This window comes from Candidatus Electronema sp. JM, assembly GCF_048287415.1.
Taxonomy (GTDB): Bacteria; Desulfobacterota; Desulfobulbia; order Desulfobulbales; family Desulfobulbaceae; genus Electronema.
In genome coordinates this window covers 1-56,364 of sequence record NZ_JBLWEN010000029.1, presented here as the reverse complement: position 1 = coordinate 56,364, position 56,364 = coordinate 1, and the positions used below count along the sequence as shown (strand labels likewise).

56 protein-coding genes and 1 tRNA gene (1 of these 57 only partly in view) are annotated in these 56,364 nt (G+C 57.0%); 27 read left to right on the top strand and 30 right to left on the bottom strand.

Annotated features, from left to right (window positions below; genetic code table 11):
* A protein-coding gene (locus ACNKH6_RS06180; protein WP_417914671.1) for a sensor histidine kinase crosses the window boundary here: on the top strand, positions 1–22 show its final stretch. It extends 1,412 nt beyond the left edge of the window; the window shows 22 of its 1,434 coding nt (coding positions 1,413–1,434); its start codon lies off the left edge, out of view; the stop codon is at positions 20–22.
* Between the two features lie 11 nt (positions 23–33).
* Here ACNKH6_RS06180 and ACNKH6_RS06175 read toward each other — a convergent pair whose 3' ends face one another.
* On the bottom strand, positions 34–3,291 hold the full coding sequence (locus ACNKH6_RS06175) for a S41 family peptidase (RefSeq protein ID WP_417914670.1): 3,258 nt from the start codon (positions 3,289–3,291) through the stop codon (positions 34–36).
* Between the two features lie 352 nt (positions 3,292–3,643).
* Positions 3,644–5,050, bottom strand: coding sequence for a protoporphyrinogen oxidase (gene hemG / locus ACNKH6_RS06170; protein WP_417914669.1), 1,407 nt, complete (start codon positions 5,048–5,050; stop codon positions 3,644–3,646).
* A gap of 265 nt (positions 5,051–5,315) precedes the next feature.
* Between hemG and ACNKH6_RS06165 the strand changes: the two genes are divergently transcribed.
* The 8 genes from ACNKH6_RS06165 to ACNKH6_RS06130 all read left to right on the top strand — a co-directional run bounded on the left by ACNKH6_RS06165 (position 5,316) and on the right by ACNKH6_RS06130 (position 11,454).
* Positions 5,316–5,861 carry a Spy/CpxP family protein refolding chaperone gene (locus ACNKH6_RS06165; protein WP_417914668.1) on the top strand — a complete coding sequence of 182 codons (546 nt, stop codon included), beginning with the start codon at positions 5,316–5,318 and terminating at the stop codon, positions 5,859–5,861.
* 107 nt (positions 5,862–5,968) lie between these two features.
* Positions 5,969–6,460, top strand: a complete 492-nt coding sequence (locus ACNKH6_RS06160) for a DUF4405 domain-containing protein (RefSeq protein ID WP_417914667.1) — start codon at positions 5,969–5,971, stop codon at positions 6,458–6,460.
* Positions 6,461–6,500: 40 nt separating this feature from the next.
* On the top strand, positions 6,501–6,986 hold the full coding sequence (locus tag ACNKH6_RS06155) for a DUF4405 domain-containing protein (protein ID WP_417914666.1): 486 nt from the start codon (positions 6,501–6,503) through the stop codon (positions 6,984–6,986).
* 34 nt (positions 6,987–7,020) lie between these two features.
* Entirely contained in the window at positions 7,021–8,343 is a 1,323-nt protein-coding gene (locus tag ACNKH6_RS06150; RefSeq protein ID WP_417914665.1) for an efflux RND transporter periplasmic adaptor subunit, read from the top strand.
* On the top strand, positions 8,340–9,041 hold the full coding sequence (locus ACNKH6_RS06145) for an ABC transporter ATP-binding protein (protein WP_417914664.1): 702 nt from the start codon (positions 8,340–8,342) through the stop codon (positions 9,039–9,041). The genes ACNKH6_RS06150 and ACNKH6_RS06145 overlap by 4 nt, the downstream gene beginning before the upstream one ends.
* A gap of 82 nt (positions 9,042–9,123) precedes the next feature.
* Positions 9,124–10,329 (top strand): ABC transporter permease, encoded by a 1,206-nt coding sequence (locus ACNKH6_RS06140; RefSeq protein WP_417914663.1) that lies wholly within the window; start codon positions 9,124–9,126, stop codon positions 10,327–10,329.
* Between the two features lie 108 nt (positions 10,330–10,437).
* Positions 10,438–10,638: a hypothetical protein gene (locus ACNKH6_RS06135; RefSeq protein WP_417914662.1), complete on the top strand. Its 201-nt coding sequence runs from the start codon at positions 10,438–10,440 to the stop codon at positions 10,636–10,638.
* A gap of 42 nt (positions 10,639–10,680) precedes the next feature.
* Positions 10,681–11,454, top strand: coding sequence for a histidinol-phosphatase (locus tag ACNKH6_RS06130; RefSeq protein ID WP_417914661.1), 774 nt, complete (start codon positions 10,681–10,683; stop codon positions 11,452–11,454).
* A gap of 2 nt (positions 11,455–11,456) precedes the next feature.
* Here the strand turns inward: ACNKH6_RS06130 and ACNKH6_RS06125 are convergent, their stop codons facing one another.
* The 9 genes from ACNKH6_RS06125 to ACNKH6_RS06085 all read right to left on the bottom strand — a co-directional run bounded on the left by ACNKH6_RS06125 (position 11,457) and on the right by ACNKH6_RS06085 (position 19,317).
* Positions 11,457–13,085, bottom strand: coding sequence for a response regulator (locus ACNKH6_RS06125; RefSeq protein WP_417914660.1), 1,629 nt, complete (start codon positions 13,083–13,085; stop codon positions 11,457–11,459).
* Positions 13,086–13,238: 153 nt separating this feature from the next.
* Complete coding sequence (trpB, locus tag ACNKH6_RS06120) at positions 13,239–14,468, bottom strand: tryptophan synthase subunit beta (RefSeq protein WP_417914659.1); 1,230 nt, start codon at positions 14,466–14,468, stop codon at positions 13,239–13,241.
* Positions 14,465–14,578: a hypothetical protein gene (locus tag ACNKH6_RS06115; protein ID WP_417914694.1), complete on the bottom strand. Its 114-nt coding sequence runs from the start codon at positions 14,576–14,578 to the stop codon at positions 14,465–14,467. The genes trpB and ACNKH6_RS06115 overlap by 4 nt, the downstream gene beginning before the upstream one ends.
* A 17-nt stretch (positions 14,579–14,595) precedes the next feature.
* On the bottom strand, positions 14,596–14,793 hold the full coding sequence (locus ACNKH6_RS06110) for a hypothetical protein (protein ID WP_417914658.1): 198 nt from the start codon (positions 14,791–14,793) through the stop codon (positions 14,596–14,598).
* A 457-nt stretch (positions 14,794–15,250) separates the two neighbouring features.
* On the bottom strand, positions 15,251–16,279 hold the full coding sequence (locus tag ACNKH6_RS06105) for a FlgO family outer membrane protein (RefSeq protein WP_417914657.1): 1,029 nt from the start codon (positions 16,277–16,279) through the stop codon (positions 15,251–15,253).
* 156 nt (positions 16,280–16,435) lie between these two features.
* Positions 16,436–18,199: an autotransporter assembly complex protein TamA gene (locus tag ACNKH6_RS06100; RefSeq protein ID WP_417914656.1), complete on the bottom strand. Its 1,764-nt coding sequence runs from the start codon at positions 18,197–18,199 to the stop codon at positions 16,436–16,438.
* Positions 18,200–18,222: 23 nt separating this feature from the next.
* Positions 18,223–18,576 (bottom strand): hypothetical protein, encoded by a 354-nt coding sequence (locus tag ACNKH6_RS06095; protein ID WP_417914655.1) that lies wholly within the window; start codon positions 18,574–18,576, stop codon positions 18,223–18,225.
* Positions 18,573–19,121, bottom strand: coding sequence for a type VI secretion system amidase effector protein Tae4 (locus ACNKH6_RS06090; protein WP_417914654.1), 549 nt, complete (start codon positions 19,119–19,121; stop codon positions 18,573–18,575). The genes ACNKH6_RS06095 and ACNKH6_RS06090 overlap by 4 nt, the downstream gene beginning before the upstream one ends.
* A 34-nt stretch (positions 19,122–19,155) precedes the next feature.
* Entirely contained in the window at positions 19,156–19,317 is a 162-nt protein-coding gene (locus ACNKH6_RS06085; protein WP_417914653.1) for a hypothetical protein, read from the bottom strand.
* Between the two features lie 111 nt (positions 19,318–19,428).
* Between ACNKH6_RS06085 and ACNKH6_RS06080 the strand changes: the two genes are divergently transcribed.
* From ACNKH6_RS06080 to ACNKH6_RS06070, 3 genes are all read left to right on the top strand, one after another.
* Positions 19,429–19,926 carry a helix-turn-helix domain-containing protein gene (locus ACNKH6_RS06080; RefSeq protein ID WP_417914652.1) on the top strand — a complete coding sequence of 166 codons (498 nt, stop codon included), beginning with the start codon at positions 19,429–19,431 and terminating at the stop codon, positions 19,924–19,926.
* A 17-nt stretch (positions 19,927–19,943) separates the two neighbouring features.
* Positions 19,944–20,114, top strand: coding sequence for a hypothetical protein (locus tag ACNKH6_RS06075; RefSeq protein ID WP_417914651.1), 171 nt, complete (start codon positions 19,944–19,946; stop codon positions 20,112–20,114).
* Positions 20,115–20,500: 386 nt separating this feature from the next.
* The gene (locus ACNKH6_RS06070) at positions 20,501–20,761 is read left to right on the top strand and encodes a transposase (protein WP_417914650.1); all 261 of its coding nucleotides are present in this window, start codon (positions 20,501–20,503) and stop codon (positions 20,759–20,761) included.
* A gap of 84 nt (positions 20,762–20,845) precedes the next feature.
* Here the strand turns inward: ACNKH6_RS06070 and ACNKH6_RS06065 are convergent, their stop codons facing one another.
* The 3 genes from ACNKH6_RS06065 to mgtA all read right to left on the bottom strand — a co-directional run bounded on the left by ACNKH6_RS06065 (position 20,846) and on the right by mgtA (position 24,458).
* Positions 20,846–20,971: a hypothetical protein gene (locus ACNKH6_RS06065; protein ID WP_417914649.1), complete on the bottom strand. Its 126-nt coding sequence runs from the start codon at positions 20,969–20,971 to the stop codon at positions 20,846–20,848.
* A gap of 116 nt (positions 20,972–21,087) precedes the next feature.
* On the bottom strand, positions 21,088–21,570 hold the full coding sequence (locus tag ACNKH6_RS06060) for a universal stress protein (protein WP_417914648.1): 483 nt from the start codon (positions 21,568–21,570) through the stop codon (positions 21,088–21,090).
* A gap of 122 nt (positions 21,571–21,692) precedes the next feature.
* Positions 21,693–24,458, bottom strand: coding sequence for a magnesium-translocating P-type ATPase (mgtA, locus tag ACNKH6_RS06055; RefSeq protein ID WP_417914647.1), 2,766 nt, complete (start codon positions 24,456–24,458; stop codon positions 21,693–21,695).
* Positions 24,459–24,823: 365 nt separating this feature from the next.
* Between mgtA and ACNKH6_RS06050 the strand changes: the two genes are divergently transcribed.
* From ACNKH6_RS06050 to ACNKH6_RS06010, 9 genes are all read left to right on the top strand, one after another.
* Positions 24,824–25,876, top strand: a complete 1,053-nt coding sequence (locus ACNKH6_RS06050) for a radical SAM protein (protein ID WP_417914646.1) — start codon at positions 24,824–24,826, stop codon at positions 25,874–25,876.
* Positions 25,877–25,881: 5 nt separating this feature from the next.
* Positions 25,882–26,397 carry a hypothetical protein gene (locus tag ACNKH6_RS06045; protein WP_417914645.1) on the top strand — a complete coding sequence of 172 codons (516 nt, stop codon included), beginning with the start codon at positions 25,882–25,884 and terminating at the stop codon, positions 26,395–26,397.
* Between the two features lie 25 nt (positions 26,398–26,422).
* A complete protein-coding gene (hemE, locus tag ACNKH6_RS06040; protein WP_417914644.1) occupies positions 26,423–27,448 on the top strand; it encodes a uroporphyrinogen decarboxylase in 1,026 nt (341 codons plus the stop codon).
* Positions 27,445–28,017, top strand: coding sequence for an HDIG domain-containing metalloprotein (locus ACNKH6_RS06035; RefSeq protein ID WP_417914643.1), 573 nt, complete (start codon positions 27,445–27,447; stop codon positions 28,015–28,017). Before hemE ends, ACNKH6_RS06035 begins: the two co-directional genes overlap by 4 nt.
* A gap of 166 nt (positions 28,018–28,183) precedes the next feature.
* Entirely contained in the window at positions 28,184–28,933 is a 750-nt protein-coding gene (locus tag ACNKH6_RS06030) for an MBL fold metallo-hydrolase (protein WP_417914642.1), read from the top strand.
* A gap of 18 nt (positions 28,934–28,951) precedes the next feature.
* A complete protein-coding gene (locus ACNKH6_RS06025) occupies positions 28,952–30,070 on the top strand; it encodes an OmpA family protein (RefSeq protein ID WP_417914641.1) in 1,119 nt (372 codons plus the stop codon).
* A gap of 67 nt (positions 30,071–30,137) precedes the next feature.
* Positions 30,138–30,797 (top strand): zinc ribbon domain-containing protein, encoded by a 660-nt coding sequence (locus ACNKH6_RS06020; protein WP_417914640.1) that lies wholly within the window; start codon positions 30,138–30,140, stop codon positions 30,795–30,797.
* Positions 30,798–30,861: 64 nt separating this feature from the next.
* Positions 30,862–30,938 (top strand) — tRNA-His (locus ACNKH6_RS06015).
* Between the two features lie 207 nt (positions 30,939–31,145).
* Positions 31,146–32,141: a zinc-binding dehydrogenase gene (locus ACNKH6_RS06010; RefSeq protein WP_417914639.1), complete on the top strand. Its 996-nt coding sequence runs from the start codon at positions 31,146–31,148 to the stop codon at positions 32,139–32,141.
* Here ACNKH6_RS06010 and waaF read toward each other — a convergent pair.
* The 14 genes from waaF to argJ all read right to left on the bottom strand — a co-directional run bounded on the left by waaF (position 32,084) and on the right by argJ (position 48,769).
* Positions 32,084–33,166, bottom strand: coding sequence for a lipopolysaccharide heptosyltransferase II (gene waaF, locus ACNKH6_RS06005; RefSeq protein ID WP_417914638.1), 1,083 nt, complete (start codon positions 33,164–33,166; stop codon positions 32,084–32,086). The two genes, ACNKH6_RS06010 and waaF, sit on opposite strands and share 58 nt — an antisense overlap.
* The gene (locus ACNKH6_RS06000) at positions 33,163–34,878 is read right to left on the bottom strand and encodes a diguanylate cyclase domain-containing protein (RefSeq protein ID WP_417914637.1); all 1,716 of its coding nucleotides are present in this window, start codon (positions 34,876–34,878) and stop codon (positions 33,163–33,165) included. The genes waaF and ACNKH6_RS06000 overlap by 4 nt, the downstream gene beginning before the upstream one ends.
* Positions 34,865–35,557: a response regulator gene (locus ACNKH6_RS05995; RefSeq protein WP_417914636.1), complete on the bottom strand. Its 693-nt coding sequence runs from the start codon at positions 35,555–35,557 to the stop codon at positions 34,865–34,867. Before ACNKH6_RS05995 ends, ACNKH6_RS06000 begins: the two co-directional genes overlap by 14 nt.
* A 48-nt stretch (positions 35,558–35,605) precedes the next feature.
* The gene (locus ACNKH6_RS05990; RefSeq protein ID WP_417914635.1) at positions 35,606–36,763 is read right to left on the bottom strand and encodes a response regulator; all 1,158 of its coding nucleotides are present in this window, start codon (positions 36,761–36,763) and stop codon (positions 35,606–35,608) included.
* Between the two features lie 10 nt (positions 36,764–36,773).
* The gene (locus ACNKH6_RS05985) at positions 36,774–40,547 is read right to left on the bottom strand and encodes a PAS domain S-box protein (RefSeq protein WP_417914634.1); all 3,774 of its coding nucleotides are present in this window, start codon (positions 40,545–40,547) and stop codon (positions 36,774–36,776) included.
* A gap of 147 nt (positions 40,548–40,694) precedes the next feature.
* On the bottom strand, positions 40,695–41,870 hold the full coding sequence (locus ACNKH6_RS05980) for an iron-containing alcohol dehydrogenase (protein ID WP_417914633.1): 1,176 nt from the start codon (positions 41,868–41,870) through the stop codon (positions 40,695–40,697).
* Positions 41,871–41,908: 38 nt separating this feature from the next.
* On the bottom strand, positions 41,909–42,301 hold the full coding sequence (locus tag ACNKH6_RS05975) for a PilZ domain-containing protein (protein ID WP_417914632.1): 393 nt from the start codon (positions 42,299–42,301) through the stop codon (positions 41,909–41,911).
* Between the two features lie 17 nt (positions 42,302–42,318).
* The gene (locus tag ACNKH6_RS05970; RefSeq protein WP_417914631.1) at positions 42,319–43,347 is read right to left on the bottom strand and encodes an ABC transporter permease; all 1,029 of its coding nucleotides are present in this window, start codon (positions 43,345–43,347) and stop codon (positions 42,319–42,321) included.
* A 3-nt stretch (positions 43,348–43,350) separates the two neighbouring features.
* A complete protein-coding gene (locus tag ACNKH6_RS05965) occupies positions 43,351–44,400 on the bottom strand; it encodes a microcin C ABC transporter permease YejB (protein ID WP_417914630.1) in 1,050 nt (349 codons plus the stop codon).
* Positions 44,401–44,409: 9 nt separating this feature from the next.
* Positions 44,410–44,700, bottom strand: a complete 291-nt coding sequence (locus tag ACNKH6_RS05960; protein ID WP_417914629.1) for a DUF4177 domain-containing protein — start codon at positions 44,698–44,700, stop codon at positions 44,410–44,412.
* A gap of 11 nt (positions 44,701–44,711) precedes the next feature.
* Positions 44,712–46,211 (bottom strand): MORN repeat-containing protein, encoded by a 1,500-nt coding sequence (locus tag ACNKH6_RS05955; protein WP_417914628.1) that lies wholly within the window; start codon positions 46,209–46,211, stop codon positions 44,712–44,714.
* Between the two features lie 7 nt (positions 46,212–46,218).
* A complete protein-coding gene (locus tag ACNKH6_RS05950; RefSeq protein ID WP_417914627.1) occupies positions 46,219–46,857 on the bottom strand; it encodes a hypothetical protein in 639 nt (212 codons plus the stop codon).
* Between the two features lie 4 nt (positions 46,858–46,861).
* On the bottom strand, positions 46,862–47,572 hold the full coding sequence (locus tag ACNKH6_RS05945; protein ID WP_417914626.1) for a DUF4388 domain-containing protein: 711 nt from the start codon (positions 47,570–47,572) through the stop codon (positions 46,862–46,864).
* 12 nt (positions 47,573–47,584) lie between these two features.
* On the bottom strand, positions 47,585–48,769 hold the full coding sequence (gene argJ, locus ACNKH6_RS05940) for a bifunctional glutamate N-acetyltransferase/amino-acid acetyltransferase ArgJ (RefSeq protein WP_417914693.1): 1,185 nt from the start codon (positions 48,767–48,769) through the stop codon (positions 47,585–47,587).
* Positions 48,770–48,994: 225 nt separating this feature from the next.
* Here argJ and ppk2 point away from each other — a divergent pair, with 225 nt between their 5' ends.
* The 6 genes from ppk2 (at position 48,995) to ACNKH6_RS05910 (ending at position 55,449) form a co-directional block, all read left to right on the top strand.
* The gene (gene ppk2, locus ACNKH6_RS05935; RefSeq protein ID WP_417914625.1) at positions 48,995–49,909 is read left to right on the top strand and encodes a polyphosphate kinase 2; all 915 of its coding nucleotides are present in this window, start codon (positions 48,995–48,997) and stop codon (positions 49,907–49,909) included.
* 27 nt (positions 49,910–49,936) lie between these two features.
* Positions 49,937–50,485: a CvpA family protein gene (locus ACNKH6_RS05930; protein WP_417914624.1), complete on the top strand. Its 549-nt coding sequence runs from the start codon at positions 49,937–49,939 to the stop codon at positions 50,483–50,485.
* 170 nt (positions 50,486–50,655) lie between these two features.
* Entirely contained in the window at positions 50,656–52,245 is a 1,590-nt protein-coding gene (gene cimA / locus ACNKH6_RS05925; protein WP_417914623.1) for a citramalate synthase, read from the top strand.
* A 243-nt stretch (positions 52,246–52,488) separates the two neighbouring features.
* Positions 52,489–52,680 (top strand): type II toxin-antitoxin system YafQ family toxin, encoded by a 192-nt coding sequence (locus ACNKH6_RS05920; protein WP_417914692.1) that lies wholly within the window; start codon positions 52,489–52,491, stop codon positions 52,678–52,680.
* A 59-nt stretch (positions 52,681–52,739) separates the two neighbouring features.
* Entirely contained in the window at positions 52,740–53,522 is a 783-nt protein-coding gene (locus tag ACNKH6_RS05915) for a WD40 repeat domain-containing protein (RefSeq protein ID WP_417914622.1), read from the top strand.
* Positions 53,523–53,679: 157 nt separating this feature from the next.
* Positions 53,680–55,449, top strand: a complete 1,770-nt coding sequence (locus ACNKH6_RS05910) for a caspase family protein (RefSeq protein ID WP_417914691.1) — start codon at positions 53,680–53,682, stop codon at positions 55,447–55,449.
* Here ACNKH6_RS05910 and ACNKH6_RS05905 read toward each other — a convergent pair.
* Both ACNKH6_RS05905 and ACNKH6_RS05900 read right to left on the bottom strand, forming a co-directional pair.
* Positions 55,430–55,660, bottom strand: coding sequence for a hypothetical protein (locus tag ACNKH6_RS05905; RefSeq protein WP_417914621.1), 231 nt, complete (start codon positions 55,658–55,660; stop codon positions 55,430–55,432). The two genes, ACNKH6_RS05910 and ACNKH6_RS05905, sit on opposite strands and share 20 nt — an antisense overlap.
* A 363-nt stretch (positions 55,661–56,023) precedes the next feature.
* Positions 56,024–56,251, bottom strand: coding sequence for a formylglycine-generating enzyme family protein (locus ACNKH6_RS05900; RefSeq protein WP_417914620.1), 228 nt, complete (start codon positions 56,249–56,251; stop codon positions 56,024–56,026).
* Between the last annotated feature and the right edge of the window lie 113 nt (positions 56,252–56,364).

The window sequence follows — 56,364 nt, the reverse complement described above, 5'->3', positions numbered from 1 at the left end:
GCGAATACTTTTGAAAACCTGAACGCTGCGGGTTCATTGCCCAGGTTTCGCTTCAGCGCGCCGCACCCGCACCGGGTCGGCTGGCTGCGGCAGCATCTTCACTTCCTCGGACTTCAGCAAATCAAGCGCGACGGCAACGGCCTTCTCTAATTGCGGATCATGCCCTTTGCTCACAGCCGCAGGCTCCTGCTCCACCACGATATCCGGCTCTACGCCCTTGTTTTCCACATCCCATTCGCCCTTCAAGTTGTAAAAGCCGCCGCGCGGCACAGTGAGATAGCCGCCGTCCATCAGAGGAGGCATATCCCAGATGCCAACCAAACCGCCCCAAGTGCGGGTGCCAACCAGCGGGCCGATCTTTTTGGCGCGGAACATATAGGGCAAAAGGTCGCCGCCGGACCCAGACGCGTCATTGATGATCATCACCTTCGGCCCCCAGATGCCTGCGTTCGGCAGCGTGAAGGGCTGATGCTCTCCGGCGGCATTATTGAAAAAGCCGAGCAGTTCACGGCCCAGCAGATCAATAATGTAGTCCGGCACCATGCCGCCGCTGTTGAACCGCTCATCAATAACAGCCCCTTTTTTGTCCTGCTGGGCGAAGTAATAGCGGTTGAACTGACTGTAGCCACCGAAGCCAGTGTTGGGCAGCCAGACATAGGCCAATTTGCCGCCTGATAATTCATCCACTTTCTTCCGGTTAGCCTCCACCCAGCTTTTCAGCCGCAAGCCGAAATCGAAAGAAGTTGGCACCACCGTCACTTCCCGGCTGCCTTTCATCGCCGGTTTGCTGTTCAGGGTCAGCACCGTCTGCTTTCTTGCGGTCTCTTCAAACAGGCTGTAAGGATTCATGGAGCTGGTCAGCTCGACCCCATTCACCGCCAAAAGGAAATCGCCTTCGTGCACATCAATGCCCGGCCCGCTCAAGGGAGCACGCAGTTGGGGATTCCAGTTCTCGCCGGTGTAAATTTTTTTCAGGCGGAACCTGCCCTGCTCCATGCTGAAGTCAACGCCGAGCAGTCCCATAGGCGTGTAACCGGCAAAAGGCAGGTCGCCGCCGCCCGTGAAGGAATGGCCAATGGACGTTTCTCCGCCAAGAATGCCCAGAAGATAGGTCAAATCAGCCCGGTGGCGGATATGCGCCAGCCAAGGCGAATAGACTTTCCATGCCCAGTCCAAATCAAGGCCGTGGACATTGCGCACATAAAAGAAGTCCCGCTCAAAACGCCATGCTTCGCGGAATATCTGCCGCCATTCCTGCTTAGGATCGACATGCGTCAGCATACCCATAATGTTCAGGTTATCTCCGCTCTGCTCTGGAGCACCCTCTGCGTCTGCAACAGTCCAGCTACCGTCCTCTTTTTTGCAAAGAATTTTCTCTTTGTCTGCGGAGACAACATAGTCTTGAATATTTTTCAGCAATACCTCATCCTTCTTTTCTTTCAGGGAAAAACGGTGCAGCTGCTGCTGGAATGGATAAAATTCAAACTGTTTCTTTTCACCTCGCACCTCCTCCAAATAAAAGAGATTGCCTTCGCTTCCTGCGGCAAGCTGGCTATAAGTGCCATCCGGCAAATCAAGGGCGACAATCCGCTGACCTATCCCGTCGAGATCAATCGTGACCTTGACAGCGGCCTTCTTTTTTTCAATCTCGCTCGGTTTCTTCTTCTCCTTGTCCTTCACCGACTCCTTGGCCGCCGGATTTTTCTCGTCCTTCTTCTTTTTTTCTTTTTCCGCGTCGTTTTTGCTGCTGTCCGGCTTGTTCTCCTCATCGCTTTCCGGCAGGAGCGGCGACGGCTCGCCTTTGGCCAGCACCGCCAGATAGATGGCACGGCTCATGGGCCGGTCTTGTGAACTCATATCTAACCAGCCGACATTCAAACCGAGATTCGTGCTGGCGAGGAAGCTGAGATATTTGCCGCTTTGCTCCCAAGCTGGAGAGACGCAGTCGGACATGCCGTCGGTGAGTTGAAAAGATTTGTTCTGTTTCAGTGAATAGAGAAATATCGCCTTATACTGGTTTTTCAGCCGCTTGACATAGGCTATCCATTGAGAATCCGGCGACCAGGACGGGGCGATGACCCGTTCAGGGTGCGTGGAGCCTTCGTTGTCAATCAGGCGGACGTGCTCCGTTTTGAGATCAAGCAGCCAGAGATTGCGGGCGGCATCGCTGAAGCTGATCTGCTGCGAGTCCGGCGACCACACGGGCGTATAAAAGAAGGTCGGCTTATCCAGCTTGATGCTTTTTCTGTTTTTGCCGTATTGATCAGCGATGACCAACTGATATTCACCGCTTTGATCTGAAAACCAGCTGATCTGTTTGCCATCCGGCGACCATGCCGGACTGCGGTCAGCAGCGTCCGAACTGGCGGTCAGGTTGCGGACATCGCCTTTTTTCACCGGGACAGTAAAAATGTCGCCCCGCGCCTCAAAGACCGCCCGTTGCCCTGTCGGCGACACGGCGGCAGTCTCTATCGCATACGTCCGTTCCCAGCGCGGGCGGGCAAACGGGAAATCGCCCTGCACGGTGACTGACAGCTTTACCGCGTTGTCCGCTGCCGGATCAAGCAGATGCAGCCAGCCGCCGTTTTCAAAAATCAGCTTGCCGCCGCCTGCTTCAAGATGCTTGCAGTCAAATTCAGTGAACGATGTGCGCTGACGAACTTTTTTATCCTCCAAACTGTACGACCAGACATTCATTGTGCCATCGCGGTCGGAGAGAAAATAAATGCTGTTGTCTATCCAGACCGGTGTATTGTCGTTCGCACCGTCCCAAGGCAGTTTTTCTACAGCCAGCGTCTCCAGATCAATAATGCGGATCGGATTGTTCTGGCCGCCCCGGTAGTTGCGCCATTCCTCCTCCCACGGCGCGATCTCCTGATAGACCATTTTCTTGCCATCCGGGGAATACTTGCCCTCTGCTGCTCTGGGAACAGGCAGCGGCTCCGGCAGGCCGCCGTCCACACTCACCCGCCAGAATTTGGCATATGCAGTCGGCATACTGTCTCTGCCAGAGGCGAAGAGCACATATTTGCCGTCATTGCTCCAGCCACGCACGGTGTCAGCTCCTGGATGCCACGTCAGCCGCTTCGGCTCGCCGCCTTGCGCAGCAACGACATACACATCAACGTTGCCATCATATTGACCGGAAAAAGCGATCAGGCTGCCATCCGGTGAAAAATGCGGCTCTGTCTCCGCGCCTGCAAAACTGGTCAGGCGACGCGCTGAACCGCCCTCCAAACCGCTCGTCCAGATATCATTGGCATAGACAAAGGCAATTTGGTTGCGGCTCATTGCCGGGTTGCGCAGAAGACGGGTTCCTTCTTCCGCCAAGGCCACCCTGGACAGACAGCAGGCAAGGCAAAGCGCTGCAGCGGCAGAATAATGCAGTCGGACAGACATGGCAATAATCCTCTCGTGTTAAAAAATGACAGCAGACACTATAGCAATTTCGAGCTGCTCATATATCATTTCCTGACGGAAATGATTGAAGCCGAAAACGACCTCAGGTTTGAGGACATGTGCCAGAATTTTCATATAAAATTTTCTCTTCAAACAAGAGATTCCACTCTGCGCGAGACCATTGGCAGGCTGGGGATCAGCAGAAAAAAACTTTTCGCGATTGAGCCGCAGACAAGCGGGAATATCAAAAATACACCCCTTTAATCTCCGTGCCGCCGTCTCCGCGCTCGCCGCTCAGGATCCGTTTTGCCACCTTCCACGCCTCCTTGTGCATGTCGTTGATGCCGATGCCTTGCCAGCCAAAGCCGCAGATGTGGAGGCTGTCGAGCATTTCATGCAATTGATTCCGCCAAGCAAGCAGGGCCGGATAGCCCGCTTCCATCTGCGGGATGCCCCACTTTGGCCGCAGCACCCGGCTGAAGACCGGCGGCTCAGGCAGCTCCATCAGGTGTTTGATGTCCTCATAAGCCCGCGCCACGATTTCCTCATCCGGCAGGTCCAACCGCTCTGGATGCCTGCGCCCACCGACTAAGGTTTCCACCAAAAGATGACCTGCCGGGGCGCGACCGGGGAACATGTGCGAGGAAAAAAGCGTGCCGAGGGCGAAACGCTGTTCCTGCTCCGGGGCAAGATAGCCAAAGCCGAACGGCACCTTGGCCTTGTCAGCGGCAAAGCCCATCGCCACAGTGGCGAGCTTCGCCTCCGGGATGGACTGCATGGGCGGTTCCGGCAAGCCTGCGCCGATCAGCAATTCAAGGCAGCGATTGACCGGCAAAGCGATGATCAGATGCCGGGCGTGCAATTCAAGCTGGCCAGTGCGGATCAGCCAGCCGCTGCCGATCTGTTCAATACTGCGGGCGGCGGTGCGGTACATGATTTCCTGATTGGGAATCAGCTTGGCGGCCATTGCTTGCGGCAGACGGGCCATGCCGGTGCGGAAGCTGGTCATCGCGGGCAGCCCTTTCCGCTTTTTGTTCTTCTTTTCCTTTCTTGCCGCGAGCATTTTGGCGATGCCGCCGCGCACGACCGAGCCGTGTTCCAGCTCCAATTGGCGCAGGCCGGGCATCACGCCGTCTATTTTCAGCCGGGCAATGTCGCCCGCATAGGTGCCGGTGAAAACTGCATCGGCAAAAGGCAGCATCGCTTTGCCGAAACGATGTTCAATCCACTCGGCAACTGTCGGCTCATCCGGCAAAGGCTTTTTCCATAAATCAGCCATGACGCGGAATTTAGCTGGCCAGGACATCAACGGTGCCCGGAGGATTTTCCAAGGGCTTTGCGGAATCAGATTCAGCTTGCCGTCTAAACAAATATAGCGGACGAACTTCGACAGCGGGGCCTTTTCCACTTCATTCGCCAAGCCAGCCTCATGAATCAGCACCCGGCTTTCTAAGCAGTTGTCTAAAAAGCCATGCGGCCCGCCCTCAGCTAGATAGCCTTCCTCCAGATGCGAGCGCACGGCCCCGCCGGGCTGTTCCTCTTTCTCGATCACTAAAAGCGAAATATCCGGCTGTTTATGCTTGAGGAAGGTGGCGGCGGCAAGGCCGGACAAACCGGCTCCGATAATCAGGACATCAACGGATGAATTCATGGCGCGTGGACTGAGCGGAAAGGGGGCGTAAGCTGCATGTTGTTTCCTGAGCGATGCAGCAAAATTTTGAAATACTATAGAATATGGCGCGGTCATCTTCAACCGGAAACCGCTGTGGCGGAGCAGATTCACAGTTTGCGCCGCTTTTTTACAAAGCCTTTACAATTTATGCCGCCGCTGAAAAAATCCCTTAACATGCGCTTGGTACACTGTCCTTGAATGCAGGGAATACTTCCCTGCCACCAACCATCTTCAGGAGAAAAAAATGAAAACAACCATTCGCAAAAAAATAGGCACCGGCATCATGGCAGTTCTGCTCGCAGCAGCACTTATTCCCGCAGCAGCCGAAGCCTGCCGTGGCGGCAGAGGCGGGCGCGGCGGCGGCCACGGCATGGGCATGAACTGCGGCATGAAAGGCGGCGGCGCGGCTTTTGGCATTTGGCAGAATCCGCAGGCTGTGCAGGATTTGGGCCTGAGCGCGGAGCAGGTGAAGAAGCTGAAAGAAGCTGACTTCGCTTCCCGCGAGAAGCAGCTGCCTTTGTTCAACGAGCTGGACAGCCTGCGCCTGAAGATGGATCAGGCCTTCGCCGCCGAGCCGGTGGACGAGAAGGCGGTGATGGAGCTGACCGAGAAGATTTCAGCGGTGAAAGGCAAGCTGGCCGCGCAGCGGACTGAGGAGCGGCTGGCCATGAGCAAAATCCTCACCCCTGAGCAGATGGGCAAAATGCAGTCCATGCGCGGCAAGGGCGGCGGCCAAGGTCAGCCGTGTCCGATGGCCGGGCAAGGAAACGGCGGCCAGCAGCAGAAGTAACAACGAACATCTGGACGTGCCGCAGTTTTCCCGGTATGTTTTCTGTCAGCGGCAGAGAACTGCCGGGAGGTTTTGCTTGTCACTTCAATTTCAGGAGGTATTTTCCAATGAGCATCAAACGTGAATGGACCACCCCAATTGCCGCAGGCGCGTTCCTGCTGCTTGCCGTCACCGGTCTGCTGATGTTTTTCCATGCCGCACCAGAACTGGCTGAAGAAATCCATGAATGGTTCAGCTTGGTCTTTGTGGCTGCGGCCCTGCTGCATGTGACCACCAATTTCGCCTCGTTCAAAAGACATCTCAGCCAGCGGCGGGCGCAGGTGCTGATTGGCATTTTCGCGCTGATTCTGCTGGCCAGCTTTGCGCCTTTGGGTGAGGAAGAAGATGAGGGGCCTCCGTTTGCGGCGCCGGTGCGGATGCTGGCCAAAGCTCCGTTGACCGAGGTTGCGCAGATTGCGAAAAGCAGCCCGGAGCAGCTGATTGCTCATCTGAAAGAAAAAGGCGTGGCAGTGCAGTCTGCCCAGCAGAGCCTGAGCGAGCTGGTCGGTGACGATCTCCGCAAGCAGGTCCATTTCATGCAGGTGATGCTGGAAAAATAGCCAGCCGATTTTTTTAACATCTAAAAGGAGATACGTTGCAATGAGCATCAAACGTGAGTGGACCACCCCGATCACCGCAGGCGCATTTCTGCTGCTTGCCGTCACCGGCGTGTTCATGTTTTTCCATGCCGCGCCCGGCCTTGCCAAAGAGGCGCATGAATGGTTGAGCTGGGGATTTCTGGCAATTGTGGCCGTTCATGTGGCCGTGAATTTTTCCGCCTTCAAAAAATACATCCTCCAGCGCAAGGGCATGGTTCTGCTCGGCGCGTTTGTCCTCATCCTGATAGTCTGCTTCTCACCGTTGAGCGGCAGCGGCGAGCCTCCTTTTGCCACACCAATCCGGGCCTTGGCCAAGGCTCCGCTGACCGTTGTGGCCCAAGTCGCGGAAAGCAGCCCGGAGCAGGTGATGGAGCGGCTGAAAAAAGAGGGCCTTGCCGTGCAGTCAGCCCAGCAGAACATCAGCGAATTGGTCGGTGATGACTGGCACAAGCAGATGCGTTTCTTGAAAATGCTGATAGACAAGTAACCGAGCCGTCAAACTCTGACCTGAGCGATGCGCCATGAAAACAGCTCCGAAGCCGCAGCCAGCCATTGATCCGGCCCTGCTTCTTGATCCGCCCCGCAGACGACGCGGCTTCGGCTGCTTGTTCTGGCTGCTCATCCTTGGCGGTCTGGCCGCTGGCGGCTATTATTTTTATGCCGCACGGCAGAAGCAGGCGGGCCAGTCTGCCGCGCCGCAAATTGAATACAAAACTGAGAAAGCCAGCATCGGCGATGTGGTGGTGGCCGTCACCGCCACCGGCGCGCTCCAGCCGACCAATCAGGTGGATGTGGGCAGCGAGCTGTCCGGCAATGTCGAGGCGGTGCTGGTGGATTACAACGACCAGGTCAAGGCCGGACAGGTGCTGGCCAAGCTGGATGTGTCCAAGCTCAAAGCCCAAGTTGAGCAGACGCAGGCCTCCTTGGCGGCAGCAAAAGCCAAGGTGCTGACTGCCGAGGCCACGATTCAGGAGACCGCGAGCAAGCTCGGCCAGCTCAGAAAAATGTGGGAACTGAGCGGCGGCAAAACGCCGTCGCAGTTTGATCTTGACGCGGCGGCAGCGGCGGCGGCGCGGGCTAAGGCGGAGAAAGCCAGTGCGGAAGCGGGCGTGGCCGAGGTGCAGGCCAAGCTGAACATGACCCAGACTGACTTAGGCAAGGCGGAAATTCTCTCGCCGGTCAACGGGATAGTCCTCGCCCGGAGCATTGAGCCGGGCCAGACTGTGGCCGCCTCCTTTTCCGCGCCGGTGCTGTTCAAGCTGGCTGAAGACTTGACCAAAATGGAATTGCAGGTGGATGTGGACGAGGCGGACATCGGCCAGGTCAAGGAAGGGCAGCAGGCGAAATTCACGGTTGATGCCTACCCGGAGCGCAAATTTTCTGCCGTGATCCGACAGGTGCGCTTCGCCTCCACGGTCAACAATGGGGTTGTCACCTATAAAACCGTGCTGATGGTGGACAACAGCGACCTCGCGCTGCGGCCCGGCATGACCGCCACCGCCGAAATTGCCGTGCAGAAAGCCGAGAACGCCCTGATTGTGCCGACAGCGGCTCTGCGCTTCAGTCCGCAGGCGCAGGACAAGGGGGAACAGAAAAAAGGCTCGTTCCTTGACTCGCTTATGATCAGGCCGCGATTCTCTGGCGGCGGCAAACGCCCGGCCAAGCCGGATGGCAAAGGCCCGCAGCAGGTCTGGACGCTGGGCCGCGACGGCCAGCCGCAGGCAGTGCCGGTCAAAACTGGTCTCAGCGACGGCAGCAGCACCCAAATTCTGGAAGGGGAGCTGAAAGAGGGCGACGCGGTCATCACCGCCGCCGTTGCCGATGGCAAAGGTAAAGGGCGATGAGCGCGGAGGCAGCAGCCAGCCCGCAGCCGCTGATCCGGCTGCGCGGCATCACCAAGGCCTACGGCAGCGGCGATGCCCTGACCTACGCCCTGCACGGGGTTGATCTCGACATCGCCAAAGGGGATTTTGTCTCGATCATGGGGCCGAGCGGGTCCGGCAAATCCACCTGCATGAACATCCTCGGCTGCTTGGATACGCCCACCTCCGGCCAGTATTTTTTTGGCGATGTCGAAGTCAGCCGGATGAGCCGGAAAGAGCTGGCCGCGCTGCGCCGCTATTATCTCGGCTTTGTCTTCCAAGGCTTCAACCTGCTCAACCGCACTTCAGCATTGGAAAATGTCGAGCTGCCGCTGATGTACCGGGGCACTCCGGCCCGCAAGCGACGGCTGCTCGCCCGTCACGCCCTGAAAATCGTCGGGCTGGAAGGCCGCGAGTCGCACACGCCGGGCGAGCTGTCCGGCGGCCAGCAGCAGCGGGTGGCCATTGCCCGCGCCATTGTCACCAGCCCGGCAGTGCTTTTCGCCGACGAGCCGACCGGCAACCTTGACACCGCCCGCAGTCACGAGATCATGGAGCTGCTGGTCGGCTTGAATCAGGAAAAAAACATCACCATCGTCATGGTCACGCACGAGCCGGACATGGCCGAATATACCAAGCGGATCGTCCGCTTTGTGGACGGGCATGTGGCGGAAGAGTAGGGGCAGGGGCGTTGTTTCGCGGTGTAGGGGCGGTTCGCGAACTGCCCCTACGGTGGAATGTAAATTTGCGGAGGTCTGAACCATGCTCTTCAACACCATCCTGCTCGCCCTGCGCGACATCCGGCGCAACGTGCTGCGCTCGTTCCTCACCATTCTCGGCATCATCATCGGCGTGGCGGCGGTCATCACCTTGGTCACGGTCGGCAACGGCAGCACAGCGCGGATTGCGGGTCAAATCGCCAGCATGGGCACCAATGTCCTCATGATTCAGCCGGGCCAGCACCGGGGGCCGGGAGCAGATTCCGCCGCGCCTAACTTCACCCTCGCCGACGTGCAGGCCCTCCGCCGGGAAATCAGTTTGGTGAAGGCCGTGGCACCGTCTGTTTCATCCAATTCCACTGCCGTGGCCGGTAATCGCAACTGGTCAACCAGCATCACCGGCAGCACCAATGCCTTCTTCGCCGTCCGCAACTGGGCGGTTGCAAGCGGCAGAACGTTTGAGCCGGTCGAACTGTCGGCTGGCAAGGCGGTCTGCATCATCGGCCAAACCGTGCGCAAAAATCTCTTCCAAGAAGAAGATCCGCTGGACCGGAACATTCGGCTGGGCAAAGTTTCCTGCCGGGTGATCGGCCTGCTGCAAGAAAAAGGGCAATCGAGCATGGGCCGCGATCAGGACGACCTGATTGTCATGCCCTTGCTGGCTGTGCAGCGGCGGTTCACTGGCAAACGCGAGATAACGCTGGTTCAGCTTGCCGTGGAGGATGGTGGCTCGACCACGCAAGTTTCTGCAGATGTGACCAATCTGCTGCGCAAGCGCAGGCGGCTGGGGGAAAATGAGGAGGACAACTTCAGCATCCGCGACACCAAAGAGCTGGCCGAGATGCTCACCGGCACCACCAAAACCATGACCGCCCTGCTCAGTTCGGTGGCCGCTGTCAGCCTCTTGGTCGGCGGCATCGGCATCATGAACATCATGCTGGTCTCGGTCACCGAGCGCACCCGCGAGATCGGCATCCGCCTCGCCATCGGCGCGTTCGAGCACGAGGTGATGCTGCAATTTCTCACCGAATCCGTGGTGCTTTCATCGCTCGGCGGCATCATCGGCATCATCCTCGCCTTGGCCTCATCCTATGGCCTCAGCGGCGTGCTGGACATCCCCTTCCTCCCAGATGCAAATATTGTCCTCATTGCCTTCCTCTTCTCCGCTGCGGTCGGGGTGATTTTCGGCTATTTTCCGGCCTTGAAAGCCGCCCGGTTGGATCCGATTGATGCCTTGCGGCATGAATAGCTGCGTCTTGCTTTTTCAAGCAAAGAAAATTATAATTTTATTAGAGGCATATTGACGGGCGGATTTTACGCGGCCCGGAGCTGGTTTTCACTTCTCCAACCGAAGAATATGATGAAGAAAATATTTGCCCGCCCTGTAGATTTCAGCAAAGTTGAGACGCTGGTGTACCACCTGCCGGACGGCCCGTCGTTCTCTATGGAAATGAACGATGTGGCCGAGATGTTCAACTTTGACATGGAGTTTGGCGATATTTGCGACACCTCGGACATTGACGGCGTGCTCCATTTTTTTCCGAAAGGAAACGCCTGATGCCCTTTTCTCCGTTCTCCTCCCGCCGCTGAGGTCGTTGACATGTCCGTCTTTCCGCCGTTAGACCTCAGCGGCGACCACCACATTCACACCAAATTCTGCAATCACGCCTCCGGGGAAATGGAGGAATATGTGCAGGCCGCAGTCAGCAAAGGCTTGCGGACGATGACCTTTTTGGAGCATCTGGAATGCGGTTTGCTGTATGAGCAGCAGATTTGGCTGACACCGGAATTGTTCCGCCTGTATTTTGCGGAAGGACTTCGGCTGCGGAAAAAATATGCCGGACAGATTGCGGTCAGACTGGGTGTGGAAATCGGCTGGAACGCCTTCGCCGCCGAGGAGCTGCTGGCGGTGTTGGAGAGTTTTCCTTTTGAGCATCGCGGCTTGTCCTGTCATTTTTATTTTGACGGCAGCCGCCATCTGAATTTGTTGAGCAGCAAACGCGAGCATATTGACGCACTGGCGGCCATCGGCCCTGAACCAGTGCTGGATGCCTATTTTGCCAGCCTGATTGAGGCCTGCGCCGCAATCCCCTGCGACAAGCTCTGCCATCTTGATGCCGCTCTCCGCCATCTGCCGCCGTTCCGTCTCACGGCCCGCCACCACAAACTGATCAGCGAGCTGCTGCAACTCATGCTGAAAAAAAACATCGCCTTGGAAGTCAATACCTCTGGCTATGAAGTCCGCCCGCAGCCGTATCCGGTCTTGGATATCATCTGGCAGGCGGCGGACCTGGGCATTCCCCTGATTCCCGGTTCCGATGCGCATCATCCCCGGCAGGTAGGGCGTTATTTTGAGCTGCTGGCAGGCAAGTAAGTTCAGCCGCCCGGCTGCCAGCGTTTCAACGCGGCGGCAATCTGATTTTTGTCAATCGGCTTAGTCAGATAGTCGTCCATGCCTGCGGCAAAGCATTTTTCCTGATCGCCGCTCATGGCGTTGGCGGTCATCGCGATGATCAGGCGGTGCCTGCCATGCAGCTGGCGACGCAGCCGCTCAGTCATGCTCACCTCCAGCTTGCTGGCGGATTCCTTGTCAACGGCTTCGCCCCGCTCGCAATGCCGGATGATCCGGGTCAGGCTGTAGCCGTCCAAACGCGGCATCTGCACATCAGAGAGAATCAGGTCGAAGCGGTCGTCTTCCAGCAGCACATGCAGGGCCTCCACGCCATCCACGGCCTCAGTCACTTGGTGGTTGAATTTCTCCAGCACCACCCGGAGCAGGAAGCGGTTGGCCGGATTGTCCTCCACCAGCAGGATGCGCATCGGCTGGAGACGGACATCATCCAGCAGCGCGGCTGCGCTTTTTTTCTGCTGCGGCTCCTCAGCAGCGAGGCCAAAGACGACGATGAAGCTGAACATCGCCCCCTTGCCCTCTTCGCTTTCCACCCAGATTCTGCCGTCCATCAGCTCGCAAAGCTGGCGGCAGATAGCCAAGCCGAGGCCGGTGCCGCCGAATTTGCGCGAGACCGAACTGTCCGCCTGCGAAAAGGCGCTGAAAACCGTGCCGATTTTATCCGCCGGAATGCCGATGCCCCGGTCTGTCACCGAGACCCGCGCAGACACGCTCTCCGGCCCAGCTTTCTCCAAGGTGGCGGCGACGCGGATCGGCCCTCGTTCTGAGAATTTGATTGCGTTGCTGAGGAGATTGAGGATGATCTGGCGGAAGCGGAGGCTGTCGCCCTCGACCGCTCTGGGCAAATCCGGCGAGATTGCCGTGATGATCTCCAGCCCCTTTGCCTGCGAAAGCACCGAGACCGTGCGCACCGCCGCCTCCACCGCCTCAGCAAGGATGAAAGGATGCTCGTCCAGCTCCATCTGCCCTGCTTCGATCTTGGAAAAATCAAGGATGTCGTTGATCAACGAGAGCAGCGAGTCTGCCGAGAGCTTGACCGTCTCCAAATAGCTGCGCTGCTGCGGATCAGCCGCCTTTTCCAAGGCCAGATCGGTCATGCCCATGATCGCGCTCATCGGCGTACGGATTTCATGGCTCATGTTGGCGAGAAAAACCGACTTGGACTGCGAGGCCGCCTCCGCCTTCAGCCGCGCATTTTGCAGCTGCTGCCGCATCCGCAGCAGCTCAATCTGCGTGCCGATACGGGCGCGGACAATCTCCAGCTTGAAGGGCTTGGTGATGAAATCCACCGCGCCTGCGTCCAAACCTTGCAGCTCGTCGCTTTCTTTATCCAGTGCGCTGAGGAAAATCACCGGAATATGCTTGCTGCGGCTGTCAGCCTTCAGGCGGCGGCAGACCTCGTAGCCGTCCAAGCCCGGCATCATGATGTCCAGCAGGATCAGATCCGGCTGCGGCTCCTGCATGGCCAGCTCCAGCCCCTGCGCCCCGCTGGTGGCAACCTTGATCTTGTATTCCGGCGACATGGCCTCGCCAAGCAGCATCAGGTTGTCGATGATGTCGTCGACTATGAGGAGGGTGTATTTCTTTTCGCTCATACATTCCACAGCCGGAGTCATTCGGCGCATAGGGGAGACTGGTTCAGGGGCCGACTGTCATAAATGAAAACACAGGCCGCCGTATCTGTCTATCGCATATTGTGATTTTTGGCAATATCTTTCCATCATAGACACAACGTGGCGCAGCCATTTTTATTTTGCCAGGTACTCCTCGGCCCGGCGGACGATGAACTCCTGCCAGGACGGATCGTTGAAGGCGTGGGCGATGGTGAAGATGTCCTTGTCGCCCCGGCCTGACATGTTGATGATAATTGCCTGCTCAGGCGACATCTGCGGTGCCTCTTTGATCGCCTGGGCAAAGGCGTGGGAGGACTCCAGTGCCGGAATGATGCCCTCAGTTTTCATGGTCAACTGGAGAGCCGCCAGCACTTCATCATCCGTGGCCGCCTCAAAGCGCACCCGGCCTTTCTCGCCCAGATCAGCGAGTATCGGCGAAATGCCGACATAATCCAGCCCGGCGGAAATGGAATGCGTGTCGAGCATCTGGCCGTCGCTGTCTTGCAGGAACTTGGTTTTGTAGCCCTGCGCAATGCCTGCGGCAGCCCGCTCGCTCAACATGCGGGAAGCGTGCTTGCCCGTGTCGAGTCCTTTGCCGCCAGCTTCCACGCCGACTAATTCAACCTCTGGCTGATCAAGGAATCCCTGGAAGATGCCCATCGCGTTCGAGCCGCCGCCGACGCAGGCATAAACTCGGTCAGGCATCGCGCCGTATTGCTCCACGATCTGCCGCTTTGCCTCCTGGCCGATAATGGATTGAAACCACGCCACCATTTCCGGGAAGGGATGCGGCCCGCAGGCTGTGCCGAGCACGTAATGCGTCGTGTCCATGCTCGTCACCCAGTCGCGGAACGCCTCGTTGATCGCGTCTTTCAGGGTGCGCGAGCCGTCTTTCACCGGCACCACAGTCGCGCCGAGCTTTTCCATCCAGAAGACGTTGGGCCTTTGCCGCGCAACATCCTCTTCGCCCATGTAAATCGTGCAGGCAAAACCGAAGCGGGCGGCCATCGTTGCTGTGGCCACGCCATGCTGCCCTGCGCCGGTCTCAGCGATGACCCGTTTCTTGCCCATGCGCTTGACCAGCAAGCCTTGCCCCATGACGTTGTTGGCCTTGTGTGCGCCGGTGTGGTTGAGATCTTCGCGCTTGATGTAAATCCGTGCCCCGCCGAGCTGTTTGGAGAGATTCGCCGCATAAGTCAGCGGCGTGGGCCTGCCGGAATAGTTGGCCATCAGGTCAACATATTCTTGCCAAAAGCTGGCATCAGCCCGCGCCGCCTCATACGCCGCGTTCAGCTCGACAAAGGTTTGATGCAGCACTTCCGGGATGAACGCCCCGCCCCATTGTCCGAAGTATCCTTTTTTCATGGTGTGTTGTTGTTGAAAGTCTTGATGAATTCGGCCTCAAACATGTCAATCAGCTCAATGATGCTCATGACTGTTCCGGGTATCACTTCTGTTTCGCTGCCTGCATGAATGTGATGCGGAAAATTCGTCAGATCAGGAAAATGTCATACATCGCGCTCCATTCAAAGAAATCGGCATCATCGCCAAGCTCTCCGTGTTGAAAACGTTCATAGAACAGCTTTGACGGCATCTGATGCCGCTGCTCGAAAGAATCTAAAATTTCCCGGTATTCCTTCAGCTCGCGATTCGCTTTGCCGCGTTCCAGATCAATCAGCTTGTCAAGCACTCAATCTGCCATTGCAGAATGATAATCCTGCTGATACACCTCCCGCAGGATATGAATTCTGCTCAGTGTTTCAGTCTGCACTGCCATAGGTTTTTCCTCCTTGCTTAGGCGTATTCGTCACTGTGACCGCCGCATCCGCCGCTTAAACCGCCTTGGTTCACGCTTGAAACGAGGCAATTCACGCTTTAATCATCGTGATTCACTCTTCAATCAAGGCGTTTCACGCTTCAACCGGCTCATTTTAAGCGTGAAGCAGGACGATTTACATTTAAACCGAGGCATATCACGCTTCATTCATCGTGATTCACGCTTAAAACGGGATGATTGAAGTGTGAATCGTCCCGCTTAAAGCGTGATATGCGACGATTCAAGCGTAAAACGTGGCAAACGAAGTGAGACATTTACCCGCTTTATCTTTATACCTGCACCGTGATTGTTCTGCTTCTCCAATCCACATTCAGGACTTGATATTACTCCGTCTTGGATTCCTTTTCCTGAGAAATAATCCGACTACTGGCACAAGAATAGTTGCCCATAGCCACTGATAATTATCTTTTATGAACGTTAATATATTTTGTAACGTGTCTTCTTTTGCGATGATTTTTTTATCAGAAGTATAAATTATTTGCGGAAGCACCTCTTTTCCTACATTTAGAATAATTGATATCGTCAGATGCAACTCATGCACTCCAGATAATTTTGGCTTAACTTCCCATTTCCACTCAATAACATCATCTTTTAGTGAAAATTGAACTTCAGGTGTTGTTCTGCTTACATCAAAATCTAACCCTGATAATGAAGCGGATAATTTATTGGTTACTATAACTTTTTCATCCAAATCTTTTAATTTTTCTCTAACATATTTTTTATACTCTTCTATTTCTTTCTTCGCATCAATAGAAACACGAACAAGTGCAGAGCTTTTGCTTTCTATTTTTTCTGGAAAATCAACTGAGATACTCTGCAAATGAAGATCGTTGCCAAGAAGTTCGCTTATCGTTATTGCTTTCTCTATTTCTACACTTACAGTTGGCGCATCAATAACTATTGCATCTTTAGGGTCAAGTAATTTTAAAGAAACTCTTATGATTTTATCAAAAGGAATGACTGTTCCTGTGATTACCGCGTCAACCCCGGTAATATTTCCCAATTTTCTCAGTGTTGCCGGATCAATCAGGCCGGTTGCCGCGAGCTTATTCTCCTTGATAATGCTCTTCAGCCGGGTTCTGTCAATCACCCTGAATCCTTTACTGGAACCAGCCAGCGCAACGGAAAATTCTTCCGCGATAAATTGATCAAGCTGCGTCACATTGCCTTCAAGATCAGTGAAATCCACCACCGCCACTGTCTTCTTGCCTTTATCAGCAATCTTCTGCGCCATTTTCGCGGAAAGCTCCTCAATCTCCTTCTCATAGCCCCACGCCGAAGACACCAGCATGGAAAGAAACATCGCCGCGCCGCAAACCGAAAGAGTTCTCTTATTCATGGCAATATCATCCAGTGTATTGATTTTAGAAAAATATGCTTCTATGAGTTACGCAGGTGCATAAAGGTTTGCTTCCTTCGACAGGCTCATGAACCACCCTTCAGCATCATTTCACAGGAGTTTTATGCAAACAACCCCTTTGAGCCGGTCAAAAGCTCACAAATCCGCGCCCAAGGTGATGTGCAGACGGACAGAGAAGCCGCCTTCCGAGACAGGATCGGCCAGATCAAGGCGGATCTGGCCAAAGGGCAGGCTCATGCGGCCGCCGATGCCGATGCCCTGCTGGAGGCGGGCATCGATGTTGTCGTAGGCGTTGCCCAGATCGTAAAAGACAGCGGCACTCCAGAGCGGCGAGAGCTTGCGTTCCAGCTCAATGCTGCCTTCGGTGAGATACTGCCCGCCGACAACGCGGCCTGAATTGTCCTGCGGGCCGAGCGACTTGTAGGCATAGCCGCGCACGGACTGATCGCCGCCCGCGTAGAAGCGCAGCGACGGCGGCAGCTCGTTGATCGAGTCCATCATCGTCGCCCCGAAACTGCCCCTGCCGATCAGCCGCCAGTTCTCGAAGGGGCTGAAGATGGCCTTGCCGCCGACGCGGAACTGGACAAAGCTGGTGCTGCCCAAGTACGGCGCCTGCGCGGCCCGGACGCTGCCGCCGACGCGGATGCCGTGCTCGGTGTTGACGCGGTTCTCGGCAAAGATGAGGGTGAGGAAAGCGTTGGGCATCAGCAGCCAGGTGCTGTCCTCCTCGTGGCCGCCGATGGTGTAGGCCTCGTGCAGATACTCCAGCCCCGCGCCGAACTGGTATTTCGGGGCGTTGTGCTTGAGCGTCGCGCCGAGCGTGTACTGGCTGATCTCGGTGTTCTGCCAGCTCTCCTCCGAATAGAGGGTGTCAAAGCTGAGGGTGTCGTAGCGCAGGTCGAGAAGGGGCAGGGGTATCTCGTAGCCGCCAGCGGCTTTACTGCCTTTCTCAGCCAGCTGGACGTTGAACGAGGGCTTGTGTCCAAGCCTGTTGATCATCCGGTTCTTCCAGCCGATGTTGCCCCGCGCGCCGGTGTCGGTGCCGTAGCCCAAGCCGAAGCTGTAGCGGTTCTTCGGGGCAGGGGAGAGATGCAGCTCAACCGGCACCTGCTCCTGCGCCGCCTCGGCGGCCGGCAGCTTCGGTTCAACTGTCACCTGACTGAAGTAGCCCGTGGCGTAGAGGTCGCTTTGCAGCCGGTTGAGCGCGTTCAGAGAATAGACCTCGCCGGGCTGGTAGGGGACATAGCGTTGCAGCAGCTCCGGCTTGAGGACATAGTTAGCGCTGAAGGTCTCGCCAAAGACGTGCAGCGGCCCAGTGTCCAAGCGCAGGAGGACAGCCGCCTTGCCTGCTTTGGCCCGCACCTCAACCCGGCTTTCACTGAACTTGGCGCGGATGTAGCCTGCGGTGAAGGCCTTGGCCAGGATGCTCTTCTTGCCCTTCTCGTAGTCCGCGTCGTTGAGCTGTGATCCGGGCTGGAGCGGGAAGCCTGCTTGCAGGTTCTTCAGAGCCTCATGCTCCTTGCCCGGCCCGGCGACATCGATGCGCAGACTGTCCACGTGCACCGGCGGCCCGGCATCGACCTCATACACCGCCTGCCAGCCTTGGCCGCGCTTCTCCAGCAGGCCATGCCCCTTGTTGTTATTGACCTTGGCGACGTAATAGCCGAAGGGCATGAGGGCCTTGGCGATTTGCTCAGGAGCTTTCTTGTGCAGCCGCCGGAGCTGACCCGCACTGAGCTGTGCGGCCTCCTGCTGCTGGGCAATGGAGAGGCTGGCGAGAATGTTCTTATGCAGCTCGCCGTCAACACCCCGGACGATGACTGTGACCGGGGCGGCGAAGGCGGCGGCAGGCAGGAGCAGGAGGAAGAGCAGCCAGAGATGTCGGAAGAATGCAGCCATGCGGCGTGGAGCGGTGACAGCTTTTACTGCGCCTTGGTCAGCGAGCGGAGGAACGCAGCGTCATGCTCCATTGTAAAACATTTCAGCAGGTCGATGTCAATATTCTGCTTGGTCCGCAGCGGCGGGCGGTACTGCTTCACCAAGAGCGAGACGCGCTCGTACTCCTCCGGCGAGGCGGTGCCGCGCTCGACGATGCCGCCGGAAATCGCCCGGACGTCCTTCAGGTCATAGCCTTTCTTGCTGAAGTACCAGTAGAAGCAGTTCGCCTTGGCGAAATCTATCAGCTCGGCGCGAAGGGCGGGCGGCGGCTGCTCCGCAGCATGGACGCAGGCGCTGAGGAGAACGGCTGCGCAGAAACTCAGCAGGCATGTTCTCACTGCGCGCTTCCCTGTGGCACTGCTGCCTGAGCTGCCGTCTGCGTCTGTTCCGCCTTGTCAGCCTCGGCTTCCCAGAAAAGCACTTTGTTCGCGACCTCATCATAACCATGCCACAAGCAGGCGGTGCCGTCCCACAGATCGGCATGACCAGTGGCATCAGCCCAGCCTTTCACTTCAAAGACGATGATGCCCTTGCGGCCAGCTATCTTTTGCAGGTGCTCCTCAGGCAGGTATTCCTCCGGCTTGCCGTACCGCGTCGTCAGGTGCTTGACCAGCATCTTCACCCTGAAGATGTACCATTTTCCGTCTGCGCCGGAGGAAACCTGTGCCTGCACTTTGCCTTTTGGCCATTCCTCTTTGAAGAAAGGTATCTCATACTCCTTGCCAGAGGCATTCAGCGCAGCGGATATTCTTGAGGAACAGGCGTTGCTGAACACGCCGATCTGGTAATTGTACAACACCTTGCCGCCGATGGCTTGAAAAACTTCTCCGGCAGGTTTAGCAGGGAAATTCGCTTTTAAAATATCCCACTTTGGCAGTTTCATGATCTTGTCGATTTAAATGGATTAAAATCATCATCTATTTGCGCAAACCGTTCAATTCATACGCTGACAAACCTGTTGCTTTTTCGATAACATCCAAAGCAATCCCCTGTTTCAGCAGCACGATGGCGATCTCCCTTTTCTGAATCTCAAGTTTTTCCTGCTGCAACTCCTCTTGGTGAAACTCATCAATAGACACTATATCGAATTTTAGGTTGCAATATTTTAAAATTTATGTTACTTGTTGTTTTGCTTTGTTAATTTAAAATTTAAGCCCCGAAAAAGGCAAACTGGCGAAGAGGACATAAAAATGACAAATTACACGGAACTTTCTGGGAAACCTAATGAATTCATTGCAATGACAGGATTGTCTGTTGAAGAGTTTAATTCTCTTCTTTTTTATTTCAAAAAAGCTGAATGTGAAAGCAAATTTACAATTGCAGGAAAAGAAAGGAGAAATAAACATGCTGTTTACAGCAATTCTCCAATAAAATTCTCTGCTGACAGGCTTCTTTTTATTTTAATATATATGAAGCAGTATATGACACAGGCGGCAATCGGTCAACTTTTTGGAATAAGTCAGCCAAAGGCTAATATGTTTATACATTATTTGACACCTTTATTGTCCGCAGCTCTGAATGAATCCGGCTCTTCTCCATGCAGAAACATGGAAAATATAAATGAATATGAAGCTGATGTTTATTGTCATGACGGAACGGAACGGCATATAAACCGACCAAAAGACAGCGGACGGCAGAAAGAATATTACAGCGGTAAAAAAAGACCTTTTCAGTCAAAAACAATATAATTGCAAACTCTTCGTGCATGGTAATTTTTTTAACATTTACAGCATCTGGAAAAAATCATGACAAAAAAATATCAGATGAAGCAGGATACGTCCTTCCGAAAGGAAGCTGCCTGCTGCAAGATGCCGGTTTTCAAGGTTTTTCTATTGAAGATGTTTTTATTTTTCAGCCAATGAAAAAGAAACCATGAGTAGATTTAACTTACTATGAAAAGGAAATGAATAAAAATGTTTCAAAAATAAGAGTCAGAATAGAGCATGTTGTAAGTGGAATTAAGAGATGCAGGATTGTTAAAGATAAATTTAGAAACTGGCTGCGCTGGTTTGCTGACACAGTCATGGAGATTGCTTGCGCACTGCACAATTTCAGATTAAGATTCAGACCTTGGCAAAAAGTCAATGCCGATTGCTTGAAAAAATCGATATAGTGTCTATCGTTCGACTCCGCCGCCCTGAGCCGCACCAAAACGGACAGGAAAGATGCCCGCCTCTCCGGGAGCCGCCTCCGCTTGAAACTGCGGAACTCCGAGCTGTTGTCACCCGCCGCGACGCGCTGGAGCGCATGAGGACGCAGGAAATGAACAGACTGCATGTCTCCTGCGCTGAAGTCCGCACAGACATTGAACGGCATCTCGCTTTTCTTGAGCGGGAGATCAAGGACATAGACTCGGAAATCCGGCAGAAAACCGACGGTGGCATCCATTTGAAAAAACAGCGGGAGCTGCTGGACAGCATCCCGAGCCTCGGCGTGAAGACCATCCCTGTCCTGCTCTCTTTCTTCAGCGGCAGACGCTTCCGCAGCTCCCGGCAGGCGGCGGCTTACGCAGGCAGGGCTTGACCCGCGTCAGCGCGGGTCCGGCAGCAGCGTCCGCAGAAAGCCGGGAATCTCGAAAATGGGCCATTCTTTTCTCCGCAAGGCTCTTCACATGCCCGCGATGGTCGCGGTCATAAGAACAGAATGGGGCAAGGCGTTCAAAGCCCGCCTCGCCGCGAACGGAAAACCGCCGATGGTCATAATCTGCGCCATGATGCGCAGAGCTTCGTTCATGTCGCTGTCGGTGTCCTCAAATCAGGCAAAATGTTTGATCCGGCCCTTCATGGAGCTTGACGCGGACAACAGTATCTATCCTATGCAAGCGGACAGCGGTCAGCCCTCCGTTTTGCTTACTCCTCGCCGCTGCAATCTTGACGATAAGGATTGATGGTCAACACCGGGCAGCAGGCCGTCTTCACCACCTTGTCGGCCACGCTGCCGAACATAATCCGCTCAAGGCCTTTGTAGCCGTGGGTGCCCATGACGATCAAATTGCCGCGCACTTCTTTGGCGTAATTCAGTATTTCCTCGGCAACGTCGCCGTTCAGCACCCGGCTGTGCAGGGCGGAGACTCCGGCGGCGGCAGCCTGCTCGCGGCAGCTTTCTGCAAACTCCTCCATTTTCTGCTGGGCTGATTCCAGCAAATCTTTGCTCAGATTGGGCAGATTGAGCGGCGGGACAAAGAAGCCGGAATAGTCCTCGAAATTCTGCACCACAAAGACCAGATGCAGCTCCGCGCCGAATTTGCCTGCCACATAGGCGGCTGAATCAGCGATCATTTTGGCGTTGTCAGAAAAATCTATCGGCGTGATGACGGTTGTAATGTTCTGCATGAATTCCTCTCGTTGTTATGAACACGCGCTTGTCCGCTGGCTGGCCTGCGGAACACAATGGTGACATAATTATTGCCTTTTGTTGTTTTCCGCAAGAGCGTTCTTGCGCTGCATCCACAAAATCACTGCCACCCGAACCGACGGCGGTACCAGCTTTTCATAAGCTGGGTCAGGCCCATATATCCCATGAGGATAAGCGGCAGGAAGACAAAGTACAGCGGCGGCAGGCTTTGCAGCTTGAAATAGTGGGCGAGCGGCCCCATAGGGAGAAAGATGCCTATAGCCATAATGATGCCGGTTGTGAGCAGGAGAGGCAGTGCCGCTGTGCTCTGGATGAAAGGCAGCTTGGGCGTGCGGATCATGTGCACAATCAGGGTTTGCGTCAGCAGGCCAACAATAAACCAGCCGGACTGGAATAAGGTCTGCGTCTTTGGGGTGTTTGCGCCAAACACAAACCACATCAGGGCAAAGGTGGTGAGGTCGAAGATGGAACTGATCGGCCCGAAGAAGAGCATGAAGCGGCCTATATCCTCCGGCTGCCACCGTTGCGGCTTGCGCAGCAGCTCGTCGTCCACATGATCAAGCGGAATGGCGATCTGGGAGATATCATAGAGCAAATTTTGCATCAGCAGCTGCATCGGCAGCATGGGCAGAAAGGGAAGGAAGACGCTGGCGGTCAGCACCGAGAAGACATTGCCGAAATTGGAGCTGGCGGTCATCTTGATGTACTTCAGCATATTGGCAAAGGTGCGGCGGCCTTCCAGCACGCCTTCTTCCAGCACCATCAGGCTTTTTTCCAGCAGGATGATGTCTGCCGCCTCTTTGGCGATATCTACCGCCGTATCCACGGAAATGCCGATGTCGGCCCGGCGCAGAGCCGGAGCGTCGTTGATGCCGTCGCCCATGAAGCCGACCACATGGCCGTTGGCCCGCAGCAGCCGGACAATGCGCTCCTTGTGCGCCGGGGTGAGCTTGGCGAACACGTTGCGCTCCTCCACGGCGCGGGACAGCTCGGCATCGCTCATGCCTTCAATCTCGCCGCCCAGCAGCGTGCCAAGCTGCGGCAGGCCAACTTCATTGCAAATCTTGGCTGTGACCAGCTCGTTGTCGCCGGTCAGCACTTTGACCGCCACGCCGTGTTCGGCCAGAGCTTTCAAGGCCGGAGCCGTGGATTCCTTGGGCGGATCAAGGAAGGCCACATAGCCGATCAGCACCAGATTGGCCTCATCAGCCAGTCCGTAGGTCTCCTTGCGCGGCGGCAGCTCCTTGGCTGCCACGGCAACCACCCGCAAGCCTTCCTCATTCAGCTGGGCCGTCACCGCTCGAATATCGGACAGGAGTGCTGGAGTCAGCGGCTCGGTGTTCTTGCCATGCCGGACTTGGCTGCACACGGATAGAATTTCTTCAACTGCGCCCTTGCAGATCAGCTCGTGATGATCTTCCCGCTCGCTCACCACCACCGACATGCGGCGGCGGGTGAAATCAAAGGGAATTTCATCCACTTTACGGTAGTTCTTCGCCGGATTGAGCTGACGGCGCATCTCGGTGTGCTCCAGCACCGCCACATCCAGCAGATTCTTCAGACCAGTCTGATAGTAGCTGTTGAGATAGGCCATCTCCAGCACAGAGTCCGACTCATCGCCCCAGATATCAATATGCCGGGCCAGAAAAATTTTGTCCTGCGTCAGGGTGCCGGTTTTGTCGGTGCAGAGCACATCCATCGCGCCAAAATTTTGGATGGCATCCAACCGTTTGACAATCACTTTCTTGCGCGACAGAAACACCGCGCCTTTGGCTAAGGTTGACGTGACGATCATCGGCAGCATTTCTGGGGTCAAGCCCACAGCGATGGACAGGGCGAAGAGCATCGCCTCCATCCAGTCGCCCTTGGTGAAGCCGTTGATGAACAGCACCAGCGGAGACATCACCAGCATGAAGCGGATGAGCAGCCAGCTCACCTTGTTCACGCCGGTTTGGAATGAAGTCGGCGTGCGGTCAGTGGCCGTGAGGCTGCTGGCCAACATGCCGAAATAGGTTCTGCGGCCCGTGTTGATCACCACAGCAGTGGCCGAACCAGAGACCACGTTCGTGCCCATGAAAATCAAGTTGTCCAGCTCCACTGGGCTGACAGCGTTCACTGTCCGCTGCGTGGCGAACTTTTCGACAGGCATGGACTCACCAGTCATGGCGGCTTGGGCGACAAAGAGGTCTTTGGCCGTCAATACCCGGCAGTCCGCCGGAATCATGTCCCCAGCTGAAAGCAGAATCACATCGCCAGGCACGAGCAGTTTGATCCTCAGCTCGATGCGCTGGGCTGGTTTCACCTGTAAATGCGCCCCATAGTATTCCTCAAAGAGCGGGGCAGCATCTTCAGAGAGATCACGCCGCATGACAGTGGCCGTGTTGCTGACCATGGCCTTGAGGGCATCGGCAGCTTTGTTGGACTTGGACTCTTGGCAGAACCGCAGAATGGTTGAAAGCGCAACCATCAGACAAATGACTGTCGCGGCCCGAATATCTTCGGTCAGATAAGAAATGACCGCAAGGAGGGATAAAAGCAGATTGAACGGGTTGCGGTAGCAGTGCCAGAGGTGTGTCCACCACGGCAAGGGCTTTTCGTGCTCAATTTCATTGAGGCCGACTTCTTCGCGGATTGACTCGGCCTGCACATCGGACAGGCCATCGCGGTGGCTGTTAAGCTGCTTGAGCAGCGTCTCCGCATCACTAGCGGAGGCTTCCGTGAGTATCTTGCTGAGTGCGGCAGGGACTTCGCGCTTGCCGCTCTGAGGCAAGGTGTCGAGAAGCAATCGCCTGCGGCGGAAATGCCGGGCGATATGACGGGATTGAAGAAATCTGGCAAAGACTTCTTTCAGGACGGTGAGGCTCATGCTGTTCTCCTTAGGTTCGCCACCATCCTGAAAAAACATATCAAGATAGCGGCTTCCGCAACGGATAATCCATAGTGGTTGCTCGACGTGATTGAGCTGGTTGAAAAAGGGTGATTTACTCTTTGCTGGAACGCTTGCTGCCGAAAAACATCACATATTTTTACGAAAGATAGCAGCCGTGGCGAAATAATTCAAGCGGGCCGAGCTGTCAACCGAAAAAGCTGGAGGGCGCGTTATCGCGCTGGTGAGCATGTCCTGTGGTTATAAAGCTGTTGACCCTGACCCGCTGAAGGGAATATAGTTGAACATCGTTATGTCCTTTTTCTCTTTTCTGCAAAACAGTCTTTCCAACGCCGGGAGCTGAAATGGATTTTGAACCGAAATGGATCGCTTGGGAGACCACCCGCCGCTGCAATCTCAACTGCGTGCATTGCCGTTCATCTTCCGCCTTGGAAGTGCAGGGGCATCCTGATTTCTCCTTGGACGAAGCCAAGCGGGTGCTGGACGATATCAAATCCTATGCCAACCCGGTGATGGTGCTTTCCGGCGGGGAACCGCTGCTGCGCCCTGATATTTTTGATATTGCGGCTTATGGCGGGAGTTTGGGCCTGCGGATGTGCCTCGCCACCAACGGCACCTTGGTGACTGAGGAAATCTGCCGCAAGATCAAAGAGGCGGACATCAAAATGGTGTCTCTCAGCTTGGACGGCGCGACAGCAGCGGTACATGACAATTTCCGCAATCAGGTCGGCGCATTTGAGGGCACGATGAACGCCATCCGGCTCTTCAACGAGCAGGGCATCAAGTTCCTCGTCAATTCCTCCTTCACCCAGCGCAACAAAGAAGAGGCTCCCAAACTTTACGAGCTGGTGAAAAAGCTCGGCGCGACGGCTTGGTATCTCTTCATGATCGTGCCGACTGGACGCGGCGAGGAGATCATGGAAGAGCTGATTCCGGCCTCGGAATATGAGGACATCCTCAATTGGCATTACGACATGGAGAAGGAGGAGCCGGAGCTGCTTGTCCGCCCGACCTGTGCCCCGCAGTATTACCGCATCGTGCTCCAGCGGGCCAAACAGGACGGCGACAAATTCAAACGGCGGAGCCTGCAATTCTCCACCGGCGGCTCAAAAGGCTGCTTGGCGGGTCAACTCATCTGTCTGATTGATGTGGACGGCAACGTCCTGCCGTGCAGTTATTTTCCCAAGGCCGCAGGGAACATCCGCCAGCAACGGTTTCAGGAAATCTGGGAGCAGTCACCGCTTTTTCTGGAATTGCGCAACTTCAAGGGTTATAAAGGAAACTGCGGACGTTGCGAGTACGTCAATGTCTGCGGCGGCTGCCGGGCCAGAGCCTACGCGGTCAGCGGCGATTATTTAGCGCAGGAGCCGTTCTGCGCGTATCAGCCGAGGAGCTGATTTCGATGAAAGACAGTGAGCTGAGAGGCTATATTCTTCAGTATTTTTACGACCGGCGGCGTAAAGGGAATTTGCTTGCGCCAGAACCTGCTGACCTTGGCGTTGACGTTGACAAACAACACATATTTCATGTATGTGATCAGTTGCGTGAACAAAACCTGCTTCAATGGAAACCAGAGAAGTCTGTCATGGCTGATTCTTTTGGAGAAATTATTTCAGGATCACCAGGAAAGATTACCTCATTTGGCATAGATGTCGTCGAAGAAAACGAAACTCCTGCTATCAAGGTGGAATTTGTGCAACACAATAATAACACGGTAAACATTACCGGCTCGACAAATGTCAATAATATTATTGGCAGCAACAACACATTAACTCTTTCTGAATTAGCCAAGGCTATCGAATCTGCCGATGCAACCCCGCAGGAAAAGGAAGGGGCAAAGACTCTTTTTCGCAAATTCCTTGAGCATCCGCTTGTCTCCGCACTTGCCGGAGGTGCTGTCAGCCTGCTTGGTTCCTGATCTTCTTGCAAGCAAATCTACTTAAATGAACGACACCTTCTTCCGCGCCTGCCGGGGCGAGCGCACCGAATACACGCCGGTCTGGTTCATGCGCCAAGCGGGCCGTTATCTGCCCGAATATCAGGCCGTGCGGGGCAAAGTCAGCTTTTTGGAGCTGTGCAAACGCCCGGAGCTGTGTACCGAAGTCACGCTCCAGCCGATTGATATTTTTGGCTTTGATGCCGCCATTCTCTTTTCGGACATCCTCATTCCGATGGAGGCGATGGGCCTTCAGCTCGAATTCCACGAGAGCAAAGGGCCGGTTTTCCCTGACCCGGTGCGGACGCAGGCGGCGGTTGACCGGCTGCGCATTCCCGACCCGGAGGAAAGCCTGCCTTTTGTCATGGAAACCATCCGTCTGCTCCGCCGCGCCCTTAAAGTGCCGCTGATCGGCTTTTCCGGTGCGCCCTTCACCTTGGCCACGTACTTGATCGAAGGCGGTTCGTCCAAGGTTTTCTTGGAAACCAAGCGGATGGCCTATCAGCAGCCGGAGCTGTACCACGCCCTGCTGGAGAAAATTACCCGCTGCACCAGCCTTTATTTGCAAGCGCAGGCGCGGGCCGGGGCGCAGGTCTTGCAGATTTTCGACTCGTGGGCAGGCATTCTCGCGCCCTGCGATTTTGAGCGGTTCGCCCTGCCATACGTGCAGTCCATCATTGCCGATCTGCGCCAGATGACCGACGTGCCCATCATCTATTTTGCCAACAACGGCGCGACCTTGCTGGAACTGAGTGCGACCTGCGGGGCCGATGTGCTTGGTTTGGATTGGCGGATCAAGCTGAACGATGCGGCGAAAATTGCGCCGCAGCATGTTCTGCAAGGCAATCTCGATCCGGTAGCCCTTTTCCTGCCCAAAGAGGAGCTGGAAAAACGGATTGCCGCCATTCTTGCGGAAGGCCAAGCAGCTAAAGGTCACATCTTCAATCTCGGCCACGGCATTCTGCCGCAAACGCCGCCGGAGCAGGTGAAAATTGCTGTCGAGGCCGTGCACCGCCTCAGCCGTCGGGTATGAACATCCCGTCCATTGCCGCCTGCATCGCGTTGATGGAGGAGCACGCGATGCTCGCCAACATCCGGGCGCATTCGCTCATGGTGGCGAGGATTGCCGGGCTGCTGGCTACTGAACTGCGGACAAAAAGCAGCCATCCGCCTGATCTGCAACTTTGCGTCAGCGGAGCGCTGCTGCACGACATCGCCAAAACGCCCTGCCTCACCAGCGGCTGCAATCACGCCAAAGCGGGCGCAGAAATCTGCAGCAGCCTCGGTTTCCCTGAAATCGCCGCAATCGTCGCCGGGCATGTTGTCCTGCCGGATTTCTCTCCGGCCCGCTATCAGCAGGGCATCTTCTCCGCCCAAGAAATTGTGTATTACTCCGACAAGCGCGTCCGCCACGACCAAATTGTCAGCCTGCCGGAACGGCTGGAGTACATCTTGGACAAATACAGCGACGGCGATGCTGGCAAACAGGAAGGGATTCGAGACAATTTCAGGAAATGCACGCTATTGGAGGAGCAGCTCTTCTCCTTGCTTGATTTCGCCCCGGACGAGCTGGCGGAACGGACAACGGCGGCGGCATTCTGAACCTGCCGCCACAATTTTCTGCAAAGCGGCTTGCCTCAGCGGCGAAAAGCACATATATTACAACGAGTACAGTCAGAATACGACGACAATGCCGTTGCAATCCGCCGCAGAATCTTCCAGTTATCAGGACAACAGCGCATAAATCGCACGGAACGGAGCAGCTACAGTGGAAATTTTCTTTCTTGGAGTCGGGGAAGCCTGTGACACTGCGCACGGCAACAGCTCTTCCCTGATCACAGCCAGCAACGGCGCCAGGATACTGCTGGACTGCGGCTTTTCGGTGCCGCATCAATATTTTCGGACGATTGAGCAGCCAGCCGAGCTGGACTGCATCTGGATATCCCATTATCATGGCGACCACTTCCTCGGCCTGCCGCTGCTCTTTCTCCGCCTCTGGCAGTTAGGCCGCACCAAGCCGCTGACTATCGTCGGCCAGAAAGGCATTGACCAGAAAGTGCGGGCCGCCTTAGAACTGGCTTATCCGACTTTTGAGAAAAAACTGAGCTTCACCTTTGAATTCCATGTGCTTCACGCGCAAGAAACCATCTCGTTGCTTGGGCTGACGTGGTATGCCGCGCTGACCCAGCATTCGCAGTACAATCTCGGCCTGCGGCTGGAGGACGGCCCGACCAAGTTCTACTACAGCGGCGACGGCAGGGCAGGCAAACATGCCAAGGCCTTGATTCAGGGCTGCGATTTTGTTGTGCATGAATCCTTCAGTTTGGTGGACACGTATCCCTATCACGGTTCGGTGAACAGCACCCTTCAGCTGGCGGACGAAATGGAAGTCGGCCAGATCGCCTTAGTGCATCTTGATCATGAGGTGCGGCGCAACGAGCTTGAAACGGTGGAAAAAATGGTCTTTGCCAGAGAGAACACCCTGCTGCCGGTTGCGGAAGACCGGGTGCGTTTCTAATCTTACAGGAGAACTGCGATGAACTTCATGTCGCTGCGGCTGCTGGCCACGTTGCTTGCCGTCCTGCTCCTTGCGCTGCCTGCGGATTCCCCGGCCCGCAGCAAGAAAAGCAAGGCGAACAAGCGGTTTGACAAAAAGGACTGGATCTGGCAGCCGGATGCTTTTCCGGTGCAGAAACAGCAGCATATCCGCATGGCGGACAATTTTTTCATCTTCTACGATCCGTCCACCGCAATGGACGTGCCGTACAAAGACAGCGGCATGACCCGGCTGGAGATGTCCAAGCAGATACTTATCAAAAGCAACGCCAGCCTGCCGGAACTGAACTGGCAGACCGGCCTGTACCCGCACTGGCGGAACGTGATGTGGCTGCCCGGCGCGGAGCAGAGCTTTCACCCCTACTACCGCCTGCACAACTACAAGCAGGAAGAATTCGCCGCCGCCTTGGAGCAATTGCCCGTGACCAGCTTTGGGCCGCCGATGCTGCAAACCGCGCTGATGAAGCTGGAGCATTTGCTGGCTCTGCCGGGCCGCACCGAGGTTTTTCTGTTCACTAACGGCGCGGCCTCGCGTTTTCCCGGCATTGACGAGCCGGAGCCGCTGGAGCAGGCAAAAAAGCTGGCGGCAAAATATGATGTCTGCTTCAACCTGATCAGCAGCGCAACCAACCGGAGCGCGGAAAAACTGCTCAACGACATTGCCGAGGTCAATGACTGCTCGCAGGTGGTTGATTTCGACACCGTGGCCGAGCACCCGGAGCATCTGCTCGGCAAGCTCTACATGCCTGCGAACAGCCCGTTCCAGAATGTCCTCTTTGCCTTTGACCAAGCGGCTGTCGGCAAAGCGCATCGGAGCACGCTTGACCGGCTGGGCCGTTATCTGACCGAACATCCAAACGAATACGCCGTGCTCTCTGGCTTCTGCGACATTCGGGGCACCAAGCAGTACAACATCAATCTCTCCCGCCGCCGGGCGGAAACTGCGCAGCGGTATTTGCTCGACAATTTCCCCGGCTTGAAAAAGAACCGGATTCTGCTCTACTGGTACGGCTACGCCAAACCGGTTGCCTCGAATAAAACCGAGGATGGACGGCGGCTCAACCGCCGGGTGACGGTCACGATCAGGAAGGGCAAGTGAGCCTCGTCCTTGGCGCGGTAGAATTCATCACGAAAACTTATTCATTTTATTGAAGGAGTCGCAGCTCATGCTGGAACGAGTGCTTGCTTATTTAGACGAAAAACACGTCTGTCCGCACTGCAAGACGGAATTGACCTTGTGCCACGCGCCGCCTATGCATGTCGGCGACGGCCTTGGCTGGGGTTCGGAATTCCTCTTCATCTGCCTCAACGACGATTGCCCGCTCTTTGTCAACGGCTGGGCTTTCATTGAGAATCAATACGGCCATACTGGCTCCTACCGCCACATGGAGCTGCCTGACAGCCAGGAAAACTACAGCATGATGGTGGGCAGCAAGTTTGCCTTCACCGGCTGCGCGGTGGACATTGAGGAACTGCGGCGGCAGAACAGCCGCTATCAGGACGAAAAGATGGCGGCTGGCCAGCTCTGCGGCTGCGTGGCGGCCAAGGACATCCGCCCGGTCGTCCATCTGCTCACCGACAACGCGGCAGACATCAGCCTGCGCCGCAAGGCCGCCGAGCTGCTGGCGGAATTGAATGATATCGCCTGCATCGAGCCGCTGCGCAATCACAGTTTCACCGATCCGGGCTTGGAGCAGGCGGTGAATCTGGCAATCAGCCGCATTCTCGCCAATCATTTTCTGCGCGAATGTCCGTACTGCGCTGAACTGATCAAGGCCCGCGCCCAGCTCTGCAAACATTGCGGCAAAGAGCTGAACCCAGCGTAGGCGGCGTTTTTTTTCTTGCCAAGAGCAGGCTGCAAGGATATAATCAGCCACCGTTTTTTAGGTGGTGAGCGTAGCTCAGCTGGTGGCAGCACCGGGTTGTGGCCTCGGCGGTCGTGGGTTCAAGTCCCATCGCTCACCCCAGCCTGACAGTTCAGGCGTTTCGGGCTTTTCAGCTTGAAACGCCTTTTCTTTTCGCCAGCCTTGGCCCCTGTCAAATATTGCCTTGAAGTTCCGGCTGGTTTCCGTTAATCTCAGTTCTGATTTCAGTTCTTCCGGCCTGCCTGGAAGACAAGGCGCGGCGTTTTTTGGCTGGCTGCGCCGCATTTTCACCTGCGAGCGGTAACGACTATGAAAGCTGCTGTGCTCCATGCTGCGAATGACATCCGCATCGAAGAATATGCTGATCCGGTCGCTGGGCCGGGGGAAGTGGTCATCCGAACCAAGGCTGCCGGACTGTGCTCAAAAACTGTCCGCATGATGCTCGGCGGAGGGCTGCCCGCGCGGCTGCCGCTGATTCCCGGCCCGGAGCTGGCGGGCGAAATCAGCACGGTCGGGGCAGGTGTGCGCGGATTTTTTCCTGAAGAGCCGGTGGCGGTGTATTCCGGCGGCCTGCTGGGCGTGACCGTAAACGGTGCCTGCGCTGAACTGGTGCGGGTGCCGAAAGAAATTGTTGCGGCAGACGGCTTGGTCAAATTGTTAAATGAGGAAATTTCCTTTGAAGATGCGGTGATGGCTGAACCGCTGGCCTGCACCTTCGCTAGTGCCCGAAGCAACCGGATGAAAGAAGGGCAGACCGTCCTGATTGTCGGTGGCGGCTCAGTCGGCCTGCTGCATCTGAAAACCGCCAAATGGTCGGGCTGCAAGGTGCTGGTGGCGGACAGCAACGCCACCCGCTTGGCGTTGGCCGGGCAGATGGGCGCAGCGCATCTGATCAACACCAGCAGCTTCAGGCTGTATGACGAGGTCATGCAGCTCACCGGCGGACGCGGCGCAGATGTGGTCATCATCTCCGTCCTTATCCCGGAGCTGGTGGCTGACTGCCTCCGCTTGACAGCACAAGGCGGGGTGTGCAGCCTGTCCAGCATATCGCCTGAAAATGAGGCTGGGGTGGACAAAACCTTGCTGGCCGAGCGGCAGATCACGCTGACCGGCAGTTGCGCAGCCACAGCGGCAGATTTCCGCAAATGCCTCCAGCTCATCAAGGAGGAGGCAATCATCGTTTCTGATATGATTTCGCACCGTTTTCCGCTTGATGATCTGCGCGAGGCAGTGGAAAAATCTAAAAATCAGGAATTGATCCGGGGAATAGTCACCTTCGGCGACATGTTCTCGCTCTCGTTCTGATACGCAGAGAGAAGGTTCAGCACTGCCTGTTCCACCTCTTCCACGCTGACTAAGTCCATGCAGCGGAGGTGTCCTTGCGGGCAGTGCGTTTTCAAGCAGGGGCTGCACGGCAGCGGATGCCGGATGACCTTGGCCCGTTCGGAAAAAGGGCCGGTGGCGATATGATCGGTGGAGCCAAAAATAGCGGCGAGCGGCCTGTTCAACGCGGCAGCCACGTGCATCAGCCCTGAATCATTGGTCACAAACACATCGCAGCGGGCGATGCAGGCCAATGCCAGTGCCAAACTGGTTCTGCCGGTTAAATCGAGCACCTGCGATGCGGCAGCAGCGATAATCGCTGCTGCCGCATCTTGATCGGCCTTAGTGCCGAAAATCACGATCAGGCCGCCAGTCGCTGTAGCAAGCTGTCCAGCCAGCGCGGCGTATTTTTCGCTCGGCCAGCGTTTGGCTGGGCCATAAGCCGCGCCGGGATTGAGACCAATAATCGGCCCGTTCCTCCCCTGCACAAGCTGTTTCGCCTCCTGCTCTGCCGCTGGGCAGAGAAACAGCTCCAGCGCATCTGCCGCCCGCTGCAAGCCCAAGCCTGCCAGCATCGCCTGATAATAATGCACCTGATGTTGCGCGCCGATATCCGGCGGCTTGGCCACTCCGTGCGTCAGCAGCAGCCCTCTGCCGTCGGTGGTGTAGCCAGCTCGCACCGGAATTCGGGCCAGCCAGGCAAGCAAGGCGGCTTCAAAGGCATTTTGGAGCAAAATGGCGCAATCAAAATGTTCCGCCCGCAGTTCGGCGGCAAGGCGCAGTTTGCCGCGCAAGCCCCGGTGCCGCCCCTGTTTTTCGTAGAGCAGGATGCGGTCCAAATACGGACAGGCGGTGAACACATCCGCCACCCACGGCTGGGCGAGCAGCGTGATTTCAGCTTTTGGAAAATTGCGGCGGACAGTGCGCACCGCAGGCGTGGTCATCACCGCATCGCCAATCCAATTGGTGGCGCGGATGAGGATGCGGCGGGGCAAGGGCAGGTTCATTCATCTTCTCCAGCCAGACAATAGCAGCCTTTGCCGAGCCGTTTGGCCAAGTACATCGCGCTGTCCGCGCAGCGGAGCAGCCCTTCCGCATCATCGCCGTGCGCCGGATACAGGGCAATGCCGATGCTGGTGTGCAGGCCGTGGCCGTCCGGCAGACAGTCAAGGCCGCCCAGAGCCTGAATAATCCGCTCGGCGATGGCTGTTGCCTGCTCGGTTGAGCCAATATCCTCCAAAATGACGCAGAATTCATCGCCGCCAAGACGGGCGGCAGTGTCCTCAACGCGCAGGCTGGCCCGCATTTTGTCCGCGACAAGCTGAAGAAAATGGTCTCCGGCAAGATGGCCGAGACTGTCGTTGACCGATTTAAAATTGTCCAAATCTAAATACAGCAGGGCGACGAGGCTTTTTTTCCGCCGGGCGCGGGCCAGCGCAGTGCGCAGCCGCTCTTCAAACATCGCCCGGTTTGGCAGCTTGGTCAGCGGATCGTGCATTGCCCGGTAGCGGAGCACTTCTTCCGCTTTCTTCCGCTCGCTGATGTCGGAGAACAAAGCGACGTGATTGACAATTTTTCCGTTTTGACCATAAATCAGCGAAAGCGAAAGCCAGACCGGATAAATTTCGCCGCTGCGGCGGCTGTTCCACAATTCTCCCTGCCAGCGGCCTGTGCGCCGCAGCTCCTTCCACATCTGCTGATAAAATTCCTGATCATGCCGGTCCGACTGCTGAAAGGAGGGCTTTTTGCCGATGACCTCTTCACTTCGCCAACCGGTGATGGTCGTGAAGGCCGGATTGACCATGATGATATGGTTGTCCGCGTCGGTGATCAGCATTCCTTCTGAGCTGGTCTGAAAAATTTTATGCGCCAGCCGGAGCTGATATTCAGCCTGCTTCTGCTCCGTCAAATCGCTGATGACACAGACAAAGCCGATGCAGCGGCCTGCGCTGTCGCGCTGCGGACTGAGCCAGTGGCCGCCAGGAAAAACCGAGCCGTCTTTGCGCAAAAACTGCTTGTCGCCGGAATGCTGCTCCAGTGCGCCGCTGCGCAAGGCGGCTGCGGCCTCTTTGGTTTGGGCGATGAAATCTGGATGAAGAATGTCCCAGAGCCGCATCTGCCTGAATTCCCTCTGCGAGCAGCCGAAGGTCTGAGCGTACATGCCGTTGACCTTCAGATAGGCGCAGTCTAAATTCAGCACGCCGATGCAGACCCCGGCGTTGTTCAGCACCGCCTCGGTGCGGGCCTCGCTCTCCATCAAGGCGATGATTTTTTCTCCGAGCTGCGCATTGCGGCTGGCCAGCTCCAGCTGGGTGCGGCGCAGTTTGACATGAGTGGAGACTCTGGCGATCAGCTCGGACGGCTCATAGGGCTTGGTCAGAAAATCCGCGCCACCGGCTTTGAAACCCCTGATGCGGCTGGCCACATCACGCATGGCGGTAAGAAAAAGCACCGGAATGTCAGCAAGCTGCGGATCACGCTTCAAACGTGAACATACCTCAAAGCCGTCCAGCTCCGGCATCCCGATATCCAGCAGAATAACATCCGGCGAATTACAGCGGCACTGCTCCAGCACTTGGGTTGGATCCGTGAGCGCAACAGCACGGTAGCCGTGGCCTTGCAGTATGGCCTCCAGCAGCCGGATATCACTGCGCCGGTCGTCAACAATCAGGATGCGGGCGGAAGCGGCCTCATCCAGCCCCTGCTCAGGGGGCGCCAACGATCTCATCCTTGCGGGTCATGGCTTCCATGATCAAGCCCATCAAACTGGCCTGAATGCGTTTTTTCACCTTTTTATTCGCCGGAACATCGGTGAAGCGGATGCTGGCCCCTTCCGTGGCGATCAGGGCGTAGGCCGCCTCTTCGCCGGTCAGCCCCCGGAAAGCGGCATCAAACACCTCGCCTTGCTCAATATAGAAAAAGCCCTTGTCCTGATTGGGCGCAGTGATCTCCAGCAGGCAGGTTTTCTGCTCCAAGGCGATCATCTGCAAAAAATTGGCCACGGAAATGCCCTTCAGCATGCCGTCCGAGGACGAGCGCGGCTTGAGCGCGGTCTGGATCGCCTCGACCAGCTTGCTGATCGTGAACGGCTTTTTCAGCAGGAGCTGCCCGGTCTGCCCGAACTGCTTCTCAATGTCCGGCGTGGAATGGGCGGTCATGATCACGCAGGGCGTTTTGGGAAACGCGTCATTCAGGTAGGCCAGCAGCGTCAACCCATCAATTTTCGGCATTTGCAGGTCCGTGATGATCAGATCCACCGGCTTGCGGTTGAGCACGCCGATGGCCTCCTCGCCGTTGTTGGAAAGGATGATCTCGAAATCCTGCTGATATTTTTTCAGACTGATTCCCAGCAGCCGCTGAAAACCAAGGTCGTCATCCACTATAAGCACATTTTTCATGTTCCAAGCTGCCGAAAAGGGTTGATCGAAAAAGCAAACAGGCGCGGATCAGCCATCCTTGTTCCAGTGCTCAAAATCCAGCAGCGAGCAGACCATCTGGTCCAGCTGCTCCGCCGCTGTCACCACCGGACGGCCTATCGTTTCAAAGTCCTTGTTGTTCCGCAGCATGCTGCTGATCGCGTCAATGCCGAAAAGAATCGTGGCGAGATTTTCCTTGATCGCCTGCCGGTTTTGGTCAATGAAACTGTTGATCGCCGATTCCGCCGCTTGGCAGAGCTGGGTCGCCTCACCCCGCTCCTCAGCCAAGATATGGGCCGCGCCCTCCGGGCCGCCGTCCTCATCGAACAACGGCAGATGCGTGAAGCGCGGCAGCCTGCGCGCCGAGCCAGGCAGGCATTCATCGCAGGCTCCGCCGCTGCGGCTGATGATCTCCGCGCTGCTCCGGCCCTTCATTTCCGCCAGCGGCAGGCCGCACATGGCAACAGCAGCCCGGTTGGCCCACGAGATGCGGCGATTTATGTCCTGCATCAGCACTTTTTCCGGCAAGCTGTCCAAGATGGCCATCAGGCCGCTGTTTTCCCGCCGCAGCCGCTCCTGCTCGCTTTCCACAGCCATGCTGTTTTGCTGGAGCGACTTGATCATGCTCTCGGCCTGCTGCCGCTGCTGCTCCACAAGCTGCTTGATCCTGAGCTGCACCATGATCCGGGCATTCAGTATCTGCAAGTTGATCGGCTTGTTGACATAATCCACCGCGCCAACGCTGAATCCCCGGCACTCGTCGTCCTCGCGGTCGCGGGCACTGACGAAAATCACCGCAATTTTACGGGTGACCGAATTTTCCTTCAGCCGCTTGCAGACCTCGTAGCCATCCATGCCCGGCATGTTCAAATCAAGCAAGATCAGATCAGGCTGGCGGGCCGCCGCCAGCTCCAAACCGTGGATGCCGGTGGAGGCGATGGACACTGTGTATTCTTTCTCCAGCGTTTTCTTCATCAGCTGAAGGTGAAACACATCATCATCAATGAAAAGCAGATGATAGTGCAGAGTGTTGATGGTTTTTGCCGGGCATTTATGCGGAATGATCGTCTCTTTCGACATGACATTGCCGCAGAACTGACAGCTGATCGGCTGGCTGTCAATCTGCTCCAGCAGCTCATCCTGGACATTATTCCGGCCCCCGCACTCTTCACAGAAGATGACTTTCATAACTGTCTGTTCAATCCCCGTCCTTCAAGGCCAGCAACGGTTTCAGTTCCTCTTTCAGCCGGAACAGCAGCCCGGCGTAATCCGCCCGTTCTCCGGTCTTGCCGTTCAGCTCAATCTGGCGGGCCAGCTCCGCCGCCTCCGTAAGGCCGATGCTGGCCAGCGCCCCTTTGGCCTTGTGGCCAGACGCAGAGAGCGCGGACAAATCATCTGCGGCCAGCGCATCATCCGCCTGAGTCAGGGTGTCGCTGATGGAGCTGGCGGAAAGCTGAATCATCTGCCCCACCTGATCTTCCTCCAGACTATAGGCGGTTTTCAGATGATCTGCAACTCTGTCCACCAGTTCGCTATTTTTTTTCTTGTCCGCCATCGCCGCAGCCTCCTCGACATTTCGTAATTGTGCTTTCCAGCATCTGCATCCCTGTTCCTCCGCTCTTGGCAGCCGCAACGGCATTTTTCTTCTCGCAAGACAGCAGCGAATCACCCGGTAGGCATTCTCCAAGCGGAACGGTTTGACCAGATAGCCGTCCACTCCGGCCTCCATGCAGCACCGCTCATTAAAGGTGTTTGCTGTCAGGGCGACAATCAGCATGTGTCCGCCTTGCAGCCGCCTGCGCAGGGATTCTGTAAATTCTTCCGGCAGCCGCCGCGTGTCCTTGCACGAGCAAACCTCCTCTCCCCGCTCGCATTCCCGGATGATCTGGGTAACGGTCAGCCCGTCCATGCCAGGCATTTGCACATCCATCAAAACTGCGTCAAAATCCTCTTGCAGCACGATGCGCAAGGCCTCTTGACCGTCGCAGGCCTCGACAACAGCATGGCCGTGCCGCTCCAGCACCTTCATCGCCAAAAAACGGTTCGGCGCGTGGTCGTCCACTACCAGAATCCGCATCGGTTGCAGTGGTTCATCGTCATAATCTTCCAGCACTTCAGTGAACCATGCCGTGAAGGTGAAGGCGCTGCCGACATTCGGCTCGCTTTCCGCCCAAATTTGACCGCCCATCAGGGCGCAGAGCTGACTGCAGATGGCTAGGCCAAGCCCTATGCCCTCGCGCACCCTGCTGACACCGCTGACAAAGCGTTCAAAAATTTCATTCAGCCTGTCCGGCGGAATGCCGATGCCTTGGTCGCGGACTGTGAAGACCAGCAGGACACGCCCGTCCTTGCACTCCTTCACTTCCGCCTGAACGGAAATAGTTCCTTTTTCGCTGAATTTTATGCTGTTCTTCAGGAGATTAACAAGAATCTGCCGCAAACGCAACGCATCTCCTTCAATAAAGCGCGGCACGTCCGGCGCGATCTGCCACTCCAGACGCAGTCCTTTGTCCTCTGCCGGATAGCGGACAGTCTGCACCGCCATGCTCACCGCCTCCTTCAGCTCAAAACGGACTGAAGTCAGCTGAAGCTGCTGCGTCTCAATCCGTGAAAAATCCAAGAGATCATCTATCAGGCCCAGCAGGAAGTCCGCCGCATTTTTTCCCACCATGAGCTGCTGCTGCTGCTCTTCGTTCAGCAGGCCGCTTTCCAGCACAAGCTGGTTCATGCCGATGATGGCGTTCATCGGCGTGCGCAGCTCATGGCTGATGCTGGCAAGGAAGTCATTTTTCGCCCGGCTCGCCTCTTCGGCCTGCTCTTTAGCGATCTGAAGCTGCCGCTCCTCTTCTTTCTGGCGGCTGATGTCCTTGGTCAGCCAGACCGCCCCTTGATCAGGCAGGCCTGGATCAATCATCTTGCCGGTCAGCGAGCACCAGAACAGGCTGCCGTCTTTGCGCCGCATGAGCTGGTCAGCATGAAAAATCTGATCTCTGGAGAAGGCCTCGTCTGCCAGCGTCAGCACGCTCTGGTGCGCCGCTTCGTTCTCAAACAACGAGCTGATCGGCAGCTGATCCGCCTCTTCCGCAGCATAACCGAACATTTCCGCCGCCCCTTTGCTCACCCAAGCGAACTTATGCTCCACCAAATGAACAATGCCGATGGCCGCATGTTCAATCATCAGCTCCAGTTTGGCAAGCTGGGCTTTAAACTGCCGCTCCAGCTCCAAGCGCTGCGTGATGTCGTTTTTAATCGCCAGATAATGGCTGATCCGGCCTTTGCTGTCATGCAGCGGGCAGATGATCTGGCCTTCCCAGTAGCTGCTGCCGTCTTGCCGCCGATTGTGCAGAAATCCTTTCCACGTGCCGCCGCCGCTGATCCGCCGCCAAATTTCCCGGCTGAGGACCGTGTCCCGCTCGCCGCCGCTGAGTATCGCTGGCTCTGCCCCGATCGCATCGTGGCGGTTCCAGCCGGTCAGCTCGCTGAAGGCCGGATTGACATACACTATCTTGGCCTGCCGGTCGGTGATGACGATCGCGCTGGTGCTCTGCTCCACAGCCTGCGAAAAGAGAAAAAGCTGCTCCTGCTCTTGTTTTCGCTCGGAAATGTCCGCGAAGAAGGAGAAGCAAATTTTTTCATCCGTGCCGGGCGCGGTGATGCAGGAGGCGTTGATCAGCACATCGGCGGCCTGGCCATTGCGCAGGCGCAGCTTGCCCTCGCAGGCGAAGTCCGTCCGCTCCCGTGCCGCGCTGTCCGTCCAGAGAAATTCCTCCGGGCTGTGGCCGATGATTTCGCTGGCATCCACGCCAAGCAGGCGGCAGAGGCTCTGATTGACCTCCAGTATCACCCCGGTGGCAAAATCATTCCGCCAAAATCCCTGCGGATTGCGGTTGATGATCGCCTCGTATTTTTCTTTGTCGAGCATCCGCCGTTCGGCTTCGCTTTTCAAGGTCTCCGCCGCGAGCAGCACCTGCCGATGCCGCCGATTGACCATCCAGAGCAGAACGAGCATGACAGCCAGCATCCCGGCCAGCATGAAGAGATAGCCGGAATAATCGGAAGATGCCGGGTGATAATTGCTGTGGAACCAACTGCGGTTGATGACATGAACCAGCGAGAGGCTGTGGCTGATCACCGGCTGCAGAAAAACGTAGTATTCTGTGCCAGCAGTGTTGTTCAGCCGAAAAAAGCCGATGGACAGCAGTTCTTTTTCGTCGTAATCAGGGAAATCAAGCGAGGGAATGGTTTCCGGCTGAAGCCTGTTTGGCCGCTGCTTCAGCGAAACCAGCGAACTGTCCGCTGTGTTGAGGAGTATGTTGCCGTCTGTGCTGAGGCCAATACGGACATCGGTGAGCTGCGGAGTTTCGTTGGTGTATGGCGTGGTGAACGAATGCAGATGAAAAAAGCTGGGACGGAGTTCAATCACTGCCACGCCGATCCGCAGGCTGCCGTTTTTGATCGCTTGGGCATAATACAGGCTGGTCCGGCCTGAGGCCACTGCCATCATCGCATAAAAATTGGCCGACAGATCACTCCCGGACTTGAGGGCGTTGCGGACGTAATCAATCTCGGCGTAATTTTTCCCCAGCCGGTCTTTGCGGCTTGAATACAGACAAATACCGTCCAAACTGACTAAGAAAACTGAAGCGACGTTCTCAACGGCGGCGATGGCCTCCAGATTTCGTTCCACCATGCCGGAGGCCACTTCAGTGGCATTTTCGCCATTCAGATGCCGGTCGAGGGAGTTGATGACAACCGGATTTTTCACCAGCAGGTTGGAAATGCTGACTAACTGGTAGTACGTCTGGCGGAGCGATTCGCTTTCCTGCGCCAGCGAATAGCGGTATGTTTTAATGTCCTGCTCTTGATTTTTTTGATGATTGTACAGGACAAACAGCCCTCCCAGCAGGACCAGCGCGACCAGACCTGCCGCCATGACGGCATAGCGGATGAGCAATATGCGATTTGTCTTCATGCTGGCATCTGAACCGGCAGGCGGCATTCCTTCGCTTCAACGGCTGGGGCTTGAAATATTCCGCCGTTGAACCGCACGGCGGTTGCTCCTGACTGTACATTGTACCCTTTTCTTGTAAAGAAAAAAGTGCTTTTCCGGCACGCGCTGTCAGGCCGCTGGCCGCCACGCCTGTTCGTACACCGCGATGACCTCCTCCAAGGTCGGCCTGCGCGGATTGTTGGCCACAGGCCGGGCCACGGTCAGGGCGATTTGCGCCATCTCCGGGATTTTCTCCTCCGGGATGCCCAGCTCCTCCAGCGTGGCCGGAATGCCCACATCGGCGTTCAGTTCGAACAGCGCGTCCACGCAGCGGCGGGCGGCCTCACGCTCGGACAGGCCCTCGGTGTTCTCGCCAAGGACTTCGGCCAGCACAGCGAATTTGCGCAGATTGCCGGGCAGGTTGTATTCCACCACATAGGGCAGCAGCACCGCGTTGGCAAGGCCGTGCGGGATGCCGAACATGCCGCCGAGCGGATAGGCCATCGCGTGCACCAAGCCCACGCCTGCGGTGGCCAACGCCTTGCCGCCAAGCAGCGACCCCATCAGCATGGCGGCCCGTGCCTCCAGATTGCCGCCGTGGGCGCAGGCTGCAGGCAGATTCTCAGCAATCAGGCGGATGGCCTCCAGCGAATACATCTCCGAAATCACATGCGCCTGGGTCGAGGTGTAGGCCTCCAGCGCGTGGGTGAGCGCGTCTATGCCGGTGTAGGCCGTGACTTTCGGCGGCAGACTGAGGGTCAGCTCTGGGTCGAGGATGGCCGCGTCCGGGTAGAGCGGATCGCCGTTCATGCCGCCCTTGGAGCCGGTCTCCTCGTTGATGAAGACAGCGGTGAAGGTCACTTCCGCGCCCGTGCCGGCAGAGGTGGGCACCATGATTTTCGGCGCGCCCGCCTTTTTGATCTTGCCCAAGCCGAGATAATCAGCCGCCTTGCCGCCGTTGGTCAGCAGGATGGCCGCAGCTTTGGCCACGTCCATCGCCGAGCCGCCGCCCGCGCCGATGACGCAGTCGCAGCCGTTTTCCTTGGCAAGGGCATAAGCGCGGTCAGGGAGCTTCAAGCCAGGCTCCGGGTCAACCTGATCATAGACAACAAAGGGTATCTGTTCCTGCTCCAGCGGCGCGGTCAGCTTGGGCAGGATGCCTGCTTTGACCAAGCCGGGATCCGCCACCAGCAGCACCTTGCTGCCGTTGAAATCTTTGACAGCCGCGCCGAGTTCTTTGATCGCGCCAACACCGAAGCGAATGCGGGTGGGCTGGGTGACGGTGAATGACTGGGTATGAATCATGATTTATCGAATAGATTGCAAAAAAACGTAAAATTGCTTCAGCAGTTATGCTGCAAACAGATATCAACGGACATGCGCAGGCATTCCTCCTGCTGTTTGGACAGCTGGTCAAAGGCTACGCCGACAAGGACATGATCAAGATATTCATTGTCCATCACCCATACCACCTGCATCGGCACATCAGTAAAAGCATTGATGTCTGGCAGACCGCTGATGCAATGGAGCATGATTTTTCGTCCCCGGAAGATGCCGTCCAACGAGCTGCGCTCAACAGATATCTGCATTCCACCTTCGCTCATATTGAGAATAGAAGCCGCAACGGCTTCTTCTGCATTGTTATCCTCAAAAGGAGAAATCAGGGCGGCTATTTTTTTAGGATCTTTGAAAATAATCCGATGATGCCGCCGTTTTTCCAGCTGACATGCTGTCATATTGCGCTCCTTTGTCGTTATGCTTGCTGTCTGCGTGGGTCAAAGGCTTCCCGCAGGGCCTCGCCGATGAAAATCAGCAAAATCAGGGTGCCGACCAGCACGATGAAGGTCGAGAGAGAAAGCCACCAGGCTTCGATGTTCGCCTTGCCCTGGGCCAGCAGCTCGCCGAGGCTGGGAGTGTCCGCTGGCACGCCGAGGCCGAGGAAATCCAGGCTGGTCAGGGCGAGTATCGCCCCGGACATGCGGAAGGGCAGAAAGGTGATCACCGGGGTCATGCTGTTCGGCAGCAGGTGGCGGCGCATGATGGTCAGATTGCCCACGCCGAGGGCTTTGGCCGCCTTGACGTAATCGAGATTGCGGCCTTTGAGAAACTCCGCCCGCACATAGTCGGCCAAGCCCATCCAGCCGAAGAGCGAGAGCAGAATCAGCAGGAGGAGGACGCTGGGCTTGAAAATCGAGGCGAAGATGATCAGCAGGTACAGCTCCGGCATCGCGCTCCAGATTTCAATGAAACGCTGGAAGATCAGATCGGTGCGCCCGCCGAAATAGCCCTGCGCCGCCCCGGCGACGATGCCGCTCAGAGTGCCGATCAAGGTCAAGGCAAAGCCGAAGAGCACCGAAAGACGGAAGCCGTAGATCAGCCGGGCGAGCACGTCGCGGCCCCGGTCGTCGGTGCCGAGCAGATGCGTTTTGCTGGGCGGCGCGGGCACAGCTTCGCCCAAAGAAAGGTCAATCGAATTGCTGCTGTACGGATTGAGCGGAAAATAAATTGTATTGCCGGGCGCGTTCAGTTTTTCCAGCAGATAGGGGTCGCGGTAGTCGGCCTCGGTCGCAAAATCGCCGCCGAAGGTGGTTTCCGCGTAGGTCTTGAAGAGGGGGAAATACCAGCCGCCTTCATAGTGAATGAGGAAGGGCTTGTCGTTGCTGAAAACCTCGGCGAAAAACGAGAGGACAAAGAGCAGGCCGAAGAGGATCAGGCTGTAGAAGCCGCGCCGATTTTTCTTGAAATTCCGCCATCTGCGCTGGGAAAGAGACTGTTTTTGCATCGCCTACTCCAGCTTGGCAAAACTGATTCGCGGATCCGCCCAAACATAGCTCAAATCGGAGAGCAGGCGGGAAATCAGGCCGAGGATGGTGAAGAAATACAAGGTGCCCAAAACCACCGGGTAGTCGCGGTTCAGCACCGACTCATACGCAAGCAAGCCCATGCCGTCCAAGGAGAAAATGGTCTCAATCAGCAGGCTGCCGGTGAAAAAAGCGGTGATGAAGGAGCCGGGAAAGCCGGTGATGATCGGGATGATGGCGTTGCGGAAGACATGGCCGTAAAGCACCTGCCCTTCGCTCAGGCCCTTGGCGCGGGCGGTGAGCACATACTGCTTGCGGATTTCTTCAAGAAAGGAGTTTTTCGTCAGCAAAGTCATCACCGCCAGACTGCCGACGGTCGAGGCGGTGACCGGCAGCACCATGTGCCAGAGATAATCAAGAATTTTTCCGCTCAGACTCAGTTCCTTCCAGTTGTCCGAAACCAAGCCGCGCAATGGAAAAATATTCCAGAAACTGCCGCCGCCGAAAAGGACGATCAGGGCGAGGCCGAGGACAAAGCCGGGAATGGCGTAGCCGATCAGAATCACCGTGCTCGTGGCCACATCAAAGCGCGAGCCGTCCCGCACCGCCTTGCGGATGCCAAGCGGAATGCAGACTGAATAGACAATCAGGAAGGACCAGAGGCCGAGCGACATCGAAACCGGCAGCTTGGAAATGACCAACTCGGCCACGCCTTTCTGGTGATAATAGGATTGGCCGAAATCAAAGACCACATACGCGGCCATCATGCTGAAGAAACGCTGCGCGGGCGGCTTGTCGAAACCGTAGAGTTTTTTCAGCTGCTCAATGCGCTGCGGATCAAGGCCCTGCTTGCCCTGATAAATGCCGCCCCCACCGCTGCCCGCCTCGCCGCCGCTGCCGCGTCGTTCAAGCTGGGCAACCATCTTTTCCACCGGCCCGCCGGGCACAAACTGGGTGATGGCAAACGTCACCAGCATGATGCCGAACAGCGTCGGGATCATCAGCAGGATGCGCTTGAGAATATAGGTGCTCATCAGCCTGATTCAGAATATCCTGATGTCGCCGAGCGGAACGCTGTCCGGCAGCTCCTCAATTTCCACAGTTTCAGCATCCTCGGCTTCTTCTTCCTTTTCCTCTTGGCCGGGCAGCAGCTCCCGCTTGCAGAAGAACATCATTCCTTCCGGCACCAAGGCCGCCGTGACTAATTCCCAGCCGTTGCGGCCCTCTTCATTGAGGAGGGTGTCCGTCTCCTCTTCATCAATATATTTTTCGCCTAAGATGCCGTCCTTCTGAAATTCGACAAGGAGGGTCTTATACTGCCATCGTGCGGTCATCGTGTGCTGAATCAGTTGATCAGTTGGTCGTTTTTGAAAATGCCTTTGACTGTGCGCCCGTCCGGATGCGTGACATTGCCTTCGCCGTTGCGTTTGCCCGCCTTGAACATGCCTTTGTACACACTGCCGTCGGTGTCGGTCAAGGTTCCGTAACCATTCGGCAGATCATGGGCGAACGCGCCGCTGTATTTTTTGCCATTTTTATAGGTCAGCGTGCCCTGCCCGGAGAAATAGCCTTCAGCCAGCTCGCCGACATACTTGCTGCCGTCCGGGAAAATATACGTTCCTTTGCCGTGATATAGCCCTTTGACGAAATTGCCCTCGTACGAGGAACCGTCCTGATACGTCAGGATGCCGCGCCCCTCGCGCTCGCCCTGCCGGAATGAACCGGTGTACTGCCTGCCGTCAGCAAAAACATAAGTGCCTTTGCCGTGAAACTTGCCTTGGACGAAATCGCCTTCATAAACTTCGCCGTTCGGCAGACGGAGGGTGCCCCAGCCGTGCATTTTGCCATTCTTCAGCTTGCCCTGATATTGCGAGCCGTCCGGCATCTGGACATTCGTCCCGCTGTTCTTCTGGCCGCGCTGCGGCGGCGCATCTGCAATTTTGTCGAAATTTTCTCGCACTGCTGGCGCAACTGGCGCAGTGGCTGTCTGCTCTTCCGGCGGCGGAGCAGAGGCAGGCAGGGATGGCGCGAGCAGTTCGGCTGAAGGCGGCACATTGTCCACTGCCGCCAGCGGAGCGATGCTGATTTGCGGAGCGGCTTGCTCCTCCAGCGCCGGTTCAGCGGCTGGGGCATTGTCAGCTAACTGGCCATTTTTAAACTCGCCCTCATGCACCACCCGACCGTCGGCGGAAGTCAGCTTGCCTCTGCCTTCGTAGCGGTCGTTATGGAAAAATCCTTCGTAACGGCTGCCGTCGGGCAGCTTCAGAACTCCGTAGCCCTCACGGGCATTGCCGACAAAGCCGCCTTTGTACAGGCTGCCGTCCGGGTAGCGGCGGGTCAGCTCGCCAACCGCCCGGCCTTCCTCAAAACGGCCTTCGTAAAAACTGCCGTCCGGTTGGGTCAATCTGCCGGGGCCATGCGGCAGACCCTCGCGGAAGCTGCCTGCGTATTTCCGTCCATCCGGCCAAACCAGCACGCCTTGGCCATGAAAACGGCCCATGAGAAAATCGCCTTTGTAACGGCGGCCATCGATTTCCGTCAGCGTGCCTTTGCCGCTGATGATTCCGTTTTCAAATTCCCCTTCGTAAACGCGCCCATCACGGCTTTTCAGTGTTCCTTGGCCATGAAAGCGGCCCCGGACAAAACTGCCGCTGTAGCGCATTCCGGCATCGGTGAGCACACCCTTGCCCCAGAGAAAGCCGTTTTTGAACCCGCCTTCATACATGCGTCCGTCCGCGCTTTCCAGCTTGCCGACACCGTTGCGGCAGTCGCCGGCCAAACAGGCGGCAGCAGCCGAAAACGGCTGGCATAACAAGGCGGCGATCAGCAGGACAGCGGTGCGCATCAGCAACTCAGATGATTTTCTCAATTTTGGCGGCAAAATCCTGCACCGCTGCCGGGTCGCCGATCTCCTCCACCAGCAGATCGGTCAGCTCGGCAAGGCGTTCTGGAACTGCCGGGCCTCCCTGCCGCCACCGGTCAATATAATCCTGCATGACCATTCCTGCAACAGGGCCGATGGCTCCGGCTAAGGCCTGCTCAATCCGGCAGAGCATCGCTTGCAGCCGGGCAGGGAACAGCTCAGTTTCTGGCAGGGGCGGCGGCGCGGCTTCTTTGGCCTGCGTTTCCGCCGCCGGAGCAGCGACAATGGGAGGCAGCGCGCTGATTATTTTCACTGTCAACTTGGCGGCGGCATCAGCCACAGCGGCACTGTCCGCATCCGGGCTGCACAGGGCCATCAGCACCGAGCCTACCTGAAAGGGCAGGCCGATCACCACATAACGGTCGAAAAAGAATTTGGCGGTTTTGATGTCAATGCCGCTCATCGCGCCGAGCTGAAAGAGACGGAGCAGGTGCGCACCTGCGGCCTGCTGAATACCATCAGCCAGTTTTTCGCGGGTCTCGCCGCAGAGCATTCCGTCTTTTTTGCCAAAAACACAGACTCCGACCACGCCGGGCAGAGCGGAGAGCTGGGCGATGAGCTTGTCCATGATCTCAGCCCCTGACCTTTTTCGGAGGATGGAGGGCGGCGCGGATGCGGTTGGTCACTGCTTGAGCCGAAGCCTGGCCATCCAGCAGCAGAGCGATGATCAGGCCGATGCCGGGCAGAATCAGCAGCAGTTCGCCGCTGCCCAAGGCCACCTGAATGCTGTGCGGTCCTTTGACCTCGCAGCCGAGGCTCTGCCGCATCTGGAGACTGCTCATCACCGTGTAGGTGATGAAATTGCAGAGCTGGCGGTTGTCCAAAGAACGGGCCACAGACTTGCCCTGCGGATTGAAAAGATAATAATGGCGGACTTCCGGCATGGCCATGATTTCAGCCAGCAGCCGCCGGAGGAGCGGATGTTTTTTTGCCGCCTCCGGCAGCGGCGGCTCGTCAAACAGGGAAGCCCCGTCTTCCCCAGCCGCGCTGGCGTGCAGGAGGATGCGGGCCAAGGATTGATTGACCCGCGTCATCCGGTCTTCCGGCTCGCTGACCCGGAAGGCAGGATTGCGCAGGGCGAGCAGCGCCTGCACCGCCTCCAGTCCGGCCTTGCCGTCGCAGCCAGCGTCAATGAGCTGCCCTTCTTTAAAAAAGAAGGCACCGCTTTTCTCCTCGGACGTGACCGTGAGCGTGCAGCTTGTGTGCTCATGCTCCAGCAATTGGAGGAACGAGGGCAGGGAAACGCCCGGAAAGTTCTGGTCAGCTTGGCCCGGGTTGATCATGCGGCGGCGTGCTCAGGAACGGTAGTTGGCGTTGATCTTGACGTAATCGCAGCTCAGGTCGCAGGTCAGCATTTCTGCCGCCGCAGCGCCTGCGCCAAGACGGACAGTGACTGCAAATTCTTTCTGCTTCAGTGCTTGGGTGGCGGCAGCTTCAGCCTCTTTGCCAAGGCCGAAGCCGTTTTCCACCAGCAGCGCGTCATCAAAGGCGATGGCAACGTGCTCCGGCTGAAATGCCGCCCCGGAGCGGCCCAATGCAGCGATGATCCGGCCCCAGTTCGCGTCTTCGCCGAAAAAGGCGGTTTTCACCAAGGGCGAATTGGCGATGGTGCGGGCGGCGTTGACTGCGTCCTCCTGCGATGCCGCGCCTTCAATGCGGACAGTCACTAATTTGGTCGCGCCCTCGCCGTCGCGGACGATTTGTTTGGCCAAGTCTTTGAACATGCCGTGCAGAGCCTCCGTGAACACCGCAAGCTGCTCCGGTCGGCTTTCATCCAGCAGCGTATTGCCTGCCGCGCCGTTAGCCAAGCAGAGCATGGTGTCGTTGGTCGAGGTGTCGCCGTCCACGGTGATCCGGTTGAACGACAAATCGGCCCCGCTGCGGACAGCGGCCTGCAAGGCTGGCTGGGCGATGTTCGCGTCGGTGATGGCGAAGCAGAGCATGGTCGCCATGTTCGGCATGATCATCCCCGCGCCCTTAGCGCAGGCGAGCAGATTGACCTCCACGCCGTCAATGCGGATTGTGGCCGACGCAATTTTCGGCACGGTGTCGGTGGTCATAATCGCCCGTGCCAGTTCGTCAAAGCTGTCCTCAGAGAGCTTGGCAGCCAGCCTGGGCATGGCTGCGGCAAAAGGAGCCGGATCGAGCTGCGCCCCGATCACGCCGGTGGAGGCCACCTGCACCAGTTCCTCATCAATTTTCAGAGCCTGCGCCGCCAGTGCGCCCACAGTGCGGGCCATGCGCATTCCTTCCTCGCCGGTGCAGGCATTGGCGTTGCCGCTGTTGACAACAATTGCCTGCGCTTTGCCGGAGCGCAGCCGCTCCATGCCGAGCAGCACCGGCGCGGCCTTGACCGTGCTGGCCGTGAACACCGCGCCCAAAGCTGCCGGAGTCGCAGAATAAATCAGGGCGAGATCCAGCCTGTCCTTATAACGAATGCCAGCCTGAACAGCGGCGGCAGAAAATCCTTTCACCTTCATGCAATACCCTGCTTCTGTCTGGAGTTTTCCGGTCCGCAGCGGACCGGTCATGATCACTGTCCTATCTTATCACAGGGAGGAGCTTCTGTACAGCATGTTAATGCCCGCCCTGACCGCAAAAATCGCTGTTCACAGGCTGCGCTGGGGAAAGGAATTGTTTCCCTTCTGCGGCAGATATGATAAGATTTGGACAAACAGTTGAAAAAATACTGACAGGAGCCTGCCATGACAGCTGGTGAGAAAAAGGACGGAAACGACACGGAAAAAACAGGCGAGCCGGTGCGCCTGCATGAAGGAACTGCGGCTAAAAATCTCCATAAGAAGGAGAAAAAAAATCGCCGCGCCGTTTGGATAGATGAAGAAACGATAGAATATGAGACAGAGCTGAAGACCCTTCAGATTGAGCTGATGAAGCTCCAGCTCCACATCAAGGCCAAAGGCATGAGGGTGCTGGCGATTTTTGAGGGCCGGGACGCGGCGGGCAAAGGCGGCACCATCAAGCGGATCACTGAATTCCTCAATCCGCGCACCACCCGCGTGGTGGCCCTGTCCAAGCCCAGCGACACCGAAGTGACGCAGTGGTATTTTCAGCGTTATGTCTCGCACTTGCCAGCGGCGGGCGAGCTGGTGCTTTTTGACCGCTCGTGGTACAACCGGGCGATGGTTGAGCCGGTGATGGGCTTCTGCACCGACGAGCAGCACAAACGTTTCCTGAAAGATGTGCCGCTGTTCGAGCAGATGCTGGTCAAAGACGGCATGATTCTTTTCAAATTTTACTTCTCCGTCTCCAAAGAGGAGCAGGCCCGCCGCTTTGAGGCAAGAAAGACCGATTTGCTCAAGCAGTACAAGCTCTCGCCGGTGGACAGCCTTGCCCAGCAGCACTGGGATCAGTACAGTGTGAAGAAATTCCAGATGCTGAATGAGTCAAACCGCAGCATCAGCCCGTGGACCATCGTCCGCTCTGACAACAAAAAGAAAGCGCGGCTCAACTGCATGAAGCATCTGCTCGCCCATATTGACTACCCGGAGAAAATTGCGGCGGAACAGCTGAAAACCGACCCGGAGATTGTCATTTCCGGCATTGATGAAATTCAGCACATGGAAGAGCATCTGTTCAAGCCGGTGCTGCTCCGAGGCTGAATAACAAAAAACGAAGGGAGAACGCCGGTGGTCAGCATCAATGTCATCTTCTGGACGTTCATTCTGCTTTTTGCTCTGATCGGCTCCATGCGCACATGGAGCAAAGAGCTGCTGGTGATGTTCAGCGTCATCTTGGCCCTGTTCATCATTCAGGTTGTCCAGACCTATGTGGGGCCGGTATCGAGGATGCTTGCATCCGGCAATCCGACAGGGCAGTTTTGCCTTTGGTCGATAGTGATCATCATCTTTGCCATGTTCGGCTACCATATTCCCGCTGTGCATAAGCTGGCCGGGGTGAAGCTGAACAGCTCCCGCGACCGCCTGCAAGACTGGCTGCTGGGCGCAATCATCGGGGCCTGCAACGGCTACATGATCGTCGGCACCATCTGGTCGTATCTGCACATGGCCGGCTATCCCTTCGCAGAGACCTACATGATTCCGCCCAAGCCCGGCACCCCTGCGGGCGACGCAGCCATAAAGCTGATCACGTGGCTGCCGCCCGCATGGCTCGGCGTGCCGGAAATTTATTTCGCCGTCGCTATCGCCTTCACAATTATCGTGATCGTGTTTATCTGAAGCGGACTGCGCAGCTGACGTTCCACGTTGGCTGCGATCTCTTCCTGCCAGCTTGACGCAGTCTTGCGCCCATCTCTTCTGCGCAAAACTGATTGCACTGTCCAGCCTCTTCGTTACAGGCTTTTCACCTCATAACCACCGCAAAACTTACGCTTAGAGGAACTCAGCAGATGAGCCAATTGATCGAATTTTACGACACCACCCTGCGGGACGGCACCCAGGCCGAGAACTTCAATCTTTCGGTTGACGACAAGATCCGCATCACCAAGCAGTTGGACAAGCTCGGCATTGACTTCATCGAGGGCGGCTGGCCCGGCTCAAATCCTCTGGCGGTGGAATATTTTGAGAAAATGAAGGCCGTGGAGCTGAAACACGCCAAGCTGGCCGCCTTCGGCGCGACCCGGCATTTTCAGAACCAGCCGGACAAAGACCCGAACCTGCTCGCCCTGCTGGCGGCCAAGACTCCGGCAGTGACGATTTTCGGCAAAAGCTGGGACATTCATGTTCACGCCGCCTTGCGCATCCAGCTCGAAGACAACCTGCAACTCATCGAGGATTCGCTCGCCTTCCTGCGTCCGCATGTCCGGCACCTGATCTATGATGCCGAGCATTTCTTTGACGGCTTTAAGAATAATCGGGAATATTGTTTAGCTACGCTGGGGCAGGCGGTGAAAGGCGGAGCCGAGACTTTGGCTCTCTGCGACACCAACGGCGGCACGCTGCCGCACGAGATTCCGCCGATCATCGAGCGGGTGAAGGAATTCCTGCGCGAGCTGGGCAGCACGGTCAAGATCGGCATCCATCCGCACAATGATTCGGAAACCGGCGTGGCCAACGCGCTGATGGGCGTATCGCTCGGCGTGCGCCAAGTGCAGGGCACGATCAACGGCTACGGCGAACGCTGCGGCAACGCCAACCTGACCTCAATCATCCCGGCAGTGATCTGCAAGATGGGCCTCGAAGCCGAGGTGGGCAAGAACATTGACCAGCTCTATTTCACCTCCCGTTTTGTCAATGAACTGGCCAATCTGCCGCACAACCGCTATCAGCCCTATGTGGGCGAGTCCGCCTTTGCCCACAAGGGCGGCATCCACGTCAGCGCGGTGCAGCGCAACCCGGTGACCTATGAGCATATCGCCCCGGAAAAAGTGGGCAATGTCCGCCGCATCCTGATTTCCGATCAGGCGGGCAAGTCCAATGTCCTGCACAAGGCGGTGAAATACGGTCTGAACTTGCAGCCGGACGACCCGGCCATGAGCACGATCATCCGCGAGCTGAAAGAGCTGGAGAATCAGGGCTTCCAGTACGAGGGCGCGGAGGCCAGCTTTGAGCTGCTCATGCGCCGGGCGATGGGACTGGAGCAGCAGTTCTTCACGCTGGAGAGCTTCCGGGTGATGAACAGCAAGCGGATTATGGATACTTCCTCGCTCACCGAGGCCACCATCCGCCTGAGCGTAAACGGCGAAGAGGAGCACACCGCCAGCCTCGGCGACGGCCCGGTTAATGCCTTGGACAAGGCCATGCGCAAGGCATTGCTGCGTTTTTACCCGCGCTTGGAGGAGATGGAGCTGGTGGACTACAAGGTGCGCGTCCTTTCCGGCGAGCACGGCACCGGCGCCAAGGTGCGGGTGCTGGTCGAGAGCCGCGACGCAAGCAGTCAGTGGGGCACGGTCGGCGTGTCGTTCAACATCATCGAGGCGAGCTGGCAGGCTTTGGAGGATGCGGTGAACTACAAGCTGATGAAGGATGCGAGAGGGTAACTGCCGTAGGGGCGAATTTTTTTTCGCCCCTGCTGAAGGAAATCTATCATGAATCAGATAATTTTATTTAATGAAGTGCTGGAAGCTGTTGATCATCTTCCTTTAGATGAGCAGGAGTCTCTGATTGATGTGATTCGTCGCCGGATAGCCGCTCGCCGCCGTCAGGAGATGTCGAAGCTCGTGATCTCAGCACGGGAAGAGTGTGCAAATGGCACGCTGAAGCCTGAGAGTCCTGACGATATAATGCGTTCTCTCCTGCTTTCCGAAGATGCTTTTCATCCTTTGCTGAGAACGCACAAGCTGAAAGGCAACTTGGAAGGCTCTTGGGCGTGCAGTGTTGCGTATGATCTTAGAATTGTCTTTTCTTTTGTGGATTATGCAGGCAGCGAAGCCATTTTGCTGGAAGCAATAGGCACACATGATGAGGTGTATTGAGCCGTAGGGGCGAAAAATTTTTCGCCCCTGCAGGACAACCCAAACCGAAGACCACCCCCATGAAACACCTCCTCCTCGTCCTGCTGGCCCTGCTGCTGGCTGCCGCAGCCTTGGCGGGCGAACCGCCCACCGCGCCCATGCTGCGCATAGAAACCGGCTTTCACACCGCCGTGATCACTCGGATTGCCACGGACAGCCAAGGCCGCTGGATAGCCACCGCCTCGCATGACAAGACCCTGCGCCTTTGGGAGGCCAAGGACGGCAGCCTGCTCCGCGCCTTCCGCCTGCCCAGCGGCGCAGGCAATGAGGGCAAGCTCTATGCCGCAGCGATGGACCCGGCAGGCGAATGGCTGGCTGCGGGCGGGTGGAGCAAGCTGGGATATGAAGGCTTCGGGAATCACAATATCTACATCCTTGACCGGGCCAGCGGCCAGCTCCGCCAGCGCATTGAAGGGCTGGAGAATGTCATCAACCATCTCTGCGTTTCCCCGGACGGACGCTGGCTGGCCGCCGCGCTGTTTGGCGGACAAGGGCTGCGGGTGTACGATGCCAAGCAGGGCTTCCGTCCTGTCTTTGCGGACCGCGACTACGGCAAGGACAGCTACGGCTGCGCCTTCAGCCCGGACAGCCGCAGCTTAGTCAGCACCTGCTTGGACGGTGGACGGGGAAGGCTTCCGCAAAGAGCGGCAGGCCGCAGCCCAAGGCGGCAAGGAGCCGTACAGCATCGCCTTCCACCCGGCAGGCGACCGGATTGCAGTCGGCTTCAACGACAGCACGGCAGTCACGATCGTGGATGCGGAGCGGCTGACCAAGCTCTATGCCGCAGACACGAGTGGCATTGACAACGGCGATCTCAGCAGCGTGGCTTGGTCGGCGGACGGCAGCGTCCTCTTTGCCGGGGGACTGTATGATGACGGCAGCGGCAACAACCCTGTGCTGCGCTGGGCGGACAAGGGCCAAGGCAAACGGGAAACGTGGCAGGCGGCGGATACGTCAGTGATGGATATTAAGCCGCTGCCGGACGGCGGCATTGCCGTTGGCACGGGTGATCCTGTCCTGCTCCGCTATGACCAGCACGGTCGGAAGCAGCTTGATCTGCGCCCCAATCTCCCGGATTTGCGCAACAAGCTGGGAGACAGCTTTCAAATCAGCAAGGACGGCAGGCAGATTACTTTCGGCTTGGGCTATGGCGGTGCAGACCCGGCCTGCTTTGACCTGAATCAGCGGCAGCTGCGCAAGGGGCAATGCCAAGGCAGCCTGACTGCCCCGCGCACGGCGGCGGATGGCCTGAAGATTGAGGACTGGAAAGATCAGTATAATCCCGCGCTCAACGGCAAGCCGCTGGCCTTGTACCAGTACGAACGCTCTCGCAGCGCAGCCATTGCCCCGGACGGCCAGCGTTTTCTTCTTGGCGCAGATTGGTCGCTGCGCTGCTTTGACCGTCAGGGCAAGGAAGTCTGGCGGCAGCCGGTGCCGGGCGTTGCTTATGGCGTGAACATCAGCAAGGACGGCAGGCTGGCCGTGGCCGCATTTCATGACGGCACCATCCGCTGGTTCCGCCTCAGCGACGGCGAGCCGCTGCTTTCCCTTTTCACAACCAAGGACGCGGCCAAGTGGGTGCTGTGGACACCGGGCGGCTGGCATGACAGCAGTCCGGGCGGGGACAGCCTGATCGGCTGGCAGGTCAACAACGGCAAAGACCGGCTGGCGGACTTCTTCCCGGCCAGCCAGTTCCGCGAGCGTTTCTACCGCCCGGATGTGGTCGCCGCAGTGCTGGAGACGCTGGACGAGAACAAGGCGCTTGCTCAAGCTGATGCGGCCTTGGGCAGGCAGCGTTCCGCTCCGGCCCAGCTTGCCGTGCCGCCCGCCATTGAGCTGCTTTCCCCGGCGGACGGCAGCGGCTTCAGCAGTCCCACCCTGAGTCTGCGCTACCGGGTGCGGACGCACGGCGGCCCGCCGGTCAGCGCGATTCAGGTGCGGGTGGACGGCGGCATCCGCCTCCGCAAGACGGTGGAGCGGCGCGACGGCAAGGAATGGGAAGACAGCCTTGAACTGACCCTGCCCGCCAAGGACATGCTCCTGAGCCTGATCGCTGAAAACGAGCAGGCTGTCTCGCCGCCTGCGGCAATCCAGCTCACATGGCAGGGCGGCGCGGATGCCCTCAAGCCTGTCCTCTACGTGCTCGCTGTGGGCATTGACGAGTACGACGCGCCGGAGATCAACCTGCATGAGGGCAAGAAATACCTCAAGTACGCCAGCGCGGATGCGCAGGCATTTGTTGCCCTGATGGCGCGGCAGGCCGGAGAGGGCAAGCTCTACCGCGAGGTCAAGCTCCGCCCGCTGCTCAACCGGGATGCGGACAAGGACGCGGTGGTGGAAGGGCTGGAGTGGATCAAGGAGAAGACCACAGACAACGACGTGGCGATGGTCTTCCTCGCCGGACACGGCAAGCTCGACCAGCACGGCGACTACTATTTCCTGCCCAAGGACTTCAAGCCGTGGCATTACACCAGCAGCGGCGTGTCCTACGACATCATCCGCAGAACCGTGTCCCGGCTGCAAGGCAAGGCATTGTTCCTGCTCGACACCTGCTATTCCGGCAAAGCGGTCGGAATGCGCGGCAGCGGCAGCGGCGAGGTGGACATCACCAAGATCATCAACGACATGGCCGCCACGGAAAACGGCGTGGTGGTGCTCTCCGCCACCACTGGCCAGCAGACCGCGCCATTCAAGTCGGGGAGATCAGAACCTACATCGCGGGCCGGGTGAAAGAGCTGACTGACGGCCAGCAGACCCCGGCGGTGGTCATCCCGGAGAATGTGCCGGACTTTCCGGTGCTGGTGCTGCCGTGACTGGATGCGCTGCCCTGCCGCACCACTATATAGCTGGAGCAGGATAAAATGACTCTTTCCCGTAGGGGCGGCCCCCTGTGGCCGCCCTGTATTTCCACGTTATTCCGGGGTGCTGCACGGGCAGGCACGGGGGCCTGCCCCTACGACGGACGGCTGAAAGGATGATCAAATTACACTGTTCTGGCTATAGTGCGGCAGACGGTTGCACCATAGTGCAACGACTGCTTCCACTATAGTAGAACGTTGCGTCACACTATGGAGGAACTAATCTGCGCCATGATGCGGCTTGACGCGGACAACAGTATCTACATTGCACAGCCGCACAACAGAATTTTCGTTGCTGTTCGTTTGGCTGAATCCCAGACGGCAAAATCCTTTATGCGGCAGCAGCTCATTTCTATTCTACATCTGACTTGTGTTATGAATTTTGATTTGTTGCGTAGGGGCGAAAAAATTTTCGCCCCTACATTGCACTTTTTTTCTTTTTTTACTCACGGGAACTGCCGGTTCAGCATCCTTCTGCCTGGAAGGGAGAGAACAAGGCGGAAGCCAAAGCTGCCATAGCGAATCCCCGGCGGATTGACATACCGATAGACAGCGCGGCAGTCCTGCGAATAGTCGAAAAAACTGCCGCCGCGCAAAACGCGGAGCCCGCCGCTCTCAGGCCCCTGCGGATTATCCTTAGGACTGGAGGCGTAATACTCTTTTCCGTAACCCAAGTTGTGACCTATAACATTGTTTTTTCAATACCGTAAGCCAAGATAAAAAGAAAAACCTTCAATTCAAAACCATGCGAGGTGACAGCATGAATATGTGCTGGAAATCTTTGGGT

Bases quoted from the DNA above. Each gene is read 5' to 3' on its own strand.
- ACNKH6_RS06175 (WP_417914670.1), bottom strand. From the start codon at position 3,291: ATGAGCCGCAACCAAATTGCCTTTGTCTATGCCAATGATATCTGGACG.
- hemG (WP_417914669.1), bottom strand. From the start codon at position 5,050: ATGAATTCATCCGTTGATGTCCTGATTATCGGAGCCGGTTTGTCCGGC.
- ACNKH6_RS06165 (WP_417914668.1), top strand. From the start codon at position 5,316: ATGAAAACAACCATTCGCAAAAAAATAGGCACCGGCATCATGGCAGTT.
- ACNKH6_RS06160 (WP_417914667.1), top strand. From the start codon at position 5,969: ATGAGCATCAAACGTGAATGGACCACCCCAATTGCCGCAGGCGCGTTC.
- ACNKH6_RS06155 (WP_417914666.1), top strand. From the start codon at position 6,501: ATGAGCATCAAACGTGAGTGGACCACCCCGATCACCGCAGGCGCATTT.
- ACNKH6_RS06150 (WP_417914665.1), top strand. From the start codon at position 7,021: ATGAAAACAGCTCCGAAGCCGCAGCCAGCCATTGATCCGGCCCTGCTT.
- ACNKH6_RS06145 (WP_417914664.1), top strand. From the start codon at position 8,340: ATGAGCGCGGAGGCAGCAGCCAGCCCGCAGCCGCTGATCCGGCTGCGC.
- ACNKH6_RS06140 (WP_417914663.1), top strand. From the start codon at position 9,124: ATGCTCTTCAACACCATCCTGCTCGCCCTGCGCGACATCCGGCGCAAC.
- ACNKH6_RS06135 (WP_417914662.1), top strand. From the start codon at position 10,438: ATGATGAAGAAAATATTTGCCCGCCCTGTAGATTTCAGCAAAGTTGAG.
- ACNKH6_RS06130 (WP_417914661.1), top strand. From the start codon at position 10,681: ATGTCCGTCTTTCCGCCGTTAGACCTCAGCGGCGACCACCACATTCAC.
- ACNKH6_RS06125 (WP_417914660.1), bottom strand. From the start codon at position 13,085: ATGAGCGAAAAGAAATACACCCTCCTCATAGTCGACGACATCATCGAC.
- trpB (WP_417914659.1), bottom strand. From the start codon at position 14,468: ATGAAAAAAGGATACTTCGGACAATGGGGCGGGGCGTTCATCCCGGAA.
- ACNKH6_RS06105 (WP_417914657.1), bottom strand. From the start codon at position 16,279: ATGAATAAGAGAACTCTTTCGGTTTGCGGCGCGGCGATGTTTCTTTCC.
- ACNKH6_RS06100 (WP_417914656.1), bottom strand. From the start codon at position 18,199: ATGGCTGCATTCTTCCGACATCTCTGGCTGCTCTTCCTCCTGCTCCTG.
- ACNKH6_RS06090 (WP_417914654.1), bottom strand. From the start codon at position 19,121: ATGAAACTGCCAAAGTGGGATATTTTAAAAGCGAATTTCCCTGCTAAA.
- ACNKH6_RS06080 (WP_417914652.1), top strand. From the start codon at position 19,429: ATGACAAATTACACGGAACTTTCTGGGAAACCTAATGAATTCATTGCA.
- ACNKH6_RS06075 (WP_417914651.1), top strand. From the start codon at position 19,944: ATGGTAATTTTTTTAACATTTACAGCATCTGGAAAAAATCATGACAAA.
- ACNKH6_RS06070 (WP_417914650.1), top strand. From the start codon at position 20,501: ATGAACAGACTGCATGTCTCCTGCGCTGAAGTCCGCACAGACATTGAA.
- ACNKH6_RS06065 (WP_417914649.1), bottom strand. From the start codon at position 20,971: ATGAACGAAGCTCTGCGCATCATGGCGCAGATTATGACCATCGGCGGT.
- ACNKH6_RS06060 (WP_417914648.1), bottom strand. From the start codon at position 21,570: ATGCAGAACATTACAACCGTCATCACGCCGATAGATTTTTCTGACAAC.
- mgtA (WP_417914647.1), bottom strand. From the start codon at position 24,458: ATGAGCCTCACCGTCCTGAAAGAAGTCTTTGCCAGATTTCTTCAATCC.
- ACNKH6_RS06050 (WP_417914646.1), top strand. From the start codon at position 24,824: ATGGATTTTGAACCGAAATGGATCGCTTGGGAGACCACCCGCCGCTGC.
- ACNKH6_RS06045 (WP_417914645.1), top strand. From the start codon at position 25,882: ATGAAAGACAGTGAGCTGAGAGGCTATATTCTTCAGTATTTTTACGAC.
- hemE (WP_417914644.1), top strand. From the start codon at position 26,423: ATGAACGACACCTTCTTCCGCGCCTGCCGGGGCGAGCGCACCGAATAC.
- ACNKH6_RS06035 (WP_417914643.1), top strand. From the start codon at position 27,445: ATGAACATCCCGTCCATTGCCGCCTGCATCGCGTTGATGGAGGAGCAC.
- ACNKH6_RS06025 (WP_417914641.1), top strand. From the start codon at position 28,952: ATGAACTTCATGTCGCTGCGGCTGCTGGCCACGTTGCTTGCCGTCCTG.
- ACNKH6_RS06020 (WP_417914640.1), top strand. From the start codon at position 30,138: ATGCTGGAACGAGTGCTTGCTTATTTAGACGAAAAACACGTCTGTCCG.
- ACNKH6_RS06010 (WP_417914639.1), top strand. From the start codon at position 31,146: ATGAAAGCTGCTGTGCTCCATGCTGCGAATGACATCCGCATCGAAGAA.
- waaF (WP_417914638.1), bottom strand. From the start codon at position 33,166: ATGAACCTGCCCTTGCCCCGCCGCATCCTCATCCGCGCCACCAATTGG.
- ACNKH6_RS05995 (WP_417914636.1), bottom strand. From the start codon at position 35,557: ATGAAAAATGTGCTTATAGTGGATGACGACCTTGGTTTTCAGCGGCTG.
- ACNKH6_RS05990 (WP_417914635.1), bottom strand. From the start codon at position 36,763: ATGAAAGTCATCTTCTGTGAAGAGTGCGGGGGCCGGAATAATGTCCAG.
- ACNKH6_RS05985 (WP_417914634.1), bottom strand. From the start codon at position 40,547: ATGAAGACAAATCGCATATTGCTCATCCGCTATGCCGTCATGGCGGCA.
- ACNKH6_RS05980 (WP_417914633.1), bottom strand. From the start codon at position 41,870: ATGATTCATACCCAGTCATTCACCGTCACCCAGCCCACCCGCATTCGC.
- ACNKH6_RS05975 (WP_417914632.1), bottom strand. From the start codon at position 42,301: ATGACAGCATGTCAGCTGGAAAAACGGCGGCATCATCGGATTATTTTC.
- ACNKH6_RS05970 (WP_417914631.1), bottom strand. From the start codon at position 43,347: ATGCAAAAACAGTCTCTTTCCCAGCGCAGATGGCGGAATTTCAAGAAA.
- ACNKH6_RS05965 (WP_417914630.1), bottom strand. From the start codon at position 44,400: ATGAGCACCTATATTCTCAAGCGCATCCTGCTGATGATCCCGACGCTG.
- ACNKH6_RS05960 (WP_417914629.1), bottom strand. From the start codon at position 44,700: ATGACCGCACGATGGCAGTATAAGACCCTCCTTGTCGAATTTCAGAAG.
- ACNKH6_RS05955 (WP_417914628.1), bottom strand. From the start codon at position 46,211: ATGCGCACCGCTGTCCTGCTGATCGCCGCCTTGTTATGCCAGCCGTTT.
- ACNKH6_RS05950 (WP_417914627.1), bottom strand. From the start codon at position 46,857: ATGGACAAGCTCATCGCCCAGCTCTCCGCTCTGCCCGGCGTGGTCGGA.
- ACNKH6_RS05945 (WP_417914626.1), bottom strand. From the start codon at position 47,572: ATGATCAACCCGGGCCAAGCTGACCAGAACTTTCCGGGCGTTTCCCTG.
- argJ (WP_417914693.1), bottom strand. From the start codon at position 48,769: ATGAAGGTGAAAGGATTTTCTGCCGCCGCTGTTCAGGCTGGCATTCGT.
- ppk2 (WP_417914625.1), top strand. From the start codon at position 48,995: ATGACAGCTGGTGAGAAAAAGGACGGAAACGACACGGAAAAAACAGGC.
- cimA (WP_417914623.1), top strand. From the start codon at position 50,656: ATGAGCCAATTGATCGAATTTTACGACACCACCCTGCGGGACGGCACC.
- ACNKH6_RS05920 (WP_417914692.1), top strand. From the start codon at position 52,489: ATGCGTTCTCTCCTGCTTTCCGAAGATGCTTTTCATCCTTTGCTGAGA.
- ACNKH6_RS05915 (WP_417914622.1), top strand. From the start codon at position 52,740: ATGAAACACCTCCTCCTCGTCCTGCTGGCCCTGCTGCTGGCTGCCGCA.
- ACNKH6_RS05910 (WP_417914691.1), top strand. From the start codon at position 53,680: ATGGATATTAAGCCGCTGCCGGACGGCGGCATTGCCGTTGGCACGGGT.